This is a genomic window from Pseudomonas sp. 34 E 7, assembly GCF_900005715.1.
GTDB classification, from domain to species: Bacteria; Pseudomonadota; Gammaproteobacteria; order Pseudomonadales; family Pseudomonadaceae; genus Aquipseudomonas; species Aquipseudomonas orientalis_A.
Genome location: NZ_CVTX01000099.1, coordinates 57,672 through 112,724, shown reverse-complemented (window position 1 = coordinate 112,724; position 55,053 = coordinate 57,672). Strand labels below are relative to the sequence as shown.

General features: G+C 57.1%; 62 protein-coding genes and 1 pseudogene (1 of these 63 cut by a window edge). 48 read left to right on the top strand and 15 right to left on the bottom strand.

Features of this window, described 5'->3' with window-relative positions; translation table 11 throughout:
- The 7 genes from BFP96_RS07465 to BFP96_RS07435 form a co-directional block, all read right to left on the bottom strand.
- Positions 1-377, bottom strand: partial view of a tyrosine-type recombinase/integrase gene (locus BFP96_RS07465; RefSeq protein ID WP_065935951.1) — the 5' end (the start) only. Its footprint begins 673 nt before the window's first position; the window shows 377 of its 1,050 coding nt (coding positions 1-377); its start codon is at positions 375-377; its stop codon lies off the left edge, out of view.
- Position 378: 1 nt separating this feature from the next.
- On the bottom strand, positions 379-606 hold the full coding sequence (locus BFP96_RS07460; protein WP_065935957.1) for a DUF4224 domain-containing protein: 228 nt from the start codon (positions 604-606) through the stop codon (positions 379-381).
- A gap of 263 nt (positions 607-869) precedes the next feature.
- Positions 870-1,412, bottom strand: coding sequence for a phosphohydrolase (locus BFP96_RS07455; protein ID WP_065935950.1), 543 nt, complete (start codon positions 1,410-1,412; stop codon positions 870-872).
- Entirely contained in the window at positions 1,409-1,810 is a 402-nt protein-coding gene (locus BFP96_RS07450; RefSeq protein WP_065935949.1) for a hypothetical protein, read from the bottom strand. Before BFP96_RS07450 ends, BFP96_RS07455 begins: the two co-directional genes overlap by 4 nt.
- 48 nt (positions 1,811-1,858) lie before the next feature.
- On the bottom strand, positions 1,859-2,185 hold the full coding sequence (locus BFP96_RS07445; protein WP_065935948.1) for a pyocin activator PrtN family protein: 327 nt from the start codon (positions 2,183-2,185) through the stop codon (positions 1,859-1,861).
- Between the two features lie 155 nt (positions 2,186-2,340).
- The gene (locus BFP96_RS07440) at positions 2,341-2,625 is read right to left on the bottom strand and encodes a phage antirepressor KilAC domain-containing protein (RefSeq protein WP_065935947.1); all 285 of its coding nucleotides are present in this window, start codon (positions 2,623-2,625) and stop codon (positions 2,341-2,343) included.
- Between the two features lie 9 nt (positions 2,626-2,634).
- Positions 2,635-3,216: a hypothetical protein gene (locus BFP96_RS07435; protein ID WP_065935946.1), complete on the bottom strand. Its 582-nt coding sequence runs from the start codon at positions 3,214-3,216 to the stop codon at positions 2,635-2,637.
- A 356-nt stretch (positions 3,217-3,572) separates the two neighbouring features.
- On the opposite strand from BFP96_RS07435, the gene BFP96_RS07430 reads away from it, so the two are divergent.
- Positions 3,573-4,778 (top strand): putative phage abortive infection protein, encoded by a 1,206-nt coding sequence (locus BFP96_RS07430; RefSeq protein ID WP_065935945.1) that lies wholly within the window; start codon positions 3,573-3,575, stop codon positions 4,776-4,778.
- A 12-nt stretch (positions 4,779-4,790) separates the two neighbouring features.
- On the opposite strand, the gene BFP96_RS28920 is transcribed toward BFP96_RS07430, so the two are convergent.
- Positions 4,791-5,516, bottom strand: a complete 726-nt coding sequence (locus tag BFP96_RS28920; RefSeq protein ID WP_083216601.1) for a LexA family protein — start codon at positions 5,514-5,516, stop codon at positions 4,791-4,793.
- A gap of 78 nt (positions 5,517-5,594) precedes the next feature.
- Here BFP96_RS28920 and BFP96_RS07425 point away from each other — a divergent pair, with 78 nt between their 5' ends.
- From BFP96_RS07425 to BFP96_RS07260, 34 genes are all read left to right on the top strand, one after another.
- Positions 5,595-5,855, top strand: a complete 261-nt coding sequence (locus tag BFP96_RS07425) for a hypothetical protein (protein WP_065929212.1) — start codon at positions 5,595-5,597, stop codon at positions 5,853-5,855.
- A gap of 328 nt (positions 5,856-6,183) precedes the next feature.
- On the top strand, positions 6,184-6,702 hold the full coding sequence (locus BFP96_RS07420; RefSeq protein WP_043046664.1) for a phage regulatory CII family protein: 519 nt from the start codon (positions 6,184-6,186) through the stop codon (positions 6,700-6,702).
- A complete protein-coding gene (locus BFP96_RS07415) occupies positions 6,695-6,922 on the top strand; it encodes a TraR/DksA family transcriptional regulator (protein ID WP_065935944.1) in 228 nt (75 codons plus the stop codon). Before BFP96_RS07420 ends, BFP96_RS07415 begins: the two co-directional genes overlap by 8 nt.
- The gene (locus BFP96_RS07410) at positions 6,912-9,131 is read left to right on the top strand and encodes a VapE domain-containing protein (RefSeq protein WP_065935943.1); all 2,220 of its coding nucleotides are present in this window, start codon (positions 6,912-6,914) and stop codon (positions 9,129-9,131) included. The genes BFP96_RS07415 and BFP96_RS07410 overlap by 11 nt, the downstream gene beginning before the upstream one ends.
- The gene (locus tag BFP96_RS07405; protein WP_043046668.1) at positions 9,124-9,489 is read left to right on the top strand and encodes a PA0613 family protein; all 366 of its coding nucleotides are present in this window, start codon (positions 9,124-9,126) and stop codon (positions 9,487-9,489) included. Before BFP96_RS07410 ends, BFP96_RS07405 begins: the two co-directional genes overlap by 8 nt.
- Before the next feature lie 527 nt (positions 9,490-10,016).
- Complete coding sequence (locus BFP96_RS07400; RefSeq protein WP_043046669.1) at positions 10,017-10,361, top strand: phage holin family protein; 345 nt, start codon at positions 10,017-10,019, stop codon at positions 10,359-10,361.
- Positions 10,362-10,566: 205 nt separating this feature from the next.
- Positions 10,567-11,172 carry a terminase small subunit gene (locus BFP96_RS07395; RefSeq protein WP_065935942.1) on the top strand — a complete coding sequence of 202 codons (606 nt, stop codon included), beginning with the start codon at positions 10,567-10,569 and terminating at the stop codon, positions 11,170-11,172.
- Between the two features lie 3 nt (positions 11,173-11,175).
- On the top strand, positions 11,176-13,176 hold the full coding sequence (locus BFP96_RS07390; RefSeq protein WP_065935941.1) for a phage terminase large subunit family protein: 2,001 nt from the start codon (positions 11,176-11,178) through the stop codon (positions 13,174-13,176).
- 1 nt (position 13,177) lies between these two features.
- On the top strand, positions 13,178-13,384 hold the full coding sequence (locus tag BFP96_RS07385) for a phage head-tail joining protein (protein ID WP_056783432.1): 207 nt from the start codon (positions 13,178-13,180) through the stop codon (positions 13,382-13,384).
- Positions 13,384-14,865, top strand: a complete 1,482-nt coding sequence (locus BFP96_RS07380; RefSeq protein WP_065935940.1) for a phage portal protein — start codon at positions 13,384-13,386, stop codon at positions 14,863-14,865. Before BFP96_RS07385 ends, BFP96_RS07380 begins: the two co-directional genes overlap by 1 nt.
- A complete protein-coding gene (locus tag BFP96_RS07375) occupies positions 14,862-16,004 on the top strand; it encodes a head maturation protease, ClpP-related (RefSeq protein ID WP_065935939.1) in 1,143 nt (380 codons plus the stop codon). Before BFP96_RS07380 ends, BFP96_RS07375 begins: the two co-directional genes overlap by 4 nt.
- Positions 16,001-16,339 carry a head decoration protein gene (locus tag BFP96_RS07370; protein WP_065935938.1) on the top strand — a complete coding sequence of 113 codons (339 nt, stop codon included), beginning with the start codon at positions 16,001-16,003 and terminating at the stop codon, positions 16,337-16,339. The genes BFP96_RS07375 and BFP96_RS07370 overlap by 4 nt, the downstream gene beginning before the upstream one ends.
- 62 nt (positions 16,340-16,401) lie before the next feature.
- The gene (locus BFP96_RS07365; protein ID WP_043046677.1) at positions 16,402-17,397 is read left to right on the top strand and encodes a major capsid protein; all 996 of its coding nucleotides are present in this window, start codon (positions 16,402-16,404) and stop codon (positions 17,395-17,397) included.
- Positions 17,398-17,399: 2 nt separating this feature from the next.
- Positions 17,400-17,720, top strand: coding sequence for a head-tail joining protein (locus BFP96_RS07360; protein ID WP_065935937.1), 321 nt, complete (start codon positions 17,400-17,402; stop codon positions 17,718-17,720).
- Positions 17,717-18,373, top strand: coding sequence for a phage tail protein (locus BFP96_RS07355; protein WP_065935936.1), 657 nt, complete (start codon positions 17,717-17,719; stop codon positions 18,371-18,373). Before BFP96_RS07360 ends, BFP96_RS07355 begins: the two co-directional genes overlap by 4 nt.
- Positions 18,366-18,896 (top strand): hypothetical protein, encoded by a 531-nt coding sequence (locus BFP96_RS07350; protein ID WP_065935935.1) that lies wholly within the window; start codon positions 18,366-18,368, stop codon positions 18,894-18,896. Before BFP96_RS07355 ends, BFP96_RS07350 begins: the two co-directional genes overlap by 8 nt.
- A complete protein-coding gene (locus tag BFP96_RS07345) occupies positions 18,893-19,456 on the top strand; it encodes a phage baseplate assembly protein V (RefSeq protein ID WP_065935934.1) in 564 nt (187 codons plus the stop codon). The genes BFP96_RS07350 and BFP96_RS07345 overlap by 4 nt, the downstream gene beginning before the upstream one ends.
- Positions 19,457-19,514: 58 nt before the next feature.
- Complete coding sequence (locus tag BFP96_RS07340) at positions 19,515-19,760, top strand: hypothetical protein (RefSeq protein ID WP_065935933.1); 246 nt, start codon at positions 19,515-19,517, stop codon at positions 19,758-19,760.
- A 5-nt stretch (positions 19,761-19,765) separates the two neighbouring features.
- Positions 19,766-20,092, top strand: coding sequence for a GPW/gp25 family protein (locus tag BFP96_RS07335; RefSeq protein WP_043046683.1), 327 nt, complete (start codon positions 19,766-19,768; stop codon positions 20,090-20,092).
- Complete coding sequence (locus BFP96_RS07330) at positions 20,089-20,976, top strand: baseplate assembly protein (protein WP_065935932.1); 888 nt, start codon at positions 20,089-20,091, stop codon at positions 20,974-20,976. Before BFP96_RS07335 ends, BFP96_RS07330 begins: the two co-directional genes overlap by 4 nt.
- On the top strand, positions 20,973-21,662 hold the full coding sequence (locus BFP96_RS07325; RefSeq protein WP_065935931.1) for a phage tail protein I: 690 nt from the start codon (positions 20,973-20,975) through the stop codon (positions 21,660-21,662). Before BFP96_RS07330 ends, BFP96_RS07325 begins: the two co-directional genes overlap by 4 nt.
- A complete protein-coding gene (locus BFP96_RS07320; protein ID WP_065935930.1) occupies positions 21,659-23,545 on the top strand; it encodes a phage tail protein in 1,887 nt (628 codons plus the stop codon). Before BFP96_RS07325 ends, BFP96_RS07320 begins: the two co-directional genes overlap by 4 nt.
- Before the next feature lie 9 nt (positions 23,546-23,554).
- Positions 23,555-23,944: a phage tail assembly chaperone gene (locus BFP96_RS28915; RefSeq protein ID WP_139113361.1), complete on the top strand. Its 390-nt coding sequence runs from the start codon at positions 23,555-23,557 to the stop codon at positions 23,942-23,944.
- A 93-nt stretch (positions 23,945-24,037) separates the two neighbouring features.
- Positions 24,038-25,210, top strand: coding sequence for a phage tail sheath subtilisin-like domain-containing protein (locus BFP96_RS07310; RefSeq protein WP_065935929.1), 1,173 nt, complete (start codon positions 24,038-24,040; stop codon positions 25,208-25,210).
- Positions 25,211-25,222: 12 nt separating this feature from the next.
- Positions 25,223-25,726 (top strand): phage major tail tube protein, encoded by a 504-nt coding sequence (locus tag BFP96_RS07305; RefSeq protein WP_043046688.1) that lies wholly within the window; start codon positions 25,223-25,225, stop codon positions 25,724-25,726.
- A gap of 12 nt (positions 25,727-25,738) precedes the next feature.
- Positions 25,739-26,047, top strand: a complete 309-nt coding sequence (locus tag BFP96_RS07300; protein WP_056845384.1) for a phage tail assembly protein — start codon at positions 25,739-25,741, stop codon at positions 26,045-26,047.
- A gap of 150 nt (positions 26,048-26,197) precedes the next feature.
- Positions 26,198-29,269 carry a phage tail tape measure protein gene (locus tag BFP96_RS31145; RefSeq protein ID WP_083216600.1) on the top strand — a complete coding sequence of 1,024 codons (3,072 nt, stop codon included), beginning with the start codon at positions 26,198-26,200 and terminating at the stop codon, positions 29,267-29,269.
- A gap of 9 nt (positions 29,270-29,278) precedes the next feature.
- Positions 29,279-30,124 (top strand): phage tail protein, encoded by an 846-nt coding sequence (locus BFP96_RS07290; protein ID WP_065935928.1) that lies wholly within the window; start codon positions 29,279-29,281, stop codon positions 30,122-30,124.
- The gene (locus BFP96_RS07285; protein ID WP_043046728.1) at positions 30,099-30,305 is read left to right on the top strand and encodes a tail protein X; all 207 of its coding nucleotides are present in this window, start codon (positions 30,099-30,101) and stop codon (positions 30,303-30,305) included. Before BFP96_RS07290 ends, BFP96_RS07285 begins: the two co-directional genes overlap by 26 nt.
- A gap of 130 nt (positions 30,306-30,435) precedes the next feature.
- Positions 30,436-30,696 carry a hypothetical protein gene (locus BFP96_RS07280; RefSeq protein WP_043046692.1) on the top strand — a complete coding sequence of 87 codons (261 nt, stop codon included), beginning with the start codon at positions 30,436-30,438 and terminating at the stop codon, positions 30,694-30,696.
- 58 nt (positions 30,697-30,754) lie between these two features.
- Positions 30,755-31,795 carry a phage late control D family protein gene (locus BFP96_RS07275; protein WP_065935927.1) on the top strand — a complete coding sequence of 347 codons (1,041 nt, stop codon included), beginning with the start codon at positions 30,755-30,757 and terminating at the stop codon, positions 31,793-31,795.
- Between the two features lie 48 nt (positions 31,796-31,843).
- The gene (locus BFP96_RS07270) at positions 31,844-32,407 is read left to right on the top strand and encodes a glycoside hydrolase family 19 protein (protein ID WP_065935926.1); all 564 of its coding nucleotides are present in this window, start codon (positions 31,844-31,846) and stop codon (positions 32,405-32,407) included.
- Positions 32,389-32,931 carry a lysis system i-spanin subunit Rz gene (locus tag BFP96_RS07265; protein WP_065935925.1) on the top strand — a complete coding sequence of 181 codons (543 nt, stop codon included), beginning with the start codon at positions 32,389-32,391 and terminating at the stop codon, positions 32,929-32,931. Before BFP96_RS07270 ends, BFP96_RS07265 begins: the two co-directional genes overlap by 19 nt.
- A 148-nt stretch (positions 32,932-33,079) precedes the next feature.
- On the top strand, positions 33,080-33,874 hold the full coding sequence (locus BFP96_RS07260; protein WP_065935924.1) for a DNA adenine methylase: 795 nt from the start codon (positions 33,080-33,082) through the stop codon (positions 33,872-33,874).
- Positions 33,875-33,879: 5 nt separating this feature from the next.
- On the opposite strand, the gene BFP96_RS07255 is transcribed toward BFP96_RS07260, so the two are convergent.
- Positions 33,880-34,581, bottom strand: coding sequence for an SOS response-associated peptidase family protein (locus BFP96_RS07255; RefSeq protein WP_065935923.1), 702 nt, complete (start codon positions 34,579-34,581; stop codon positions 33,880-33,882).
- Between the two features lie 101 nt (positions 34,582-34,682).
- Here BFP96_RS07255 and BFP96_RS07250 point away from each other — a divergent pair, with 101 nt between their 5' ends.
- Together BFP96_RS07250 and umuC are read left to right on the top strand one after the other, a co-directional pair.
- Positions 34,683-35,108: a LexA family protein gene (locus BFP96_RS07250; protein ID WP_065935922.1), complete on the top strand. Its 426-nt coding sequence runs from the start codon at positions 34,683-34,685 to the stop codon at positions 35,106-35,108.
- Entirely contained in the window at positions 35,101-36,378 is a 1,278-nt protein-coding gene (gene umuC, locus BFP96_RS07245; RefSeq protein ID WP_065935921.1) for a translesion error-prone DNA polymerase V subunit UmuC, read from the top strand. Before BFP96_RS07250 ends, umuC begins: the two co-directional genes overlap by 8 nt.
- Before the next feature lie 63 nt (positions 36,379-36,441).
- Here the strand turns inward: umuC and BFP96_RS07240 are convergent, their stop codons facing one another.
- The 3 genes from BFP96_RS07240 to BFP96_RS07230 form a co-directional block, all read right to left on the bottom strand.
- Positions 36,442-37,839, bottom strand: coding sequence for a Shedu immune nuclease family protein (locus BFP96_RS07240; RefSeq protein WP_065935955.1), 1,398 nt, complete (start codon positions 37,837-37,839; stop codon positions 36,442-36,444).
- A gap of 17 nt (positions 37,840-37,856) precedes the next feature.
- Positions 37,857-39,377: an SIR2 family protein gene (locus BFP96_RS07235; RefSeq protein ID WP_065935920.1), complete on the bottom strand. Its 1,521-nt coding sequence runs from the start codon at positions 39,375-39,377 to the stop codon at positions 37,857-37,859.
- Positions 39,378-39,913: 536 nt separating this feature from the next.
- The gene (locus tag BFP96_RS07230; RefSeq protein WP_043046698.1) at positions 39,914-40,126 is read right to left on the bottom strand and encodes a hypothetical protein; all 213 of its coding nucleotides are present in this window, start codon (positions 40,124-40,126) and stop codon (positions 39,914-39,916) included.
- A 438-nt stretch (positions 40,127-40,564) separates the two neighbouring features.
- Between BFP96_RS07230 and BFP96_RS07225 the strand changes: the two genes are divergently transcribed.
- The 3 genes from BFP96_RS07225 to BFP96_RS31140 all read left to right on the top strand — a co-directional run bounded on the left by BFP96_RS07225 (position 40,565) and on the right by BFP96_RS31140 (position 43,688).
- On the top strand, positions 40,565-41,386 hold the full coding sequence (locus BFP96_RS07225; protein WP_139113360.1) for a hypothetical protein: 822 nt from the start codon (positions 40,565-40,567) through the stop codon (positions 41,384-41,386).
- Positions 41,387-41,547: 161 nt separating this feature from the next.
- Entirely contained in the window at positions 41,548-42,582 is a 1,035-nt protein-coding gene (locus BFP96_RS07220; protein WP_065935918.1) for a DUF3800 domain-containing protein, read from the top strand.
- 530 nt (positions 42,583-43,112) lie between these two features.
- Positions 43,113-43,688: a hypothetical protein gene (locus tag BFP96_RS31140; protein ID WP_256548839.1), complete on the top strand. Its 576-nt coding sequence runs from the start codon at positions 43,113-43,115 to the stop codon at positions 43,686-43,688.
- A 93-nt stretch (positions 43,689-43,781) separates the two neighbouring features.
- On the opposite strand, the gene BFP96_RS31750 is transcribed toward BFP96_RS31140, so the two are convergent.
- The 3 genes and pseudogenes from BFP96_RS31750 to BFP96_RS07205 form a co-directional block, all read right to left on the bottom strand.
- Positions 43,782-44,570 carry a methyl-accepting chemotaxis protein gene (locus BFP96_RS31750; RefSeq protein ID WP_371914198.1) on the bottom strand — a complete coding sequence of 263 codons (789 nt, stop codon included), beginning with the start codon at positions 44,568-44,570 and terminating at the stop codon, positions 43,782-43,784.
- Positions 44,571-44,639: 69 nt separating this feature from the next.
- A pseudogene (locus BFP96_RS31745) lies at positions 44,640-45,407 on the bottom strand (MCP four helix bundle domain-containing protein); the annotation flags it as partial.
- Between the two features lie 272 nt (positions 45,408-45,679).
- Positions 45,680-46,615 carry an AraC-like ligand-binding domain-containing protein gene (locus tag BFP96_RS07205; RefSeq protein ID WP_065935917.1) on the bottom strand — a complete coding sequence of 312 codons (936 nt, stop codon included), beginning with the start codon at positions 46,613-46,615 and terminating at the stop codon, positions 45,680-45,682.
- Between the two features lie 333 nt (positions 46,616-46,948).
- Here BFP96_RS07205 and BFP96_RS07200 point away from each other — a divergent pair, with 333 nt between their 5' ends.
- The 8 genes from BFP96_RS07200 to BFP96_RS07165 all read left to right on the top strand — a co-directional run bounded on the left by BFP96_RS07200 (position 46,949) and on the right by BFP96_RS07165 (position 54,961).
- Positions 46,949-48,007: an aliphatic aldoxime dehydratase gene (locus tag BFP96_RS07200; protein ID WP_065892816.1), complete on the top strand. Its 1,059-nt coding sequence runs from the start codon at positions 46,949-46,951 to the stop codon at positions 48,005-48,007.
- 81 nt (positions 48,008-48,088) lie between these two features.
- Positions 48,089-48,955, top strand: coding sequence for a transporter (locus tag BFP96_RS07195; RefSeq protein WP_065892817.1), 867 nt, complete (start codon positions 48,089-48,091; stop codon positions 48,953-48,955).
- A gap of 151 nt (positions 48,956-49,106) precedes the next feature.
- Positions 49,107-50,621 (top strand): amidase, encoded by a 1,515-nt coding sequence (locus tag BFP96_RS07190; protein WP_065935916.1) that lies wholly within the window; start codon positions 49,107-49,109, stop codon positions 50,619-50,621.
- Positions 50,622-50,691: 70 nt separating this feature from the next.
- Entirely contained in the window at positions 50,692-51,285 is a 594-nt protein-coding gene (nthA, locus tag BFP96_RS07185) for a nitrile hydratase subunit alpha (RefSeq protein ID WP_065935915.1), read from the top strand.
- A gap of 38 nt (positions 51,286-51,323) precedes the next feature.
- A complete protein-coding gene (nthB, locus tag BFP96_RS07180; protein ID WP_065895954.1) occupies positions 51,324-51,980 on the top strand; it encodes a nitrile hydratase subunit beta in 657 nt (218 codons plus the stop codon).
- Positions 51,977-53,206, top strand: coding sequence for a GTP-binding protein (locus tag BFP96_RS07175; RefSeq protein WP_065935914.1), 1,230 nt, complete (start codon positions 51,977-51,979; stop codon positions 53,204-53,206). The genes nthB and BFP96_RS07175 overlap by 4 nt, the downstream gene beginning before the upstream one ends.
- A 313-nt stretch (positions 53,207-53,519) precedes the next feature.
- Entirely contained in the window at positions 53,520-54,656 is a 1,137-nt protein-coding gene (locus BFP96_RS07170; RefSeq protein WP_065892822.1) for a hypothetical protein, read from the top strand.
- Between the two features lie 14 nt (positions 54,657-54,670).
- Complete coding sequence (locus tag BFP96_RS07165) at positions 54,671-54,961, top strand: hypothetical protein (protein WP_065892823.1); 291 nt, start codon at positions 54,671-54,673, stop codon at positions 54,959-54,961.
- Positions 54,962-55,053: the final 92 nt, after the last annotated feature.

The window sequence follows — 55,053 nt, the reverse complement described above, 5'->3', positions numbered from 1 at the left end:
TTGGCTGTACGGGCGTCGCGGTAACCGGCGATATTGGCTGGTGTGATTGAGTCGATGGGCGCCCCGTCAAACATGGGCCGCAATTGTTTGAGCTCGGCTAGGTTATCCTTCTGGGTACGCTCGCCTTTTTTCGGAATGACGTCGCGAACGTATCGATCAAAGATCCCCTTCATCATCGTCAGATCGGCTGGCTTTTCCTTGGACTCAAGCTCTGCCCACTTCAATCGGGCTTTGCTCAAGTCTCCCCCAAGCGGGATTTCCTTACCCGTTGAGTCTCTGTAGTAATAACCAACCCACACTTTACCGTTCTTGCGAGGGCGCTTTCTCCGCACCATTCCCGGCGGTAAGTCCCTGTTCTCAGTGTTTCGAGGTCGCATCTCAGTTCACCCTGGAGAAGTCAGGTGTCCAAGCTGGTCGCGGCGGCGTGCTCTGCTCTGCAGACGTTGGATTGGTCATGCCAAGCTTCATGCGAGCGTACATGCGTCCGACCAATGGGCGGCCACCACGGCTCTCAACGAATACCCAATTGCGGTCGTTGAGCCATCTCCGTTGATGGGCTCGCTGCTTGTATCCAGTAAGGTCGGCCAGTTCTTCGTCCGAGAAAATTTCAGTTTCTAAAGTTCTAGTGCGTGAATGATGCGTATACCCCCCGGCAGGCTGCGCGAGCGGGCGTTCCTGAGCGTTTAGCGTTGCATCAGCGAGCGCTGCCCTGCGCAGCTTTTCGTGGGGTACAAATGCCTCGGCAGTGGCGTTGGAAGGAGCAGTAATGCCTGCTGCTGCGCAGCAGAGACTGTTTGTTTCTAGCGTGTCGCCACCATTGGCTGTGCGGAGCAAAGCGGGCAGGGCGTTGGTGTTGTCTTGGTGGTTCTTCATGCCGCTTTCCTCCGGTGTTCGATAGCGAGTTGGTCCATCAGGCGCTGGTGATAGGTGAGTCGAGCTTCTGCTGCAGGCCAAGGGCGGATGGTTTCGGCCATGGGTTCGATGCCGACCAAGCAATCCCAGATAGCCGGATCGGTTGGCATGAGGTCTCGGCGTTCGGTCGCCAGCGCAATCAAGTCGGCCTTGTAGATGCAGGCGGGGAGTTCTGGAGCGATGTCGAACCGCTCGCAAATGCGCCACCAGATGCAGTCCTCGAAGTGCTGGTAAGCGCTAATCCACTGCTTGAGTGGCCGAGTCATGTCACCCACGTACGCCTCGGCGGCATCGTGGAGCAAGGCCGCGAGCTTGTACTCTTCCGGCACCTGCTCGGCGACGATGCAGCTGTGTTGGGCCACGCTGTAGAACTCGAGGGTGTGGCCGTTGAAGCGGCACAGGTGGGCCAGCGAGTGCGAGATGTCCCGTGGGTCGATCATGTCGGCGTCGGGCTCGAACAGATCAAAGCGCTTGCCAGTGGAGGTGAGGATCCAGTTCATGCGGCTTCCCCCTTCAGTTCGAAACGATCCATCAGCGCAGCCATGTTCAGTGCTTTTTCACGTAGGGCAAGTGCCTGAGTTGCTTGGCTTTCGGATCTAACGGCGCGGAAAGTGTCTGCGGCGAGCTTCAGCTTTTCGGCAATGGCGAGAAGTGTGTAACGGTCTTGCGGTTCCCGGCTCAATAGGAGTTCAGTTCGCATGCATTGATCTGACATTTCTTTGATAGAGGCTGCGTATGCGGCTGAAGCTTCGTCCCGGCCCAAGACGTAGCCGTCGGAATAGCCTTCTTCATAGCCCTCATTTTTGCCGTCAGTAAGGCCGCCTCGATACCCGACCCAATAGAGGATACCGGCGGCGATTACGATGCTGATCAGTGCGCAAATTTGAATTGCAGTCATGTGGTGTGCTCCTGGTAGTTTCGTGGCTGGTGGTGGCAGCCGTCTGGGTTACTGGTCTTGCTCGGTTGAATCGTTTTGTGGCCGGGGCATGTCTTCGTCCGCTCGGTAAGCGCGGATGTCGATCAGTGCTGCGACGTGTTTGATGTGGGCATACCGGATAGCCTTGACGCTGTGGTCCAAGGTTGTCACCGGCAGTTGAATACGCCCGCTGTTGATCGCCTCGGTGAAGGTCTTCTCGTTGAGGTTCTTGAAGTAATGCACGCGCAGCTTTTCCAGGGGGATAAGCACGTCGCCGAAGAGTTGATGCAGCATCTCGACTGTTGCGCTATCCGGCGCGGGTTGCAGCCGTAGCGGTGTTTGACTGTTGTTGCTCATGGGCAGCTGCCTCCTTGCGTTTGAGTCGTGAGGGGTGGTTCCAGGCATTTAGGCAGTGGCGTTTAGTCAGCTCCCGCAGATGCTCCGGCACTTCGAGGAGCGCGGCATTGCGCTCCTCGCGTGTGTGCATGGCGACGATCTGGCGGGCGTACTCCCTAGGCCACGTCACGGTTATCTGCCGGGATGGCTGGCAGTTCGAGGCCCAGCTGACTTGCCAGCCAGGGCATACCGGCTTGCCGGACCTTCGTCGACTGGCTGTATTGCATTCCGGCCGTCTCGTGGTACCAGTTGCCGTTCTTGATCCGCAGGTATTCTCGGTCACGTACAGGGAACGCCGGGAGGTTGCGGTCAGTGAGCAAGCCCTTATCACGCATAAGCGCAATCAGTTTGGGCCGGGTGAGGCCGAAGTACTTGGCGGCTTTAACCAGGCTACGTTCCATCTCCGCCTCCTAGGCTGCATGCGCGGCTGGAGTCGCCACGGCTGCCAGGTGAGTGATGGACTCGGCCACCATGGAGTAGATCTCCATGTCACTGCCATACACCGTGAAGCACTTGGTACGTGGCTTCCTGACGCCGATGCTCATGATGGTGGTAATGCCAGTGCGGGTCTTGTTGCGATGGATTGCCAAATTGATCGGTTGCTCAAAGCCCATATCGAGGCTGAGCGCGCCGCCGGTTTTTACTAGGTCGAACACACGTTGCTTGTGTTCAGTCTCGAATACGCCGTAGCGGCGATCTGAGTGCGGCAAAGACGACGGATCGGTTGGGCTGGTTGGCCCGTTGACGATCTCTTCAATGAAGTCCGCAAGCTTAAGGTGCATCTTCTTACTATTGGTCAGGGTCAGCGTGTGGCGTTCGCAGCCCAACTCAATAGTGAAGTGCGTGTCTGCTTTGCGGCGCTCGACTTTCAGGCGGAAGGCTAGGGCCTCACGCTGAACTTCGGCACGCAGCAGGTGGTTGAAGGTTTCGGTTAGGTTTACTTGGGCCTTGAGCAGGGTCAGGGTGCGGTTGTCGAGTTTGTACTTGCTCATGCCGCGTGCCCTCCGCCGTTTGGATCGGATGGGCAGGGCGCGTTGCGTTCTTTCGGCTTAGGTTTGGACGCGATGAATTTGCAGCCGAGGTCTTGCGCCAGGCGGCGGATTTCAAAGACGCGTGAGGGGTTTGCAGCGGCCGGGTGGACGTGCAAAGTAGCTGTGGTGTGCATGGTGTTGCCTCGCTCTGTGGTGAAGAGTAAGGATAATATCAACCAGTGGTTGATTTGTGTCAACTGTCAGTTGCGTTTTGGTCCCAGGTCTTTTGAAAAAAACGGTTTGTGATGTCAGATTGCCGCACTTTAGGTAAGATTGTAGGCAAGATTGGCGCTGCTTATTGTTTGGAATTTAAGTATATGGATATTGTTGTATCTGCATTTTTGGTGTGGTGGGGAATCAGTAATTGCTCATTGAGCGGTAGTGCAAATGGCTTTTTAGACTTTTTTAAAGTTCATAAGGACAATTTGTATGTGTCTTTTGTTGAGGTGTTGTCAGAAAATAACAATAAGGCCGAAAATAATCTGTTGTCAAAAACCTTGTTTAATCTAATTATTGGTGCGATTGGTGTAGTGATTTTTCTATTTGTCATAGATATATGGATGGTTAGAAATCACGAAGGCGTAGCAGGGGTTTTTGGGGATTTTTTTGGGGGCGTTCTGAATCCAATTTTGACTTTTCTAACTTTTTTGGGATTGATTGTAACAATAGTGGTACAGCGTCATGATCTCCGGTTGTCTCGAATAGAATATGAACGAACAGCTGAAGCGCTCACTACGCAATCAGTAGAAAATACTTTTTTCAATACTCTTGAATTACATAATAAAATTTCCGATAACATAAAGTTTGATTTGAGTGCTTTTGGCGGCGCTGCGCAGCGAGAAAAAATGTCAGGCTTTAGAAGATTCATGAATGCTGACATTCTGGGTGATGAGTACGAAAATTTAAAAGCAGTGAGAGCTTCAAGGGATTTCTCGCAGCGCGTGGACACTGTTTCTTCTTTACCCACAAAAGTGGTTTACGAGGGCAGGGCTGCGTTTCAGGAAATTCTAAATTTTCTATCGAGGGACGCTGCTACACCACAACAAGTCGTGAAAAGGTATATGCAGATACAAGAAGAACATAATCACATAGTAGGTCACTACTTTAGAAATCTTTATCAGGTTTTGAAAATGATTGATCGCTACGATGAGTCAGTAGTTTCTTGGGAAAGTAAGAAGAAGTATGCGAGCATTTTGCGCGCCCAGCTCACAACTAAAGAATTAGTTTTGCTTTTTATAAACTGCCTGGATAACGTATGCGATAAAGGGCAGTTCAAGAATTATCTTATTAAGTATAAGATGCTTGAACATTTAAACTGCAGAGAGGTTAAGGGGCTGAAAGGATGGTTTCAGTTAGGCGGCGGTACAGGTGTCAATGTAGATCGGTCAATGCTACTTCAATACCGACAGCCCAAAGAGTTTCCTATTTTAGATATTGATAAAGTTTATGGCGGTGCTTTTGGTGGAAATAGAGGTATTCCGCACAATTTAGCTAGCAAAAACTATAGGAAGGTTGGAGATTGATCGGTAATTGGTTCATTCTGGTATAAATGATCCTACTACTTTTCCGCAGATGTGAGTTTCTTCTGTAATATCTATTATTGGGTACTGAGGATTGATGGGCTTTAAAAATTGACGTCCGGCATCCTCTACTAATACCTTGAATGTTGCTTCATTGGTCCGGGGGACGCGGGCAATCACACGGTCCCCTGTCTTAGTTTCAGCTTCCGGATCTACAAAAATAATACATCCTGTTGGATAGCTGCGACCTGGTCCTGGATTCGTCATTGAGTCACCTAGTACCTTCAACGCATAACCGCTTTCACTGATAGGCACGGGGCAAGATAGCCATGACTCGCCATCATGCAGCTCAAAGTTCGACTCGCACCATGCTCCCGCTTGCACCCACGAAATCAATGGTACTTTTCCAAATCGCCGAGTTACCTCACGAACATTGGTGTCGCTTACTATGCCAAACTGACGAATATTGCTTTCCCCCGTTTGCTCTTTTGGTAGCACACCATATTCTAGCCACTCTCTCCGCACCTTCAGCCATGAGCACAGCACAACCATGCTATCAGCCTCAGGTATTGATTCACTATTCAGCCATTTACTAATGGCCTGAGTGCTTTTCTCAGCCCCCACCGCTACCAAGTGTTTATAAATATCCACCCCACGACCCCGGGTGCGTATCCCGGCATCGTCAAGTGCTTCGTGAAGGCGCGCCGTGAAAGCTGCCCGTAGCTCATTCTTATCAACCATGAGTTGATACTCTCACAGGGGTTGCGCAATAGTCAGTTGATGTTAATATCAACCGCGAGTTGATAATTGGAGGTTGCCATGTTGGACCCCGCAGATTTTCCGAACGCCATTGCGTTCGCATTTGAAGCAGTAGGCGGCATCGGAGCCGCCGCCAAGGTATGTGACAGGAGTTACCAAGCACTCAATAAATGGCGCTTGGCTGCCAGCCTTCCACGCACCGATTACACCGGTGAAACCCACTACGCGAAGCTTTTAGCGACTGCTGCAGAGCAAAAGGGCAACGCGTTTGACGCTGCCTGGTTGCTCAACGCATCAGCCCCGCAAAAAGCTGCAGCGTAGATAGAAAAAAGGCGACCCAAGGGCCGCCCAGTTCCTCCCGGCACACACCACCACAGTGCTGTCGGGTCGCGACGAAGGTAGGAGGGCACACCACATGCAAACCACCTCCCTTTATCGCGCTGCCAAGACACGGATGTCTTGGGTTGCTGCCTTTTCCACCACAGATTAGGCAGCTGTTGCGCCAGAGGTGAGCAACGGATTGTTCGCCTCGGCACGGTGCCGGTTTCGATCCCTAGATCTAGCCGGCGTTTGGGCCCTTTCAAGCCACGCGGCAAATGTATCACCACTACACGTCGCGGGGCACTGGCAACTTAGTAGGATTAATGCCATGAGCCGAGTAGCTTTAAGCTGTGTTGATCGAGCGCAAAAGGAAATACTGACGCTCGAATTAGCGCTGTACCACGCCGCACGGGACTATCCCGGCGGTGCCGCAGCAATCGCCGCCACCACCGGCCGCAATGCCACCACGCTGCAGCACAAGTTGTCCCCCACCCATCCCTCGCACACAGTCAACATCCAGGAGTTCGGCGAGATCCTCGAACTGACCAAGGACCGCCGCATTCTCGATGCGGTGCACGCCCTTGTCGGCGACACGATCTGGCAGGAACTGGCTGAGGCGTACACCAACGACATGCCTGAGACCCTCACCACGGGTATCGCCATGTTTTTCCGGCAGGTTGCCGATTTGTCCGAAACCTGGGCCAAGCACATTGGCGACGGCAAGGTCGATGACCGTGAGCTGGCCGAGATTCGCCAGCTAGTGTTTCGCGGTATCCAGGGTTTATTGGGCATGTACAACCGCGCCCGCTACGTCAACCAGACGACTTGTGGGGTGGAACGTGGCTGATATTGCTGACTTTGCAAATGACCTGGTGCAAGAGCGCATCGATCAGGCCGTCGCTGCACGCCTGGCGCTGATGCCCCACACGGCTCAGCATTCGCTGATGTTCTGTGACGAATGCGATGGTCCCATCCCCGAGGCCCGTCGTTTGGCGCAACCCGGTTGCACGCTTTGCATTGAGTGCAAGACCGTCGATGATCAGAGGGCTGCCCGTAATGCTCGATGATGTGATCAATCAGTTCGCGGACTATGGTCTAGAGCCCGTTCAACCCTTGGTATTTGGCAAGCTTACCCGCTGCAAAACCACCCAGGACAAAGGCAAGGAAAAAAACGGCTGGTACGTCATCCACGAACACCGCACCGAAAAAAACGAGACGCTGATCTTCGGCAGCTTCGGTGACTGGCGGTCTGGCGATACTCAAAAGATCAAGGTCAAGCCCGGACGTATGAGCCCCGAGGAGCGCGAAGTCATGCGCGCTCGCCAGGAAGATGCCAAGCGTAAGGCTGCCGAGATTGCGGCCAACGCATCACGCCGAGCGGCCAACCGTGCTGCCGGCCTGTTCAAGCGCATGCCCGAAAAGGGTAAGAGCGCCTATCTGGATCGAAAGCAGATCGTAGGCTTCAAGGTTCGCTATGCGCCACGTACTGGCGCATTTTTGGTGCCCATGTGCAACGTCCGCGATCAGATCGTCGGCCTGCAGGTAATCTTCCCGGCCAAGCAAGAAGACACCGGTCGGGATAAGCAGTACTGGCCGCCCGGTATGTCAAAAGAGGGGGCTTTCCACCTGATCGGTCCCCACCCCGAGCCCGGCGAACCGGTGCTGGTGTGTGAGGGCTACGCCACAGGCGCAAGCCTGCACATGGCGACTTCGCTCACTGTCGCCATCGCCTTCGACGCGGGCAACCTGCTGCCTGTCTCCAAGGCAATGCGCGAGCGTTTTCCCGGCTGTCCGTTGATCATCTGTCGCGATGACGACTGGAAAACCAAGCGCCCCAACGGTGACCCTTGGAACCCAGGCGAAGAGAAGGCCAACAACGCCGCGCTGGTTGTCGGCGGTCAAGTCGTTGCCCCGGTGTTCTCCGGCGAGCGCGAGATCAAGTGGACCGACTTCAACGATCTGCACGTCGCCGAGGGGTTGGAGGCCGTCCGCCGCCAGGTGCTCGCGGTGGTCAAGCCTCCTGCAGCGGGTGGTTGGAAGGACCAACTGGCCCGCACCGAAAACGGCTCCCTGATTGCGCACATGCAAAACGTCGAGCTTATCCTCGGCAATGACGAACGCTGGGCCGGGGTCATCGGCTACAGCGTGTTCAGCTCCAAGATCGTCAAGCTGCGGTCTGCACCCTTCGGCGGCGGTGCCGGCGACTGGGCCGACATTGACGACATGCGAGTGATGAAGTGGCTCGCGCAACAATACAACTTGCGGGTCAAAGCGTCCCATGTGATCGAAGCGGTCAGCGTGGTTGCCCACGACCACGCCTTCCACCCGGTGCGTGAGTACCTGGAAAAGCTGGAATGGGATCGCGTGCCGCGTATTGAAACCTGGCTGACCGACGTGCTGGGCGTTCAGGCCAGTGAGTACTCGGCCAAGGTTGGTAAGCGTTGGCTTATCTCGGCTGTCGCCCGTGTGATGCGTCCGGGTTGCAAGGCCGACTCCGTGATGATCCTCGAAGGCGGGCAGGGCGCCGGTAAGTCCACGGCCATGGGCGTCCTGGGTGGTGAGTGGTTCATGGATACGCCCTTTGCGCTCGGCGACAAGGACAGCTTCCAAGCGATTCGCGGCAAGTGGATTGTCGAGTTGGGCGAGCTGGACAGCTTTAACAAGGCGGAAAGCACCAAGGCCAAACAGTTCTTTTCCGCGTCCACCGACACCTACCGCGAGAGCTATGGCCGCAGAACGAATGACGTGCCACGCCAGTGTGTTTTCGTGGGGACCACCAACCAAGAGGAGTACCTCAAGGACGCCACGGGCAACCGTCGTTACTGGCCGGTGTTCTGCAACAAGGTCGATCTGGAGCAACTGCGCGAGATCCGCGACCAGCTATGGGCCGAGGCACTGTTCTGCTTTGAGGCGGGCGATATCTGGTGGGTGAACAAGGACGAATCCAAGATGTTCGCCGAGGCTCAAGACGAGCGCTTTGTGGTGGATGAATGGGAAGGGCCAATCCTGGCCTGGATGGAAGAGTCGCAGATCGGCGAAACCGCCACCGGCAACGAGATCCTAACCCAGGCGCTTAAGCTGGACTTCGGCCATTGGGGCAAGCCTGAGCAGATGCGGGTTGGGGCGATCATGCACCGGCTGGGCTGGCGCAAGCGGCGTATGCCTGCGCTGCCAAAAAGCGGCGTGCGGCCATGGGCGTATGAAAAGCCTGCGGGCTGGGGGCGTGCGTCTGCGTTGCAGCAGGCGGTGATTGAGGAGCCTTGCTTCGATGATTAAGCGAATCGACGAGATGCTCAAACTCTGGGCGCAGGATCTGCATTCACCTGTGCCAGACGGTGCTGGCGGGCCGAGTGGCGGCAATATGATCGCCATGCTGATGGAGTGCAAAGGTGAGTTAATACGCGGCACGCGTGGTAGTCGGGTGCTGCTGGATGAATCGGCGGATATCGAGTTGATCGTCAACAAACACTTGGCGCCTGAGCTGGCCCTAGTGGTGATGGAACACTACTGCAACCACGAGAGCTTCCTCTCACAGAAAATGCTTCATTGCGGTTGCAGTGCACCGACCTATTACCGTCGGCTACACGATGCCCATGTATCCATCGCCGGCATGCTGATGGGGAAGGCTGCATGATTCTCGGCGTCACTCCGCGTACTTCTGTCCTACTGTCCCGCCTTGTCCAACTGCCATTTTGCGCAGTTGGACAGGCGCATGCCGCGCCGTTGCTGGGCTGTCCTACTGTCCAACCTTTACCCGCCCCACGCACACATTAGCATAGCGGGCACGTAGTCGCGCCCATGGCGCGCACGCGTGCTATTAACTTTCTCTCTATACACAAGAGAAAAGTAAAAAAGGTAGGACAGTAGGGCAGAGTCCCGTATTTAGGCGCCTGTAGCTGTCCTACTTCGATCCAGAATAGTGGGACAAGTAAGACAGGGCACCAGAAGCGATAGCCGATTGAATGCGTTGTCCCTCCGTTCCACCTGCGTCATACCCCTATGGCACCCGTATTGCTCCATGGCATTAAAACCTGCTTGCTGCCATGATAATCCACCTGTAAAAAGTACCCATCTTCGATAGGTGCGACCGCAAGCAGCGGGACACACCACCACACTGAACCCGGCCATTGCGCCGGGTTTTTGCGTTTATGGGGTAGGGCGATGACGAACGAGCAGCAAGCGCTTATTGATATGCCGATCTGGATGGTGATCGTGCTGTCCCTGGTCGGCGGCATATCCGGCGAAGCATGGCGGGCCGACAAAGCGGGGGTAAGTGGCTGGTCCTTGATTCGCCGCTTGCTCCTTCGGTCCGGGGCCTGCGTGGTCTGCGGGCTTTCCACCATGATGTTGCTACACGCTTCGGGCATGTCTGTCCTGGCGGCAGGGAGCATTGGATGTCTCACCGCGATGGCTGGCGCCGATGTCGCCATCGGGCTGTATGAACGCTGGGCCGCCAAGCGGTTGGGTGTGTGCGACGTGCCGCCCTCGGGCAGCGGTCAGGCATGATGCCCTGGAGGCCACGGAATACGTGGTCTGTAGCGGGATGCGTCAAAATGGTGCGCCGAAAGTCGCCGGGGACCCTGGCGGCCTTCGAGGGACACGGGGCATGAAACCCGCGGGAAAGCGTTAGCGGCAGGGCTGCCAGCTTACTGAAATTCAATCCATTGAAATTGAAAGGTTTCCATTGAAAAGCCGTTGAAAAGGAGGGCTTATGACGGATCCATTGTTCCTGTCTAAAAGCGCTTTCGCGGTTCGCATCGGCAGGACGCCGAGCTACATCACTTGGCTGAAAGACAACAATCGCCTGGTGCTGTCGCCGGATGGCAAGAAGGTCGACGTGCTGGCAACTGAAGCGCTGATCCTCGAAACCGCCGACCCCAGCAAGGCCGCCGTCGCGGCTCGCCACCAGCAAGACCGGCTCCAGCGTGATGTTTACAGCCAACTGTCCCCCATGGTCGAGCCGACTAACACGGCTGCGCCGCCGCAGCCAGCTGGCGCAAAGAGCGGGCAACCCGACTTCCAGAAGGCCCGCGCACACCGCGAGTACTACCTGGCCCAGTTGGCCGAGGCCGAGTTTCACAAGGTGCAGGGTTCGCTGGTGGATATGAAGGCGGTCACCACCGGGGCCTACAACGCCGGACGCATGCTGCGCGATCAACTGCTCAGCATGCCCCCGCAATTGGCCCCAGAACTGGCGGCGATGTCGGACCCTTGGGAGATTGAGCAGCACCTGACCAAGGCGCTGCGGCTGTCCCTGGAAGAGGCCGAGCGCATGTCTTCGGCTGACCTTGAACGCGATCTGATCACTACGAGTTAAACCATGCATACGGAAAAACCTGACGGCGCTGAGGTGTACCGTGAGGCGTATTTCCGTGGGCTGCGTCCAGACCCCAGCCTGTGGGTGGACGAGTGGGCCGACGAGTACATGCGCATCCCGCGTGATACCGGCGCCGCCGAGCCAGGGAAATATCGCACCGTGCGAACGCCCTACGCACGCGAGCCGATGCGGTGCCTGTCACCGGCTCACCCATGCAAGCGCGTCGTGACCATGGTCGCCTCGCAACTGATGAAAACCCAGATCGCCTTGAACTGGATCGGTGCGCTGATCCACATGGTGCCGTCGAACATCCTCACGCTGTTGCCCAGCCTGGGTTTGGCAAAGCGAGTGTCGTCGCGGATCGGCAAGACCATCAAGGCCACCCCGGTGCTGCGCGAGCGTGTGGCGGCGAGCCGCTCGCGGGACTCGCGCAACACCATGGACACCAAGGAGTTTGAAGGCGGTTCGCTGTACGTCACCACCGCTGGCTCTGCGGCCAACTTGGCCGAGCTGTCGGCGCGCTACGTGTACGGCGATGAGATTGACCGTTGGGAGGTCGACGTAGGCGAAGAGGGCGACCCCATCGAGCTGGCAGAAACGCGGGGCAGTACCTTCGGCCGCAATGCCAAGTTCTACTTCTCCAGCTCGCCTACGATCAAGGGCGCATCGCGCATAGACGATCTGTTCGAGGGTAGCGACCAGCGTTACTACTACGTGCCGTGCCCGACTTGCGGGCACATGCAGACCCTTGAGTGGGAGCGGCTGCATTACTCCCAGGACTTCAGCGTGGTGCATTACGAGTGCGCCGGGCCTGACTGCGATGTGCTGATCGAGGAACATCACAAGGGCGATATGCTCGCCCGTGGTGAGTGGCGTGCCCATGCCAAGGGTGATGGTGAGACGGTCGGCTTCCACCTCAACGCGCTGTATTCACCGTTGGGTTGGACGGGCTGGAAGTCGCTGGCAAAGCAATTCGAGAAGGCGAAAAAGGCCCAGGCCAAAGGCGACCTTGAACCCATGCAGGTGTTTTACAACACCCGTCTGGCTAAGGTGTGGGACAGCGCGCAAGAGCAGACCAAGGCATCGGTACTGATCGAGCGGGCACGCCGGGAAGGGTTCTCCCTCGGTGCAATGCCCGCCGCCGTGATGATGATCACGGGCGCCGTCGACGTACAGGCCGACCGTCTGGAGTTCATGGCAATGGGCTGGGGTGTCGGCATGGAACGCTGGGTCATTGACCACCGGGTGATCGCGGGCGACCCGTCGGACGAACGCACCTGGGCGGTGCTGGATGAACTGCTGAAAGAGCGGTACCGGCATCCCTGCGGCGTCGGCTTGGGCATTCTCGCGGTCGCCGTCGACTCCGGCGGTCACCACACCGACGAGGTCTACCAGTTCTGCCGCGTGCGGCGCTGGCGCAACATCTTCGCCATCAAGGGCGCGAGCAAGCCCGGCAAGCCAGTGATCGCTCAGCGGCCGTCCATGGTCGATGTGACCTGGAAGGGCCAGACCGAACGCGGCGGCGCTGAGCTGTGGTTTGTCGGTACCGACACCGCAAAGGACTGGATCTACAACCGCTACCCGTTCGAGTCCGGCCCAGGTGCGCTGCACTTTGCCAACGACCTGCCGGACGAGTTCTTTGCCCAGTGCGTGGCCGAGCGCAAGGTCGCCAAGTACGTGCGGGGCCACAAGCGTATCGAGTGGATCAAGGGCAAGGCCGAGCGCAACGAAGCCCTCGACCTGATGGTGTATTGCCTGGCGATGGCGCATTACCTCGGCATCAACCGGTATCAGGAACACGACTGGGACCGGGTACGGAACTCGCTGGCACAGGCCGGTTTGTTCGATGAAAAGGTAGTCGCCGCCGAGCGTGTCACGGTCGCCGAGCAGGCTCCAGCTACACCGCAAGTGGCGTCACAACCCGTTGCCCCGGTCGCCCAACCGCGACCCGCTGCACCCCCACAACGCCGCAGCTCCACCAGCGGCTACCTGAAGAGACGCTGATATGTCGTTTACTCCGAAGCACCTCGAAGCCATCGAGCGCGCCATCGCACGCGGTGAAAAGACCGTGCGCTACAGCGACCGCACGGTGGAATACCGCTCCATCGACGAACTGCTCAAGGCTCGCGACGAGATTCGCACGTCGCTGACCAACGCCGCCGGGCCGCGCTCTCGCGTGGTTCGGCTCATGCATGGAGGCAAAGGACTCTAATGGCCCGACATTATCCGACGCTAACCCGTAATGGATTCTTGCTGCCGTCGAACATCAAGGCCAGTTACGAAGGCGCCGGAGAGGGCCGTCGTTCGGCCAGTTGGGAAGCCACCGACAACGGCATCAACAGCATCAACACCCCGGCACTGCGCAACCTGCGGGCTCGCTCGCGGGCGGCGGTGCGCAATGACCCGTATGCCTTCAACGTCATCGACAAGCGCGTCAGCAACCTGATCGGCACGGGCATTACGCCCAGGCCGACCACGGACGACGCGGCACTGCGCAAACTCAAGCAGCAGCTGTGGGATGACTGGGTGGATGAGGCGGACGCGGACGAGCTGACCGACTTCTACGGCATGCAGGCTCTGGTGGCGCGTACCGTTGAAACTGCTGGTGAATGCTTTGTGCGGTTGCGGCCGCGCAGCCCGAGCGAAGGTTTAGCGGTGCCACTGCAGCTGCAGGCGCTGGCCCCGGAGTTTGTTCCACATGACAAGTTTGAAACGGCCAAAAACGGCAACGTCATCCGCGCCGGGATCGAGTTCAATCCGGCCGGTAAGCGTGTGGCGTATTGGATGTACCTCTCGCATCCACGCGATTCATCGTCGTTGAACGCCGGGTACAACCAGTTGGTGCGGGTTCCAGCCACGCAGGTGCTGCATATCTTCGAACCCATGGAGCCAGGGCAACTGCGCGGCGTGCCGCGTCTGGCACCGGTTTTGAAACGCCTACGCAGCTTGGACAACTACGACGACGCGGTGCTGTTTCGCCAGGAGGTTGCGAACCTATTCGCCGGCTTCATCAAGCGCCCTGCGCCGGACAGCGGGCACCAACCGCGTGATCCGGTAACGGGGCAATTGCTGACCACCGACCGCGACGGCTTCACACCGATGGTGGCCCTGGAGCCCGGCACCATGCAGGAGTTGGGGCCAGGTGAAGAGGTGGAGTTCTCCAAACCACCGGACGCCGGCAACAACTACCCGGACTTCATGCGTCAACAACTGATGGCTGCGGCGGCGGGTTCGGGGACGCCTTACGAGATCCTCACCGGCGACATGCGGGAGGTCAATGACCGGGCGCTGCGGGTGGTGCTCAACGAGTTCCGTCGACGTTTGGAGCAGCTGCAATTCGGCGTGTATGTGCATCAACTGTGTCGCCCGGTGCGTGCCGCCTGGATGGACATGGCGGTGCTGTCCGGTGCCCTTGTGCTGGAAGACTACGCGCAACGTCGACGCGAATACCTGCGTACACGTTGGGTGCCGCAAGGCTGGGCCTACATCCAGCCGGTCCAGGACGTGCAGGCGCGGCGGATGGAAGTGCAGGCGGGCTTCGGTTCGCGCAGTGAGATGTGCCTGCGCAACGGCTACGACGCGGAAACCATCGACGCGGAAAACGCGGCCGACCTCGCCAGGTCCACGGACCTGGGCCTCAACTACACCACGCTTGATGCCATCGAGCCGATTGATGACAAGGAACAACCATGAGTAAAAAAGCGATCCCGCGCATTTATGACAAGGCTGGCAAGCAGGTAAAAGTCGCGGATAAGAGTTGGTACACCTTCCAGGCCAGCGGTGAAGCCGAGCAGCAAACCATTGAGGTGTTTGTATACGGCGAGATCGGCACCTGGGGTGTCAGCGCTAATCAGTTTGTCCAGGACCTGCGCGCCATGGACGACGGCGCGTCACCAGTGATTGTTGCGTTCAACAGCATTGGCGGCGACCTGTTCGACGGCCTGGCTATTCACAACGCACTGTCGCGCTTGGGCGAACGCTGTACCGGGCGCATTGATGCGCTGGCGGCCAGCGCGGCGAGTGTCGCGGTGTGCGGCGCTCATCGCGTTGTGATCGCGGCCAATGCAATGCTGATGATTCACAACCCCTACACCTTTACCGGCGGTGATGCCGAAGACTTCCGGCGTGTCGCCGACGTCCTGGACCAGACTTTGGAGGCGATTATTGCGGCCTACAAGTCCAAAGCACCGGACATTGACGAGGCCGAGCTGCGGCGCATGGTCAACGCCGAAACATGGCTGACGGCCAATGAGGCGGTGGCGCTGGGCCTGGCAGATGAAGTGGGCGACGGTCTCAAGGTCAAAGCCTGCCTCGGCCAGGGCAGTGTGTTGCAGCGCTTCCAGCATGCCCCGGCTGAATTGCTCGCTCAACTGGATGAAGAGCCCGACGTCGATCCGCCTGAACCTGTCGATCCACCGGAACCGGCGCCCGTATTGGATGCTGCTGGACTGGCACTGATGGTCACCAAGGGTTGCGCGGCGGCCGGCATCAGTAACCTGGTGGAGTCATTGCTCGCCACCACGCGCCTGGAAAGCGAGGCGGTAGTAACGGCCGCGCTGACCAAAGCGAAAACGCTGCATGGTCTATGTGTCGCCGCACGGTTACCGGAGCTGACCGCTGAGTTTATCTCGGCGGGTCTGGATGAAAGCGCAGTCCGTGCTCGTCTGTTCGACAAATTGGTGAGCAGCGGCGGTGGCTTTGAGATCAACAACAGCCTGCCGCTGGACAACGATCCGGAACCCACCATTAAGGCCAAACAGGTCGACACCCAATCAATCTGGGCTACCCGTCAGGCGGCACAGAACGGAACCTCGAAAGGAGCAAGAGCATGAAAATCGAATCGATGCACGCGGGAGAGTTCCTGCTGTCCGAAGGCGCTGGCAACATTTCCCGCGAAGCGATCAATGTCGCAGCCGGGCCAGCCCTGGAGCCGGGCCAGATCCTGGGCCTAGTCACCGCCAGCAGCGAGTTTGCCCCGTACCAGCCAACCGCCGAGGACGGTACCGAAAACGCCGTCGCTATTCTGTATGGGCCGCTGGGCGAGTCCGATGTGGCCCGGCGCGGTCGTGCCATTGTGCGGCTGGCCGAGGTCAGCGAAGCGCATTTGACCGGCCTCGACCCCGCCGCTGAAAAGGCCCTGGCCGCCCATTTCGTGATCGTCCGCTAAGACGTTTACCTCGTTTATCCATCCCGCCGAGTGCGGGATCTTTCGTTTCTGGAGAGTACCCCATGGCCGATATCGCCATTTTTGAAGACGATGCATTCAGCGTCTCCTCGCTGACCGCTGCTATCAATGAACAGGAATACCTGCCAGGCCGTATCAGCAGCCTTGGCCTGTTCCGCGAAGAGGGCATCAGCACGTTGACCGTGCAGATCGAGAAAGACGGCGACACCCTGGCCCTGGTGCCATCGGGCGAGCGCGGCACCTCGGGCCTGGTGGTTGGCGGGACCAAGCGCACGTTGATCCCTTTCAACACCGTGCATCTCCCTGAGCGCTTCACCATCAAGGCTGATGAGATCCAGGGCATCCGCGCCTTCGGTACCCGCAGCGAATTGCAGGCCGTGCAGGATGTGGTCAACAAGCGCCTGGCAAAGGCCCGAAGACAGCTGGATGCCACCCACGAATTCCAGCGCATGGGCGCGTTGAACGGGCAGGTGCTGGACGCCGATGGCAAGACGGTTCTGTTGGATATTTATAAATCCTTCGGCGTGAATCGCCAGAAGCTACCGATGGGCTTGAACAGTCCAGATACCGAGCTGCGGGTCAAATGCGGCGAAGCGCTGGATATGCAGGAAGAAGCCCTCGGCAGCGTCACCAGCAGCGGCTCCCGCGCCATGTGCGGCAAGAACTTCTGGAACAAGCTGATCGTCCACAAGTCGGTCAAAGAGACTTACCTCAACACCATGCAAGCCGCGTCTCTACGTGGCGATGCCCGTGAAGCCTTCGAGTTCGGCGGGATCGTCTGGGAGCGTTATCGCGGCAAAGTCGCTGGTGTTGCGTTTGTCCACGACGACAAGGCGTTGCTGATCCCCGAGGGCGTCCCTGACCTGTACATCTCGTCCTTCGCACCGGCCGACTACATGGAAACGGTCAACACCCAGGGCATCCCGTACTACAGCAAGATCGAGCCGCTGCCGTTCAACAAGGGTGTGGCCGGCGAAGCCCAGTCGAACCCGCTGCATCTGTGCACGCGACCTCGGGCGCAGATCCTGCTGGAGATGTGATCGTGGCCTTCCGCGATCTGATCGACGACATCGACGACGTGGTGTTCGAAACCCTGGGCGACAGCGCCGTAATCGAGGGGTGCCCGGAGCCGGTGCTGGGTATGTTCTCGGCACCCTGGAAACAGCCTCAGTTCGGCAAGCTCAACACTGGCCTGCGGGAGCCGCGCTTCGAGATTCGCGTCAAGGATTCGGATGGCTTGGTCAAAGGCCTGCGGGTCAGCGTTGATCTGCCGGCGTTGGATGGCGGTGGCGACTATGACCTGTTGCAACTTGAACCTAACGGCAACGGTCTGGTGGCGTTGATTTTGAGGAAGCGGCCATGAGCATCGGTAGCTATACCCAGCAGAAGCGCGACGGCGGGATGCTCACTATCCAGCCGTCGGCAGTGCATGTTCAGGCGCTGAAAGAGTTCGGCGACATGGTGCCCAAGGCGGCAGCGGCGGCTCAGCGGCGTGCAATCAACAAAACCATCCGTTGGTTGCGCACCCACATTGCACGGGCTGTCGGCAAGCAAGAACGCATCGCTATCGGCGCCGTCCGGCAACGGCTTCGGGCGTACCCGGTGACCGGCGGCGATATGCGCGGCAAGTTGTGGTTCGGTATCAATGCCATCGAGGCCAGCCGCGTCGGGCGTGCGCGGCAAACCGGCGCGGGTGTTTCAGTCGCCGGCCGGCGTTACCAGGGGGCTTTCTATAAGAAGGTTTACGGCAGCAATGCTGATATCTGGATCCGCACGTCGAGCAAACATTTCAACACCACCGATTACCCGGATGCCGCGCAAGGTGGCAGACGCTCTGGCTTCGTCGAAGAAAACGACAACCGCTTCCCCCTGGCGAAGGCCAAGGTGTCGTTGGAGCAAGTGCGGCCGCACTTTGATGCCTGGGTGAAGCGTGCGGACGAACGCCTGCTGGAGATCCTCACGCAGGAACTCAACTTTGAACTGCAGAAGTATTTGAAGGGGACGCCGCGTGTCTGATGAAACGTTGAGCCTCGACCAGCTTTATCAATCTATCGAGCAGCACCTGCAGGCGCATCTGCCAGGTGTTCAAACCGTTGCTGCCTGGCCGAACATTGAGGATCACATCCCGTTGCCGGCGGTGTTCCTGGAGATGTCCGAGATTGAGCCGGGGGCTGATATCGGAACCGGCGAAACCACCATGATCTGCAAGTTCGAAGCGCGGATCATCGTTGACCCCATTCGGGCTAATCATCATCGCCAGGTGGTGCAGCTGGTGACCCAGCTGATTGTGTTGCTGCGGGCACAGAACTGGGGCCTGGAGATCGAATGCGCCGAGTTTATTCAAGCGGTGCAGGACTGGACCCGTCCTGAGCTGGATGGTTACACGGTCTGGCTGGTGGAGTGGAATCAGACGATTTATCTCGGTACCGAAGAGTGGCCTTGGCCGGATGAACCGCCGGGTACGCTGTTGATAGGTGTCAGCCCGGATATTGGCCCAGGCAGTCGAGATCAGTATGTCGCGCCGGAGTTGCTGGCATGAGCTACGCCAGCGGGGAAAGCGACCGCATGATCGCGGCCATGCTGATGGATTGCGTGGTGGCTGCCGTTGATACGACGGCCTCGCCGCCGGTTGTCAGGGTCAGGGCAGGGGAGTGGACCAGCGCCTGGGTGCGCTGGCACAGCGTCGCTGCTGGTAAGGCTCGGCACTGGCGAGTCCCCAGCCTGGGCGAGCAAGGCAAACTATTTAGCCCCAGTGGCAACCCGGCAATGGGTACTTTTATTCCTGGGCTGTATGGCGATGCTGGTTCGCCGCCTGACAACCGGGATCATGTTGAGGTGTGGCGGTTTGATGATGGCGGGTCGCTAGTCTATGACTGGCAGGCCAGTAGCTACAGCATCACGTTGCCTTCCGGGACCGTCACCATCAAGGTCGGCGGCACCGTAGCCACGGTCACTGATAGTGCTGTCACGGTGGTGTCCGGGGACATCGGCCTCACCGGCAATGTGACGATCACTGGGCCGCTGACGGTGACGGGTGATATCAACGGTGCCGGCAAAATCATTGATGCGGGTGGCAATACTGCAAATCACAAACACTGATTAACCGCTTATTTCTGCCCGCCGCGTGCGGGCGTTTTCATTTCTGGAGTTTGCCCACATGAACAAGCCCAAGTCGGACGAGCAGCCGGCCGCTCCCCAGTCATTGCCAGCATCGAAGGTAGAGCCGTCACCGAAAGCTGTCGGCCTGCCTCGCCGCTTTCGCGACACCGTGTTCACCTCGCGAACGCTGATCACACCGCACGGCCAAAGCCTGGTGGTTATCAGGGGGCTGGTGACCGCTGAGACCTCTGATCATTACGAATTTCTTCAAAACCATCCTGACCTCGAACCCGCGCCGGAGTAACCCAGATGATCGGAATGGATCGCCGCACTGGGCAGCCCATCTCCGGCATCGAGCATCTGCGTCAGTGCATTGAAGACATCCTGACCACCCCGTTGGGCAGCCGACGGCAACGGCCCGACTACGGTAGCCAGTTACGCCGCTTCGTCGACCTACCAGTTACCGAAGGTTGGAAAAGCGCAGTCCAGGCCGAAGTGGCACGGGCGCTGGGGCGCTGGGAGCCCCGGCTCAGTATCAGCCAGGTGCGCGTGGTGGCTGTTTTAGATGGCCGAATAGAGTTTGAACTCAAGGGCCTGTTCAAGGGCGAAAACGCGCTACTGAGGGTCGCCGCATGAGCACTGTGGATTTATCAGCGCTGCCGGCGCCGCCTGTGCTGGAGGATCTCGACTTTGAGCAAACCTACGCCGAGGAACTGGCCGCATTTCGTTTGTACATGGGCGAAAACTGGACCGCCGAGCTGGAAAGCGATCCAGTGGTCAAGCTGTTGGAGTTGGGCGTTTACCGGCGCATTCAGAACCGGGCCCGTGTAAATGACGGGGCCAAAGCACTGCTGTTGGCCTATGCCATTGATGGCGATCTTGATCAGTTGGCTGGCAATGTTCGACTGCAGCGCCTGGTGATTCAGGAAGAAAACCTCAATACCGTTCCCCCGACGCCTCGGGTGATGGAATCCAACGACGCACTGCGCGAGCGGGTGCAATTGGTGTACGAAGGGCTGACAACCGCCGGCCCACGCAACAGCTACATTCTGCACGCCCGTAACGCGTCGGCCCTGGTGGCGGATGCCACGGCTGAAAGCCCATCCCCTGCAGAGGTGGTGGTCACCGTACTGCACCTGCAGGGCAATGGGGTCGCCCCGCAGCCGCTGCTGGATGCGGTGATGAAATACCTCAGTGATGACGACATCCGGCCTGTAGGTGATCGTCTCACGGTGCAAAGCGCCGAGGTCATTGAGTACCGTATTGATGCGGTGCTGCACATGGCCGGTACCGGCTCGGAAAACGAGGCGATCCTGGCTGCGGCTGAGCAGCGCTTGGCGAGCTGGGTCAATCCTCGGCGTCGGTTGGGTGTCGAGGTACCGCGTTCGGCCATCGACGCGCAGCTGCATATCAGCGGCGTCGGTCGGGTGGACCTGCCAAATTGGCAAGACATCAAGCCGACCAAGTACCAGGCGGCTTATTGCGTCGGCTTTACCGTGAAGCTGGGAGGGCCGTCGTGAAAAGCCTACTGCCTATAAACAGCACTCAACTGGAACGGGCCATTGAAGCGGCGACCGACGAAGTCACTGATGTGCCGTTACGCACTTTGTACAACCCTGACACCTGCCCTGCGCACTTGCTGCACCAATTGGCTTGGGCCTGGTCGGTCGACCGCTGGGACAACAACTGGTCGGAAGCAGTAAAGCGCTCGGCCATACGCTCAGCGTTCTACGTACATGCACACAAGGGCACCATCGGCGCGTTGCGCCGGGTGGTTGAGCCGCTCGGTTACTTGATTGAAGTGCAGGAGTGGTGGGAGACAAACCCCAAAGGTGTTCCGGGCACTTTCGCTTTAAAGGTTGGCGTACTGGAAACGGGTATCACCGAGGAGATGTACCAAGAGCTGACCTGGCTCATCGATGACGCCAAGCCGGTCAGTCGACACATGACGGGCCTTGCGATCAGCCTTGAATCCAGTGGAGCCATAAAAATCTTCGCCAGTGCGTACGACGGCGACGAAATCGATGTGTACCCACCCGTGCTGCAGGACATAGAAGTCACAGGCGTTATCGGTGGCGGTGGGCGTGAGCATTCCATTGATGCACTGGACATTTACCCGCCTTCACAGAGCGTTATCTCGGTTGATTGCGTGAAAGGTGTATCGGGCCGCGAACATTCCATAGACTTTTTGGACGTATATCCATGATTGATGCCAATTCAAAGTTCTACGCCATCCTGACTGCGGTCGGGGAGGCGAAACAGGTCAAGGCCGATGCTGGTTTGCTGACTTGGAAAATCACCCACATGGCGGTGGGCGATGCCAATGGCACTGATCCGCTGCCAGACCGCCTGCAGAAAGTGTTGATCAACGAGCGACGCCGAGCGCCCTTGAACTCGTTGGCACCGGATCCGGCCAACTCGGCCATCTTGGTTGCTGAGCAGGTTATTCCGGCTGATGAAGGCGGCTTCTGGGTGCGTGAGCTGGGGTTGTTTGATTCGGATGGTGACCTGGTGGCAGTTGCCAACTGTGCGCCGAGCTTCAAACCCAAGCTATCTCAGGGTTCTGGGCGTACGCAAACACTGCGTATGAACTTTGTAGTTAGCAGTTCAAATAACATCGTGCTGAACATTGACCCGGCAGTGGTTCTAGCGACACGTAAGTATGTTGACGATTCGTTAGCTAGCGCTGTGCAGCGGCTGGATAACAAGCAGTCGGTATTGGTGGCGACCACCATGTCGATGGTCTTGGCAGGTGTCCAAGAAATCGATGGATTGGCTGTGCCTGCCGGTTCTCGCGTGCTGGTTAAGGATCAAGTCCAGGCAAAGGACAACGGTTTGTACCTGGTCGGCGCTGACAGTTGGGTACGCACGGTTGATGCCGACAGTAGCGATAAAGTGACGCCAGGTTTGCTTGTCACAGTCGAGCGTGGTACTGCCAACGCCGACACCGTCTGGCAACTGATCACTGATGGCCCGATAGTCTTGGGTACAACACCTCTGACTTTCCAATGGGCCGCTGGGCAAAACGTTCCAACACCTGCCGTTGATGACAGATCTAAACGTAGTGCCAACACCGAAGCGGTGCGGACTCAGATAGAAAGCCCTAAACAGGCGTTTCCTGTTCACGTCTACCGAAAAAATCGACTGATCAATGGCGCCTTTCAGGTCTGGCAGCGGGGTAAGTCTGGCGTTATTGGCAAAGCCAACGGTGACCCTGAAAGTGCTTTCGGCCCGGACCGCTGGATGATTTACAGCCCAAAGAACGCCATGTGTAATTGGAGCCAGCTGCCACTTGAGCAAGATGCAAATATCAACGAAGCAAAGTTTGGCCTGCGGCTTTCGCGCCAAGGTGAGGGGCAGGGTTGGAACCTTAGTCAGCGCATCGAGAATGTCGAAACACTGGCCGGCGGAAAGGTCACCGTATCGTTCTATATGAAAACCAGCGTGCCACATACGTGCGCTGTGATTCTTCGTCAAAACTTTGGGGTTAACTCAACCGAGCCGAACGTCGATGTGGGTACCTCGGTGGAACTGACAACGGTCTATAAAAAATACGTTGTCACCCTCGACTTGGGCGCCGTGGTGAACAAGAACAAGGGTGTCGCCAATGACTTTCTAGAAGTTATCTTTGCCAGTTGGGGAACGGGTGCCCACTACACGGACATTACCAATGTCCAGATTGAAACTGGCAGCGTGGCGACACCTTACGACTACCGGACCTATCAGGAGGAGCACCGCGCATGCCTGCGTTATTTTGAAAAGTCATTCCTCCAGGATCACCCCATCAAATCGAACAATGGGCCGTCGACCTGCATAGCGACCTTTACACAAGCCGCCGCTGCACAGTCTTCACAGTCGGCTTTGCGTATGGATTTTCGAGAAATCAAACGCGTCGTTCCAACGTTGAAGTTGTATTCACCGGGTGAGCAAACATCGGAAGTATGGGCGCAATCGCTTGGTAAGCCGTGCACTCTGACCAATATTCAAAGTTTGTGGGCAACTGGATTTGCATTGTCATGTGTGCCGCCGAGCGGCTCCGTGCCTGGCTACACGCTTCAAATCGAGTGGACGGCAGACGCTGAACTTTAAGGTGATCTCATGGATAACATTCAGTACAAACACAGTCTGGCCGGTGTGCAGCGATTGCCCGATAGCGTGTTTATTCCCAACGACATGGGTAATAAGGACTGGGTCGCTTATATAGGTTGGGTGACAGAGGGGGGGCAGACGCTACCGCTTTCAACCGCTGATGATGATGCCAATGCCGAACGCCGTTGGCGCGATGGTGAGCTGGAGTCGGTCAAATGGATGCGCGAGCGCCACCGCGATGAGTTGGAGTTAGGTAGTGCCACGTCACTGACAACGGACCAGTACGGCGAGCTTCTTGCCTATATGCAGTTCCTTCGCGACTGGCCCCAGTCAACGAAGTTTCCGACTCAAAAATACCGGCCCAAAAAGCCTGGCTGGATCGACCAGCAAACTCTTTAGCGCTCCGCATAGCCGGGGCGTTTTTGTATCCGCCGCTTAACCCCTCTAAGCCTCGCTCATGCGGGGCTTTGTCATTTCTGGAGAACTCACACTATGGCCTCTTCCGGTCGTTTTCATGGCGTTACCGTCACCCTGGTGGATACAGGGGCACGGACCATTGCGCTGCCGTCGTCGTCCATTATTGGGCTATGCGACACATTTACTGTGGTGCCAGCGGCATCCGCGAAACCCAACGAACTGACGCTGATCACCAGTGAGCGCGAAGCGGTTGCCGCTTGGGGCGAAGACTCGGCAATCACACGTGCATGCAAGGCGATTTTCGTCCGTGCGAAAGCCGTGGTGATCGGCTGCGGTGTCGCCAAAGTTGAAGACCCTGCCCAGCAAACCTCCTCAATCATTGGCGGTGTCCTCGCGTCCGGGCAGCGTACCGGCATGCAGGCATTGCTGGACGGCAAGAGCCGATTTAACGCCCAGCCGCGGCTGCTGATTGCCCCTGGTCATACCGCGACCCAGGCTGTTGCAACTGCGCTGGATGCGTTGGCTGGCAAGCTTCGGGCACTGGCGATTCTCGACGGGCCGAACACCACGGACGAAGCCGCAATGGCCTACGCCCAGGAGTTCGGCAGCAAGCGCTGCTTCCTGGTCGATCCGGGCGTGCAGCTGTGGGACACGCTGCAGAGCAAAACCGTCAACGCGCCGGCCTCTGCCTTCGCCGCTGGTTTGTTTGCCTGGACGGATGCCGAGTATGGCTTCTGGTCGTCGCCATCGAACAAAGAGTTCGTCGGCATCACTGGCACCTCGCGGCCGGTCGAGTTTCTGGATGGCGACGAAACCTGCCGGGCCAACCTGCTCAACAACGCCAACATCACCACCATCATCCGCGACGGCGGGTATCGCTTGTGGGGTAACCGTACGCTGTCAGCGGATCCCAAGTGGGCGTTTGTTACCCGTGTGCGCACGGTCGACATCGTCATGGACGCAATCCTGGCGGGGCACAAGTGGGCGGTCGACCGTGGCATCACCAAGACCTACATCAAGGATGTCACCGACGGCCTGCAGGCATTCATGCAGGACCTGAAAAACCAGGGCGCGGTGATCAACTTCGAGGTGTTCGCCGACACCGAACTGAACACCGTCAGCCAGCTAGAGCAGGGCAAGGTTTACTGGAACATCCGTTTCACCGACGTACCGCCTGCCGAGAACCCGATTTTCCGGGTCGAGGTCACCAATCAGTGGCTCACCGAAGTCCTGGAAACCGCTGCCTAAGGAGGCTGCTCAATGATTCCTCAAGTGCTTTTCAACACCAACCTGTTCGTCGACGGCATCAACTTCAAGGGCGATGTGCCCAGCCTGAGTTTGCCGAAGCTGGTGGTTAAAACGGACGAATATCGTGGTGGCGGCATGGCTGGCCCTATCGAGATGGACATGGGCCTGGAAAAGATGGAGGCCAGTTTCACCACCAACGGCGTACGTCGCGAGGCCATGAAGTTTTTTGGGCTGTCCGATCAAACCGCCTTCAACGGGGTTTATCGCGGTTCGTTCAAAGGGCAAAAAGGGCAGACCACAGCAGTGGTGGCGACCTTGCGCGGCATGCTCAAAGAGCTGGACCCAGGCGACTGGAAGGCAGGCGACAAAGCCGAGTTCAAGTACTCGATTGCCGTCAGCTACTACAAGCTGGAGATCGCCGGCCGCCTCATTTACGAAATCGACATGGTCGCCTCGATCCGCGTGATCGACGGTGTGGACCAACTGGCATCCATGCGCAGTGACCTGGGTCTCTAAGGAATTTATCGAATGGCTACCCCTGAACTGAAAAAGCTCCCTACCTGGCTGAAGCTCACCGCCGAAAACGCCACTATCACCTTGTCTCGGCCCTCTGAGGTCAACGGCGTGACCGTCGATACCCTGACTATTCGCTCACCCACAGTGCGCGAAGTGCGCGCTGCTGATCGTGCCTCGGGCGACGACGAAGAGCAGCGCGAGCTGATGCTGTTCGCCGGCCTTTGTGAAGCAGGCCAGCAGGATCTGGAGGGCCTGAAGCTGGTGGACTACCACCGCCTGCAGGCCGGTTATTTTCGCCTGGTGCAGGACGACGGGGTTTAACCCCGCACTGTTGAAACTGGCGGCCAAACGCTTGGCGGCGGAAACCGGATTTTCCGCCGCCGAGATTCAGGCCATGCCGTTTGCCGAGATGGTCTGGTGGCTCTCGGATTGAGCCTCCTACCGTAATCACTCGCTACAGGGAGCCACGACATGGCAAACAAACTCGCGCTCGGCCTGGTAATTGGCGGCGCCGTCAGCTCCACGGTGGGCACGGCCTTCAAGGATGTGCAGGGGCGGATCAAGCAACTGGAAGCTCAAGGCACCAAGGCTCGGGTGCTGCAGCGAACGATTGGCGACACCATCCGCCTGCGGGAGGAATGGAAGAAGGCCAATGACAGCGGCGCCGCTGGTGCCAGTACGTTGCTGCGCAAATTGGAATCCAACCTCAGCACCCTGAAAAAGCAGGGTGTCGAGGTGCGTAACCTCGCCAAGGCTTATCAAAGCATGGAACAGGTCGCTCGCAAGGCCGACCTGAAAGCCACCGGGTACTCTCAGATCAAAGATGGCAAAGAGGGGCTTACCGGCACGTTGGGCAAGGCGGCGGCTGCTACCGCTTTGATCGCCATTCCCACCAAGGTATCGGCCAACTACCAGACGCAAATCCGGCAGATGGCGCTGTGGGCACACACTGCCGGCACAGACGCCGAACAGAAAATGGCCGACAAGATCAGTGAGGTGGCCGCGAAGAAGGGGATGGGGCAGCAGGCTCTCGCTCGGGCGGTCGGTGGCTTGATCGAGAAGGGCATCGACTGGGAGGAGTCGGTGGACTACGCGCCGCTGATCGCTGACCTGGTCGACGGCCAGGGCATGGAGGCCGCAACTATCGCCACCTTGTTCAGTGCCTTCAAGGAGGCCGGCGTCAAGAAGGAGGACATGGGCGCAATGTTGGGCCAGGTGGCCGCTGCGGGTGACATTGGCGCGTTTGGTCCCAAGGATATGGCCAAGTACATGCCAGCATTGCTCGGCACGATTAAACGCTTGGGCATGGAAGGGCCGGAAGCCGTGCGTTTCCTCGGTGCGAGCCTGCAGTCGCAGTTCTCGCAAACCCAGGACGCGGCGGCGGCTGCGACCAACATGAACAACTTGCTCAACGCGGTGATCAGCAGCACCAGCCAGGAGCGGTTCGCAAAACAAGGCTATGACCTGACGAGTTCGATTCTGGCCGCTACCAAAAGCGGTAAGGCGTCCAACCCGGTTGAAGCCTTCATCATGCTCAGTGAACAGCTGATCCAAAAACAGGATCCTGCCACGGCCAAGAAGGTCGCGGCGCTTAAGGCCAAGATCAAGGCGTCCAAGGATGGCAGCGCCGAAGAAGAGCAGGCGATGGTCGCGCTGATTCAGGCAGCGGGTTTGGCGAATATCGTCAGTGACCAGAGCGCCAGTGATGGCTTGCTCGCCCAGATCAAGTACGGCAACACGATCAAAGACAACATGACCACCATCAAGAAAACCGATGGTAAGGCCAAGATCGAGTCCGACGCGGCAAAAGCTCGTGAGACATCCAACGCCAAGTGGAGCGCGGCGACATCGAGCATGGAAGCGACGATGACCAGCCTCGGTGATGCGTTACGACCGCTCACCGACCTGGCGGCCGATGGCTTGACCAAAGTTGGCAATAGCATTGCCGGCCTTGCCAATGAATTTCCGAAAATCGTCAGCGGTACGACGGTAGCTATTGGTGCGATTGGCGCAGCAGTGGCAGCATTTCAGACATTCAAGATCGGCAAGGGCCTGATTAATTTGGCGCGTGGCGGTTTGGGCGGAAAAGCAGTTGGTGTGCAAAAGGTGTTTGTCACCAATTCGAATCCAGACGGCGTCCGTACAGGCAGGGGCAAAGGCGGTACAACGTTGTCGGTGGTGGAAAAAGGGCTGAAAGCTGCCGCCGCCTTACGAGGTAAGGGTGGTCCTGGGGCTGATCCGAAGGCGGGTGGTTTGGATCCTGTTGCCACGGGCATTGATGTCGTCTCGATGATTCAAGACGCGGTGGGTGGTGGAGGGGAAGCCGCAGAGCCGGTGGGCGGTATTCAGCGTGTGTTTGTCGTGAATATGGCGTCCATGGGCGGCATGGGTAATTCTCGCTCGGCACGACGTCGCAACCGAAAACCTCCTGTTCCTCGGGCTTCGCGTCGGCGACCAACGGCACCGCCACGGTCACCGCGTCCGGTTGGTCCGGCACGCGCACCTGCGCTTGCACAGCGTCCGCCGGTTAAGCCACGTAGGCCGGCTATTCGGCCTACGACACCTCCCGTGCCTGCGCCGGCTTTACGGCCACCGGTTCCAGCGCCTCGCCCTCCCGTTATGCCTGGGCCTGGAACGAAGATGCTGACCTCGGTCGCCGGAGGTGTCGGTAAGGTTGGCAAAGCGGCCAAAGTGGTTCCGGGCGCCTCCTTGGTCGAGGCCGGCAGCATGGTGCTCAACACCTACCTGACCGCTGAAACGCAGGACGAAAAAGCGGAGGGCTATGGTGAGGCCGCCGGAACACTTGCCGGCACCATGGCGGGTGCGGCTGCGGGCGCTGCCATTGGTTCAGTGGTACCCATCATTGGCACAGCCATCGGCGGCATGGTGGGGGCATACCTTGGGAGCATGGGAGGTCAGCAACTGGGGGGCTGGGCTGGATTGTCGATGTTCGGCAGTGACAAACCCAAAGCGACCGCTGCACCGATTACGCCGATGTTGATGGCGCCGCGACCTGGGCCAGCGGTACCCAGCCTGGCAACGATGGCGAATAATTTCGCTGCTCGGCAACCTGTTGTTGTGGCGACTCAGCCAGCACCTGCAGTGCAGGATATCGGAACGGCTGTCGCTCCCTTGTCACCGGTCATAAAACCGCTGATTCAGGCGGTACCGGTGCCGGTAAATAGCCTCGCCGCGCCTCCGGTGCGGCAGCAGGCGCTGGTTGCAACAGCAACGCCGAAGCCAACGGCACCGATGATGATGTCAATGGGGCCGGCGTTGGGTGACGTCACTCGCTCACTGGCGGCGCCTGTTGCTCCAAAACCCGCCAATCTGGTTATTCAGGCGTCTGCGGCACCTAAGCCAGAGCCTGCACGGGTGGACCAAAAGTTCAGCTATTCGCTGAACATGCCGGTCACGGTCGAGGGTGATGCCAAGGATCCGCAGCAATTTGTTCAGCAGCTTCTACCCCTGATGCAGCGCGCACTGAATGACGCCGCACAGCAGGAAGCCCGACGTAATCTCTACGATGACGCCCATACATAAGGAGGGATCATGGAATATCTGGAGCAGATGCAGTCCGGCTTCAAATACCTGGTCAGCGCGGGCGAGGCGGGCCGGCGGAGCATTGATGGGATTATGGGACCTGTAAACGGCGCGATCAGCGAGATCACGGGTGCGGCTGCTGAGCTTGAAAATGTGCCGTTCCTACCGCCAGGTGCAGGTGAAAAACTCCAACGTGTCATGCGGGGGATTGGTGCAGCACAGGCCAAGGTCGGCGCAGTGGTTGAGACATACAGCCGAGCTTCGCGGGCGGCCTCTCAAATAGATGAGCGCCTGGGTGTCCTCAAAGAACAAGCCGCCAAGGCCGGCGCGGCTATTAACAAGGTGGCCGGGAAGGTCAGTCCATCGCTGGCAAACGTTCTACCGACCGAAGCCCTGGGGCTATCTCAGACTCCTCTCGCTGAGGCCGTGAAGCCGTTTCCTCACCTGCTGATCATCCAGCCGCTCAAGCCAAACACCCAACCCTACTACTTCAACCTGGATACGGCGGCCTTCGACGAGTTACGCCGGCAGACGGAGTTTCGCTGGGCTGCGCAAGAACGCCTCAGCCGTCGACCGGCGCAGCAGGCCATTGGTATGGGCGAGGAAAAAATGACCCTAAAAGGCTCGATCTTTCCGGGCTTCAAAGGAGGGCTCAAGCAACTGGACACCCTGCGCAGCATCGGTGCCCAGCTGCTGCCATTGACCCTCACCACCGGATATGGGGAAGTGCTGGGTACCTGGTGCCTGAAGAACCTCGACGAAGAACAGAGCGCGCTGCTGCAGGGCGGGATCCCGCGAAAGCAAGTATTTACCCTGGAGTTTGTACGATATGGCGATGACCTGCAGAACGTCTGACGGCGACGTGCTGGATACCCTGTGTAACCAGCTTTACGGGCACCTCAACGGCACCGTGGAGGCGGTGCTGGCCCACAACCAAGGACTGGCCGACCAGCCGCAACCGCTCAAGGCCGGGTTGCTGATTGTCTTCCCAGACCTTCCTCCGGTCACGGACGAAACCGTGCAGCTGTGGGACTGATGGCCGATTGCCCCATAGGGCTGTCGCCGATAGACTCGCCCTTTTTGGATCGAGCGCGGGACGCCTCATGGAAAGATCAACAGCGTTAAGGACGGTAAAACGGGGCATCTGTGCTGAATTGGACTATCGGATGAATTGGATTTTCTTCGGCATTGTGGGGGCGATTCTCCTGGCCTTCATTCCCATCGTTGGTTGGTTTTTGGCCGTAGGTGTGATCCTCGCCACGCTGTGGAAAACCTTCGGTTTCCGTGAAACCCAGGTGGTCGGCAGTTGCCCGGCGTGTACCAAGTCGATGGTCATTGAGCCGAAGACCGACGTCTTCGCCTGCCCTGTGTGTCAAAGCTGTATTGCTGTTCGAGAGGACAGCCTGGTGGTGCTCGACATCAACTGAGCACCCATTCATGACGAAGCCCCGCAATGCGGGGCTTTGTCGTTTCTGGGGTATCGAGATGAAACCAACTTTTAGAATTGTCGCGGACGGGACCGATATCACGGCCCTGATCAACGACCGCCTGCTGTCCCTGCGTACCGTCGATAAACCCGGCATGGAGTCGGATGATTTCGAGCTGCGTATCGATGACCGCGATGGTGCGGTGTCACTGCCCAAGCGCGGTGCCGGCATTGAGATCTACCTGGGCTACGCCGGCAACAGCCTGACGCGCCTGGGCCGCTACATCGTGGATGAGGTCGAAGCATCCGGCCCGCCGGACACCATCGTCATTCGCGGTAAAGCCAGCGACATGCGCGGATCCGGCAAAACCACCCGTACCGGTAGCTGGGAAAACGTCACCCTTGCGCAGATTGTCACCGACTTGGCCGCTCGCAACGGCTGGCAACCAGTCTGTTCCATCACTACTGTGGTGCCTCGGGTCGACCAGATCGGCGAATCCGACTTCAACTTTATCACCCGCTTATCCAAGCAATACGACTGCACCGCCAAGGTCGCCGACGGCAAGCTATTGGTGATGCAGCGTCAAGCGGGCCAGAGCGCGAGCGGCAAAACCCTCGGAGTGGTCACCATCAAGAAAAGCGATGTCAGCCGCTGGCAGTTTCGTTTCGCTGATCGCACCACGCAAAAGGCGGTCAAGACACGCTACCAGGACAAAAAGAACGGCGAACTGGTAACCCTGGAGCTGGGCAACGATGACGCCCCGGAAGGCATGCCGCCGGTACATACCGACCGACATATCCACCCCAACAAGTCTGCAGCGGAACAGGCCGCCAAGGCACGGCTGAATGCGTTCAACCGTTCTTCTGCAGCAGTTCGGCTGGAGATGGTAGGGCGCACCGACTTGTTTGCCGAGCGCCATATCAACGCGCAGGGCTTCAAGGACGGATTGGATGGGGACTTTTTGGTGGACTCGGTGGAACAGGTGTTCACCCAGGCCGGCTGGTCCACCACGGTCGAGTGCAACGCCGGCAAGAAAGGCAAGGCTAAGGCCAAAGGTAAGAAACAGAAAAAGCCGCTCACGGTGCTGACAGTGCCGTGACCGCCTAACGCAATCGACAGACCCGCAACGACGAACTCAGGAGGCGCCATGCCAATCACCGAGCAACAACTTCAACGCATCATGCCCAACGCCCGCCGCCAAGCGGGCGTTTTTGTATCTGCTTTAAATGCAGCGATGATCAACAGGAAGATCAACACACCCAAGCGCCAAGCCGCATTCCTCGCCCAGGTCGGCCACGAGTCAGGCCAGTTGCAGTACGTACGCGAACTGGGCAGCGATCAGTACCTCAGCAAATACGACACCGGCGCCCTAGCGGCCAAGCTCGGTAACACTCCCGAAGCCGACGGTGATGGTCAGCGCTACCGTGGTCGTGGCCTGATCCAGGTCACCGGTCACGACAACTATCTGCGCTGCAGCCTGGCGCTGTTTGGCGATGAACGATTGTTGCGCACGCCGGAGCTGATCGAGCAGCCGCAATGGGCAGCAGAGTCGGCGGCGTGGTTCTGGTCGGTGAATGGGCTGAATGCGCTCGCGGATCAGGACCAGTTCAACACCATCACCCGCCGGATCAATGGCGGCCTCAACGGCCTGGAGGATCGGCTGCAGCTGTGGGGCAGGGCGAGGGCAGTGTTATGCGTCTCTTCGACCTGATCCCCGCGCAGTTTCGAATCGCTGTCGTCGGCGGCTTGTTGCTGATGGTCGCCGTCGGCTCCGCGGCGTTGGCCTGGACTGTGCAGGACTGGCGTTATGGCCGTGTGTTGGAGCGCCAGGCCCGGCTGCAGGCGGACACCCTCAACGAGATCTCCAAAGCGTCTGCTGACCTGCAGCGCATCGAGCAGGAAAAACGCCTGGCCCTGGAGCTACGCCTGCAGAACAAAGATGAAACCCACCACAAGGAACTGACTGATGAGCAAACCAAGCAGGCTCGCCTGCGTGATCGCCTGGCTACTGCTGATCTGCGGCTGTCAGTCGTACTCGCCGCCACCGAAACCACCGGCAGCTGTGCAATGCCAACCACCACCGGCACCGGCCGCGTGGTTCATGGCACCACAAGAGCCCAACTTGACCCAGCGCATGCTCAACGAATTATCGGCATCACCGATGTCGGCGACCAAGGATTGATCGCCCTGCGAGCCTGTCAGGCTTACGCAAAAGAAGTTTCTACACCGAAGTAAAAGGAGCGGCCGGGCAGGATGCGTCAACATCCTACCCGGCCACCTTCCCCGCAGATCGTCCCTGCAAGTCCAGCCAAGGCTCCTGCTTCGTGCACAAAGCGAAGCGAGCCTAGCACTGTTTATCCATACAGCAAAGGTCTTGCTTTTTATGTCTACACCCATCATCCCTTGGATGGGCGGCAAACGCCGCCTGGCCGACCGCCTTATCCCGCTCTTCCCGCCACACGAATGCTACGTTGAAGTGTTTGCCGGCGGCGCCGCGCTCTACTTCATGCGTCCCCAGGCTGCACCGGTTGAGGTCCTCAACGACATCAACGGCGACCTGGTGACGCTGTACCGCGTCGTGCAGAACCACCTTGAAGAATTCGTCCGCCAGTTCAAATGGGCGCTCAGTTCTCGGCAGGTGTTCGAGTGGCAGAAGATGACCCGCCCTGAAACTCTCACCGATATCCAGCGCGCCGCTCGATTTTTCTACCTGCAGCACCATGCCTTTGCCGGCAAGGTGACGGGGCAGACGTTTGGCACCGCGACCACTGGTCCAGCGATCAACCTGCTGCGGATTGAGGAAAACCTATCTGCAGCGTGGCAGCGTCTGTCAGGCACCTATGTGGAAAACTTGGGTTGGCTTGAATGTGCCGAGCGCTACGACCGTGCCCATACCTTCCACTACATGGATCCGCCTTACTGGCAGACGGCCGGATATGGCGTGGATTTTCCCTTTGAGAATTACGAACGCATGGCTGACTTCATGCGGCGCTGCAAAGGCAAGGTGATGGTCAGCATCAACGATCACCCTGATATCCGGCGGGTGTTTGAGGGGTTTCACTTTGAGATGGTGGACATTCGATACACCACATCGAACCAACGGCAAGGAAAGAGTGAGGTTAGCGGTGAACTGGTGATCATGAACTGGGAGCCCGCCGCATTGGGAGGTCTGTTCTGATAGCATCAAACATCTTTGGGTGGCACCGGCAGCAGTAAGTCAGCCCCCTGGTTTTTCACACTCCCCACTGCTTTGCTAACGGCATACCACTCAAAGTCCTCCACAGGCTGGCAACATTCCTTTGCTATTTCCTCGGCGCGGGCTGGAGTAAGGCTGGGATCGATCCATTCCCTGGCATGCTCAGGTGTCAGCACCAACGGCTTGCGGTCGTGGATGTCCACCATGCCCTGGTCACTGGCGGCGGTGATGATCACGAATCCGTCGCCGTCGTGGGGATCCAGGCCAGGATGAACTTGGGCAAGCGCGCCAAAGAACATGGGTTTCTGACTCTTCAGGCGAATGAAGTAGGGCTGCTTTCTCTTCGGTTCGTCAGGGTCTTTGACCCACTCATACCACCCTTCACTCGGCACCAGGGCTCGGCCATTTGGCCAAAGTTGCTTGAAAAACTTTCCCGTGGTGACCGTCTCTACACGGGCGTTGATCGGATCGGGGCGCTTGCCCTTGGCCCAGAACGGCGCCCATCCCCATTTGACTGCATCGATATGCAGCCCATTCTCTGCTGCGTGCAGTATTTGCACCCGTGTCGACGGGGCGACGTTGTAGCGGTCAATAGACTGAGCGTCGTAACCGCTGAACAGCTCTATCTGGGGGCTCAGTTCTTCAATAAAGATCGCCATCCCTTCGTACTGCACGAATCGTCCGCACATACGCACCTCTCCGCCTGTCGAAATTTCCTACAGAAAAATTGACCGCAAGCGTCCTACAAAGTTAACTGTACATTCGTACAGTATCTGTAAAAGGCCGCATCATGAGCTTCACCATTCTAGGTCCTATCGCTGAGGCAGGCGCGGAGCTGCCTATGTGTTCGTTCCAGGTCCCAGCCGGTTTTCCATCGCCGGCAGCGGATCATATTGAACAGCACATCTCATTGGATGAGGTTCTGAATATCCGCGCACCTCATGTGTACCTGGTAGCAATCACCGGGGAAAGCATGCAGGGGATTGGTATCTTCGAAGGTGATCTCGCAGTAGTGGATCGTGCCATTGAGCCTGCTCATGGGCATGTGGTGGTGGCGCTGCTGAACAATGAGCCCGTCTGCAAGCGTCTATGTAAGCGCGGCCGGGAGGTGGTCCTGCTGTCGGAGAACCCCAAATATCCGGCGCGTTACGTTCTCGAAGGTGATGAGCTGTCTATCTGGGGTGTGATCACCAGCACAGTGCGCAGCCATGTCTAAGCAGCAACCGACCTTTGCGCTGGTCGACTGCAACAGCTTCTACGCCAGTTGCGAGCGGGTATTCCGGCCGGACTTGGCGAAGGTGCCCATCGTGGTGCTGAGCAATAACGACGGCTGTGTCATTGCTCGCAGCTACGACGCCAAGCCGTTCATCAAGATGGGCGAGCCGTATTTCCAGATCAAGCACAAACTCAAGCGACACGGCATTGTCGCGTTCTCCTCCAACTATGCGCTGTACGGCGACATAAGCGAGCGCGTGATGAGCCTGATCGAGTCATTGGTGCCGGCAGTTGAGGTTTACAGCATTGATGAGGCATTCGCCGATCTGACCGGTGTCGGTGGTTTAGATGCCTTAGGTCGGCAGATCCGCGCTCAGGTACTTCGCTGCACCGGCATACCTGTTGGTGTGGGTATCGCTCATACAAAGACCCTGGCGAAGCTGGCAAACCATACCGCGAAGCGCCTGCAATCGCAGACCGGTGGCGTGGTCAATATCACCGACCCGGTTAAGCGGGACTGGGTGCTGCGTAATACGGACGTGGCGGAGGTGTGGGGCGTTGGCCGAAAGATGAAATTTCACCTTGATACGATGGGCATAAAGTCTGCAATGGACTTGGCGAAGGCGGACCCATGGACGCTCCGCAAGAAGTTCAGCGTTGTGATCGAGAAGACTGCCAGGGAGCTGGGCGGCACGCCTTGCTTGGAGCTGGACGAGCCGGATCCGCCAAAGCAGGAGATCTGCTGCAGTCGTATGTTCGGCCAGCGGCTGACGGAGCTGCCGCCTATCAAAGAGGCGGTAGCCACCTACATGATGCGAGCTTCTGAGAAGCTTCGCGCCCAGAATTCGCTGTGTAAGAAAGTGCGCGTTTGTATCCGTACTGGCATGTTTAACCCGGAGGAAGCGAAGTACGCGAACGGTGTGGTGGTGGATATGCCGTATCCCACTGACGACGTGCGTTTGCTCACTCAGGTAGCGGTTGGGGCGCTTGATCGAATATTTCGAACTGGCTTTAAGTACAGCAAGGCTGAGGTTATGTTGCTCAATCTTTGCCAGCAAGGTGAGTACACCGATGATTTGTTCGCTACGTCTCAGCCGGCGGAAGCGACACGGGTGATGAACGTGCTGGACCAGATCAACGCACGATGGGGGAGGGGGGCTCTGCGGCCGGCCAGTGTGCCAACGGACCCTGAATGGGGTATGAGGCGCGGGATGTTGAGCCAGAGTTTTACGACGAAACTCGATCAACTCTGGTCAGTGACTTGTAAGTAACTAAGAATTTTGGGCTATAAACCTTAGAACCTTTCAGCAGTATTTACATAGTAGTTATCATTGTCAGAAAGGATCCTCATTGTCTCTTTCTGTTGCTGGTGGTGTAAGGTGGTGCAGTAAGAGTTTAAGTTTGCCAAGTAGCTCGTCAAAGGTTACGACGTCAACGTCCTTGCAGGCGTGACGAAATATATCAAAACACCGTCGTTGCTCTGCTTCGGTTGGAGTGATACCAGCAATAACGATACAGCTTATTGTGTCCGGCAAAGAATTTTTTAGATTTGATTGGTGATAAAGCCAGTTGTTCTGCAGCGACGCTTTCTGAAATAAAACTTGTGTGACTGCTCCACTAAGCTCTGCGTGTGGGCCGTAAACCTTGTCGTTGCGGTAAGCTTTTGTTTGCATTAGTGGGCTAGAGGGTTTTTTGATCTCGATAATTGCTAGTGATTGACCTAGCTCCCTAAATAAAAAATCTCCAATCTGGGAGCCTGAGCCATCTAAGTGAGAGCTTTGAGCGTGGAACTGGGCGTGAAGTAGTTTCACAGGTCGGGCGAATAATAGTGACAGTATGAAAATATTTTCCTCAAAGAAAGTCTGCCATTGTGCTTCCGGTAGTGACAGACTTAATTTTTTTTCAAAACGTTCAATCATGGTGGCGAGGGTTACCCGCTCGATCTCTGCATGTAAGTTGATCAGTTCACGAGGTGAATCCCTCGCTATCTGTTCGGCACTCTCTCGCACAGTTCGAATTGAAGCTTCGCGCTTATGTCGCTCTGCCGCTGGCGAAGGCCTATTGCCTACCATACGGTACTCAACTAGCTCTCCAGTAGAGGTCAATTGTGCATAGGCGGGGAAACGTTCGGGGGATAGTTTTGCAAGGATCTCATTTCGAACGTGCCACTGTTTGGCTATGTGAATACGCTCTCGCAGCTTTCTGTCTGTTCTTACGAATATACGCCTCATTTCGTCTAAGCAGTCCCTTGGGATTCGGGCTGTACCCTCGACAATCTCCAGTTTGCTGTCTTGGGTGATTACAATACTTTCGATGTCAGGGAGTCGAACTAGTCCATGCCACAAGGGGTCTAGTTCTTTCGCTAGTCCTAAGCCATATGCACACTCATTCCATACTGGGCGTGGCATTTGCCAATCGATGAGTATCAGCGCTTGGTCTTCAGCATCGGGAAGATCGTAGCTGTCCATTTCATAAGTTATGGTTTTGATGCGGCCATGCCTACGAGAAAGGTATCGTTTTGCGTGAGGATTTGTGAAAATCGGAAATGTTACGATCCTATCTGAGAAGATTCGCGCTATCTTGGGCCACTTAGTACCTACGTCGGGATACCAGACGTCTGGTTCGTCCAACGAGAAAAAAGTCTGCATGTAGAGATCTTTGCACGCTACCCCCTTTTCATCAGCTGAAAGCAAGCGAAAGTCCGGGTTCAGAATTGCTTCGGAGTCATACATAAAATATTGCTCCCACATTAAAACCCATATGTTTTCCAGTCGTAAAACGCCATAAGTCGGCGAAAGTGGTACCTGTTATTGCAACTGATAAGATGATCATAGTTTGCACGTAGATATTCCGATAATACTTGAGAGTCTGCATTAGGTAGCAGGGGTGTCATACTGACTATTTCGGACTCTGATGCAGTAGCAAGGAACTCTGGAAAAGGCATCTTCGAGTATCTCACGGTCTGAAGAGGGCTTGCTGTTGCGAAGTCTTCTGCTTTCCTATTGATGAGACGGTCAAGCTCGAGTCCTGATTTTTCGTAGTCTGCTTTACAATTTATGCCGAGTTCCCGCAGATATTTGAACACCGGAACAAACTTTGTTTGCTTAGGTAATAGAGATAGTGTTGTTTCGACAAGTTTTTTCGGATCAAAGTTTTTGTTGTTTGAAATTAAGTCTTCGAAGATATCACCAATTGAGATGCCTTTGTATCCAGTTTCGCCTACCTTTCCTATCACGCCAAGCCCAAATACGATTTCAATATCGTTCTCGTCTTGGATTTTATCGTAATCAACGACAGCGATTTTCTTGTCAGGATTCTGTCCTTTTACAATTTCGTAAACGCGCTCTTTACAAAATCGAAGAACTCTTGCTGGGAGCTTGCGCTCGAACTGAGCAATGGCATCGTAAACAGGTGTATAGTTTTTTGTTTTTACAACTTTTACAGGGATCTGGATGGAGTCAAATTGAAGATAGGATGTTTCAATGATAGGGCCGCCAATAGGTTCGTTCCTATCAATAAATATTAAGTTGTCTCTGAGCTTGGCTATGTTTTCTTTACCAATACAAAGTGATATTGATTTAAGAAGATCCCGGATGTTAGTGTCTGAAATTGAATAGCCTATGAATACTACTGGATGCTCTACAAATATAGTAATCAATTTAGATGCTAGATAAGCATTGCGGTTGTTGTAGTCGTGATAATCGGTTTCTGTTAAAATGAGCGAGTCTGGAACGCTGCAGCATCCGTGGATCTTATAGATCTCTCCAATGTTCATGGTGTTGGAAAATAGGAGTTCTTTTTGGCCGATGTATACGGTATGGTCAGGAAAAAGACTTTCAGTGAATACATCCCAGTTAGTAGTAATTATTCCGTCTACATCGCATTCTTTTAGTGCGTTAATTTCCTCTAAAATAGTTTGCGGTATCTCATTTAAATGTTTGTGTTGAAGGTAGTCACATATTTCTAGGCGAAGCGGTGACGTTCTATCGTTTATGAGATGTGCGGAATGTTCGCGCTTTATCGCATACTCATCATGACCCCACCACAAATCATGGAAATCATCAGCGATGAGTTGAGCTGATTTAGGGGTGTCATTGTTAGCGCTACTTTTGTAATACGCGTAGGGTTTGCCGGTCAAACAAAATCGACTGAGCAACCCCTCCCAATCCTCAAGGCCTATGTATCGCCTCGAAAAGCCGGAGCCGAGAAACAAAAAAGGGCCGGATGATCTTTGGGAAAATACGGAACTGAGTTCTGCTTCGATGTCCATATGGCAGCCATCCTTGAACGAGAGAAAATTGGTAGGGACAGTATCGGGCATTGTGCTATCACACTGGAAAATGAAGTGTGATTAAGAGAGATGATCTGGTCAATGGGGGGACGTCGATCGGGACAGGCAGGGTAGCTTCCGAATTGAGTCAAAGGAGCAGGGAAAGGTGTTTCAAAATTGGAATATTGAATCCCCCCCCGATTTCATTGACACGATGAAATCGGCTCTAAATCCATATTTTATCTGTCCGAGTTCACCGGAAGTCGATACCGATGCTCAATGAGCGTCGGCTTTGCCCGATTGCGGCCTGTCACAAGTTTTCATATTGCCCATCACTAGGCTTGTCCGACGCGAACGTGAACTCTGGGGGAGTGAAGGGGCTGGGGCAAAAATGGGGCAAACCACACGCCAATCTATGCCATTCAATGCCCATTATGCATTTGTGCAACCTATCCCACGTAAGCCTCGCAGCCAGTAATCACGGGCCTATTCTCCAAAATCCCCCACATACCCCTACACAATTGGGGTGTGCTTTGTCAGAGACGATTAGTTCGTAGCTTCGCCAAGCCCTGCTTGATGTGCCCAGCGTTTTCGCCGATCACGAATAAAGCGCCACGTACGTTGTCACCAACCTCATCCATGCCTTGCTTTTCGCTTTGGAGAGCCAACTCCATCAGAGCTGCTTCCAACGCGAGCTGATTCTCGTACATTCGTTCAAGCAAATCTGGGAGTGAGTATTCCCCTGCCATGTGTGTCACCCCGCCTAAAATGGCTAAGCATAGCAGTGGCCTAGTAAATTGGTACTTGCTTAGAAATTGCTACGAGGAAGGCTGCTCACCGCCTCGAAAGCAGGGGGAGTGGCGGTTTTGGGGAGGGCTACGTCAAATCCATCATCGGATGGATGGTTTAACTGGGTTTCCTGCGGTCGTATGCGATCCTACGCTGCCTTCCGCGAAGGGCAGCAGTCGGCCAATAGCTGCCATTTGACGTCTACGAAACCATGAGCGATTCAGTTTTCCATTCTGCAGGCTATCTGTATCAAGCTGCTATCGCTCATCATCTCCTGATATGGTTGCGATATGCTCCTGAATTTTTTTGAGCTAAAGGTGCAGAGAAGGCACCAGTCGCATCAAACTCCCTCCAGGGCACCCCAACTTTTCCGCATAGCCAACCTTAAGGACCACGAAATGGAATTCTCAAGCGATGTCTTCGACTTCGACCAATACCGAGCCTCAATGTCCGAGACGGAACGAAACATCACCGACGCGCTACCAGAGGCGGTTACGCATTTAAAGAAATGCGACCATCTGATTCTCTCAACCTTGGAAGGGTTGGGTTGCACCGAGTCACGAGCAGCGGCGGCTCACGCCCACTCGCTATACTTGGCCGCCTGTAACCTAGCTCTCGGAGCACACCTGTCTGCAATATTTCCTCTTCTCAGAACAGCGATGGAGTCTGCTGTCTACGGCTACCTCTTCAATAGAGAGCCTGGCCTATCACAATCTTGGCTGAGCAGGCATGATGACGAAGAGGGTTTCCAACAGAACAAAAGGTCGTTCACACCTGCAGTTAAGCGATTTCGCAAGTATCTTAAGGAGCATGATGAGCAGTCGAAGGGAACACCTTACGAGAAGCACATCATGGGGTTCTTCGATGCCGCTATTGACTTTGGTGCACATCCGAATCCAATCGCCCTGAGTAATGCAACGACCGTCGAGCGACATGACAATTTCGAAAGGTTCAAATATGATTACCTACGTGTCGATTACCCTAGTGTTATTCAGGGTTTGGTAGCCACCTATGAATTTGCCCAAGCAATCGCAATGATCAACCACTTTTCCCGCATGTGCATAACTCCAGGAATTAAGGGCCTAGATGAAATGTTCTTAGGATTTGTGGAGGAAACGAATGGGATCTGCGACAAACTTAATGGTAGCCCTATTGGCTTCAATTCAAGGTACTATACGCAAATTAATAACTTAGTTAAACGTTCGTGGAAAAAGGAATGAAATACCTCTAGTTTCGTAGACCCCGGCGAATGCCTACTTTTGGACGCTGCCTGCCTTCCATGACCGGCTCAAACCGACCCAAAACGGTCGGTCTGACGGTTCGATACTCATTGCTGAGTGCTTCGTAGAGGTACTTGTCTGCGTGGGCTTAAAAGATCCGTATGCACATATTTATCGATGAATCTGGAAGCTTTGTTTACACGAAAGAACAGGCCGGATGGAGTTGCATCTGCGCGATCGCGATTCCTGACAGTGCTCTTGGCGAAGCTGAAAGCGCCCTTCAAGATTTTAAGGCTGAAAATGGATGCGCCTCCACCGACGAATTGAAAATCGGGAAAATGGAAGATGAAATGAGCTACTTCCGTCTTCTAGGTAGACTGGAACGAGCGAACTGTACATTGTACGGGATAGCAACAGACGCATATCTCAATACCCCAGATGCAGTGGATGCTCATAGGCAGACTACCGCCCAGGGCATATTGGAGAACCTAGAAAAAATGCGTCATGAGGCTGGACGTAAGAGTGTTAAGTATGCGGCAGATCAGGTACGTCGGCTTTCTGCCCAGCTTCACATTCAGTTCATTTGTCAAATCAGACTTATGTATTACGTGGTATCGCAAGCAGTCACCTACTACGCACAACACGATCCAGCGTCTCTATCCAGTTTTGTTTGGCGCGTAGATCGGAAAGCCGTCGAAAAGAAGACCGAATACGAAGATGCTTTTGAGAAGCTCAGCCCGGCATTCTTACAAATGATGTCCCTCTCAGATCCTATGATGATGGTGACTGACTTCGACTATAGTCACTTAGCGGCATATGAGTTTCCTCAGGGAGAAGTTCCAACGTACCTTAGGGATGACTATAACGTGGACAAAGATTTAACTAGGTCGCTAAATATTCAGAAAATAGTACGAGGCGATATCCAATTTATCGACTCCCAAGGGAGCTTCGGGATACAGCTTGCTGATCTATTGAGCGCAGGCTTGAGAAGGTGCTTGCGGTCTGGATTTAAAGACAGTCTCAGGGCCGCCGCATTTTTAGGACGACTGATGATTCAGCGCATGGACAATAAGTATCCATTGCTGCTGTCATCACTAGGTAGTGAGTCAGTAGTGGACGAGCCTACAGCCGAACTGATTAAAATGATGCGTCGTCAACAAAGACCAATGCTCAAACGGGGAAGGGACCAAGGGTGAATCACCCCGGCTTTCAGGGCGTGTTCATCTGTCCGCTCAGGCCGAAGGCCGTCACGATGTATTTCGTAAATCTTTCGCATTTCTGCGATGTGCGTTCATTCGGCAGGACGCCTGGGAGGGTAAAAAACAGTTCCCAAACTCAAAACGCACCTCCTGTAGAACACGCCCTGTAGCTTGGTCGGTAGCCGTGAGTAATGGAACGCCGAGGGCCTTCAGGACGTCGGCCAGTGTGAGTTTGCATAGCGGTCTTGAAAACCGGCGAACGTTAATAGCGTTCCCAGGGTTCGAATCCCTGGTTTCCCGCCAAACACATAAGAAACTCCCGCGAGCTAACGCCCAGCGGGATTTTTTTTGCCCGCGATTGCGCAGCGCCGCGACGGCCAGTGCCATTGCCCCATAAAATCCGTGGTCTTTCTGACGAGCTTTTACTCGTCACCTCGCTGTTTTTTTACTACCATCGTTAATCTGCGTACTCAAGGAAGAGCGGCTGAGCGCCTTGAGGCTGGTAGAAATTCATGCTCGATCATTGAATGAGTCATGGCTTTTACCCAGAACCTAACGACTCAGCTAACCGAAATGACCTGTTGGTGGAACCGATGAATAAAATGTGTGGCATCGTTGCAGTGCTAGGGATTGCCCTCTCGGGATGCGCTATTAAAACTCCAGAAAAACCTGAAGTGACACCACCTCCTGCCGTCGTCCAGCAAGAAGCGCCTGAAGCCGCAACTCCGGCACCCGCACAATCGCCTGCGCGATATGAGGCTGCACCTGCGAACGCCAGTGCTTACGCCGCAGCGCCTTACGCACCGCAGGCGGCAGAGCCAGAGCAAGAGCCGGAATCAGAGACAAAACTCAACCAGAATCGCGCTGAGCAGTGCCGTAAAGAGTTGGATGTTCTGAAGGTTTACAACAAGGCGTCTTACGACAAATACGAGGTCGAATACCAGGCCATTGCCAGCAAGACCGCTAAATACATGGAAGTTAAGGATTCACTGGGCGCCGATTTGAACTATATGGTCATGCCTGCCTATCAATTTCAAATTCGTGAGTTCTGCTTCCGCGTTAAGACCCGTCTGTCTGAGCTTGTGCTTCGCCAAGCCAAATAAATCCCGGGTTGCACGCCAAAACATCCAAGAGAAATCCCGCGAGCCAGCTGCTCTGCGGGATTTTTTTTGCCTGTGATCGGTGTTGATCCAGCTTCAAGTCTTGAACCGCAGCACCAAGTCGTTCAAGTTGACGGCCAGGCGTGACAACTCATTGCTTGCCATCAACGTCTGGCGGGTGCCTTCGGTGCTCTGGATGGCCAGGTCGCGAATGCTGATAAGGCTGCGATCCACGTCACGCGCTACGTGAGCCTGCTCCTCGGAAGCGGTTGCAATCTGGATATTGCGGTCGTTGATTTCCAGTACCGAATCAATGATTTGGCGCAGCGAGTGGCCTGCTTGCTCTGCGGTATCTCGGGTGGTGTACACCTCTGAGGTGCTCTTTTGCATCAACTCGACGGCGGCTGAAGAACCGGCCTGAATCGTGGAGATCATCTGTTCGATTTCCTGGGTCGACGTCTGGGTGCGGTGCGCCAGGGCCCGAACCTCATCGGCCACCACCGCAAAACCACGGCCTTGCTCGCCTGCACGTGCCGCTTCAATGGCGGCATTCAACGCCAACAGGTTCGTTTGCTCGGCAATCGCCCTGATCACGCTGAGAACTTTGGAGATGTCTTGAGCCTGGCCTGCCAGTTCTTTTACCTGGCCTGACGAGACTTCTACCAGTTCCGTCAGTCCACGCATTGCCGTCAGCGTTTCAGTCACTTTCTGATTGCCCAGATCAGCCGAGACGCTGGACTGCATGGCCGCTTCGGAGGTGGAGTTGGCATTCCTGGCGACCTCTTCAACCGCCGCGCTCATTTCGGTAACGGCGGTGGCCGCTTGCTCGATTTCGCTGTTCTGCTGTTGCAGGGTGCGGTCGGCACTCTCGGTGATCGAGGTCATTTCAACGGCTGCGGTACTCAGTTGAGCAGACGCTCCCGAGATTTCTGAAATAGTGCTCCTGAGGTTGTTCTGCATCAGATTGAGTGCCTGCATCAAGCGCGAGGCTTCGTCCGAGCCTGTCACCTCAAGGTCGTGGGTGAGGTCGCCAGACGCTATATTTTCCGCCAGCTCAAGCGAGGAGTTGATGGGGCTGACAATGCTTTTGGTAAACAAGCTCGCCAAGACGATTGTCAGGATAAATGCGACGACCAGTACCGAAATCAGCACGCTCACGCTATGGGTGTATACCGCTGTCGCCTCTTCGCCGGACTCCACCGCCTGACGCCCATTCTGCTCACGCAAGACGGTGAGCTGATCCTGATAGGCGATTGCTCGCTGCGCCTGCTCGGTGTTCGCAAAAACAACAGCCTGGTCATGATCGGAATTATCGAGGGCAAGCACTTGCTTGAGGCCGTCGATGTATACATTCATCGCCTGGATGGTCTTCGCAAACTGGATTTCATCCTGCTGGCCGGAGATGAGGTGTTCACGGTAAAACGCGGTCTTCGACTGAAGTGCCTGTATGGCGTCTTCGACCAATGACTGCGATTTGTCATGCACCTCCCTGGTCGTACTCGAAAGCATGCGGATGCTTTCAAGGCGCGCGTGGAGCAGGGCGATTTGAATATCGTCAATGACCTGGACGCTGGGCAGTGAGTTTTGCTCGATGTCCTGCTCTGCGCTACGCAGGTGATCGATCTGTACATAGGAGAAACCTGCCAGGCTGATCAGCAGCAGTGTGATCAGCCCAAAGCAGACGAAAGCCCTGCGCGCGATATTCAAGGATCTTAATTTCATAAAGGCCTCCGGGGGCCGGGATTCAGTGGCGTGGCTTCTCCACGTCCATTTGTGGAGCGCGGACAAAACATCCACGCGGCGCAGTGACGCTCACTCGCAGCTTGGGGGGAAGGTGCACATTCAGGAATACAAAAGAATGAATCGAGATAATAGGCGCGCTAAATAATTGCGCGATTACTAATCGCGCAGATTCTGCTGGAAGGGGTACAGAGGCAGTTCAACCAGGCGCAGGCGCGCAGGGGTGGCCGTGCCGAAGATGACTGCCGTGCGCTTCAGCCGCGGTGTAACAGCGTGTTCGGTGCCACACCGAATGCCTTGCGAAACGCGTGGCTGAAATGGGAGAAGTCGGAAAAACCGAAGTCCAGTGCCGCCTGGGACACACTGCGCACCTGACCGCGCTCGATCGCTTCACGGCTGGCGTTCAGGCGTTCTTTCCAGATCTCTGCAACGGGGGTCTTCTGGTAGCGCGCGAAGGCGCGCGTCACGGTGCGGGTCGATACGTGGTGAGCCCGTGCGATGCCCTCAATCGACAGGTCCGGCTCGGTCAAATGCCGTTGAATGTACTGCATGATGCGGCCGTACAGGTCGAGTTCCTGGTGGGTGGTTGTCAGGTCCTGCAGCTCAAGGCTGATCACCAGCAGGTCAAGCAATGTCGCGGCATAACGCTTTGCGATGTGTTCATCCTGCATCGACGTCGGCGTGCTCGCGGCCTGGCGCAGCATTTCGCGCAAGGGGATGACCCCTGGGCGACGGTCGTCGAGGACCATCGCGGTGTATTGCGCAATGCGCGGCAGACGCTCGGTGAGCAAGGCCCGCGGAATACGCACCAAGTGATTTTCGGTACCACCGAAGCTGAAGCGAAACGCCTGGGTTGCGTCGTAAAGAAACAAATTCCCCGCTGCGAGGTTGGCTTTGCGTGCACCTTGTTCAATTTGACCATGGCCATTTCGGGCGAAACCCAACCATAAGTCTTCCGCCGGACCGCTGCGCAGATGCCGCTCGGATCGCTCCCAATAATGCAACGGCGAGGACAGCGAGCAGAGGTCCAGATCGCCGACGGTGTTGACCGTCAGGGCGCCATCAAAACTGCTCTGGGACAAGGGTTTGCTGTCGGCCGCCAGACAGTGGCGGCAGACCACTTCTTTCCAGTAATCAAAGCGACGGGGCGCAGGAACGGCAAGGGTCGAATAGTGAGTGCTCGGATTCATGGCACGGACCTCGGTACAGCGGGCTCGAGAAGGGGTAACGGGCGTTTTTTGGCAAGCAATTAGCAGGCCAGGCGTTTGCACGCCGGCTTGGCGTGCCTGCCGCCTCGGTTATCTGTAACCGCAGGGGGGCGAATTCGCCCTGGTCATGCCCACTGAAAGTACGGATGCACCATCGCCGATCACGGACGGCCCGGCGGCCGCCGCCTGTCTTGCCCAACCAAACGGTTGTCTCGACGAGCCAAGCGACCCTTGGTCGTCCCGGTCTAATTTGCACCTCGCAGCCGCTCATACCGCCCATCCGCAGGCCTGAACGAAAATAACGAGGAGCTCACTATGGAATCTGCAATCGACACCCATCTCAAATGCCCACGCAGCCTGTCGCGCCGGGTGCCCGAGGAGTATCAGCCACCGTTCCCGATGTGGGTCGCCCGCGCAGACGAGCAGCTTGAACAGGTGGTGATGGCGTATCTCGGTGTGCAGTATCGAGGCGAGGCCCAGCGCGAAGCCGCGCTGCAAGCCATGCGTCACATTGTCGGCAGTTTCAGCCTGGCCGACGGCCCGCAGACCCATGACTTGACCCACCACACCGACAACAGCGGCTTTGACAACCTGATGGTCGTTGGCTACTGGAAAGACCCCGGCGCCTATTGCCGCTGGTTGCGCTCGGCGCCGGTCAACGACTGGTGGGCTTCACCGGACCGGCTCAATGATGGCCTTGGCTATTTCCGGGAAATCAGCGCACCGCGCGCCGAACAGTTCGAGACGTTGTATGCCTTCCAGGACAACCTGCCCGGCGTCGGCGCCGTCATGGACGCGACCAGCGGCGAAATCGAGGAACACGGTTACTGGGGCTCGATGCGCGACCGTTTCCCGATCTCCCAGACGGACTGGATGAAGCCCACCAGCGAACTGCAAGTGGTCGCCGGTGATCCGGCCAAGGGTGGCCGGGTGGTGATCATGGGGCATGACAACCTCACGCTGATTCGCTCAGGCCAGGACTGGGCGGATGCCGAGGCGGACGAGCGCTCGCTGTATCTGGACGAAATCCTGCCGACCCTGCAGGACGGCATGGACTTCCTGCGTGACAACGGCCAGGCCCTGGGCTGCTACAGCAACCGGTTCGTGCGCAATATCGACCTGGAGGGCAACTTCCTCGACGTGAGCTACAACATCGGCCACTGGCGCTCGGTGGAAAAACTCGAACGCTGGGCCGAGTCGCACCCGACCCACCTGCGCATTTTCGTGACGTTCTTTCGTGTGGCTGCGGGTTTGAAAAAGTTACGCCTGTACCACGAAGTGTCGGTGTCGGACGCCAAGAGCCAACTGTTCGAATACATCAACTGTCATCCCCACACCGGAATGCTGCGCGACGCGCAAACCGCAGCCGCCTGAGCCTGGCCACACGCAAAGCCCTGACTTCACCGGCTTGCCATCTCATCAGGTGGCACGGCACCCGTTTGCGAGGAATACACCATGAACAAGCTCCGCCTGCTCACACTCACCACGGTATTGCCGGTATTACCGGCGCACGCGGTTGAGGTTGCCCCCGGCGACTATGAGCAATACCCCGTTGGCGCGACTATCGGTGCGCTCTATTACCAGCACTCCACCACGGACTCGGCCTACGCCAAGGGGCATAAGGCGAGTTCGGATTTCAGGCTGAATTCGGATGTCGGCATCCTGCGTCTGCTGCATGTGTACGCCCTGAGCGACACCGTCACCATCGACCCGCAATTCCTGCTGCCCTTCGGGCACGTCTCCAGCGCCGGTGACGCCTCGGCGCTGGGCAGTACCCGCGGGATTGGCGACCTGATCCTGACCGCACCGGTGAAGTGGCGCTTCAACGACGCCCGCGACACCCTGAGCATTGCGCCCTACGTCTTCGTTCCAACGGGCACCTATGACAAGGATGACGGGCTGAACATCGGTGAGAACCGCTGGAAATTCGAACTGCAGAGCGCCTACGTCAAGCACTTCACGCCTCACTGGGCAGTGGACGTGGTGGGCGGCGCGACGTGGTATGGCGACAACACCGACTACGGTGCCAATGCCGATCGGCTCAAGCAGGATGTTTCCTACGCAGCGCAGTTGATGGGGCGCTATATGCCTGACGCCACCACCACCTTCGGGATCGGCTTTGGACGCACCTGGGGCGGTGAAACCAACGTCGAGCACGTCAACCAGGATAACGAGCTGGGCACCACCAACTTCCGGCTGACGGCCACCAAGTTCGTCACCGCCCAGGACCAGATCCAGCTGCAACTGGGTAAGGACCTGTCGGTGGATAACGGGCCCCGGGAAGATTTCCGCATGAACCTGCGCTACGCCCGCGTGTTTTAAGGTCGCCGTCTTGCACGGCAGTGGCCGGCTGCCCTCGAGGGTTGCGCGGGGTGTCCGGCCCAGCCAAGTCGCTGTCCGTTTCAACCAAGCCTGTGCCCACTGGCGCAGATTATCTTGAGCGCCAGGCCACCCACGATAAGGACTGCCCTCCATGGCAATCGTTCGCCCCACCCTTGAGCAGCTATTGGACATTACGAGCCGCCTGCATATGCGGCTCAGCCCCGAGCAAGCCAGCGAATACCTGGCCCTGATGCAGGGGAGCTTCGACGCCTATGACTTGATCGACGAACTGCCCGACTTCATTCCGCCGACGCGCTACGAGCGCAGTGCGGGCTATCGCCCCTCGGCGGTGCACAACCGGCTTAACGCCTGGTATTACCGCACCGAAGTCAGCGGTGCCCGTGAAGGCAAACTGGCAGGCAAGACGGTCGCGCTCAAGGACAATATTTCACTGGCCGGCGTGCCCATGATGAACGGTGCCAAACCCCTGGAGGGTTTTGTGCCGTCGTTCGATGCCACCGTCGTCACCCGTTTGCTGGAGGCGGGCGCAACCATCCTCGGCAAAGCCACCTGCGAGCATTACTGCTTGTCCGGCGGCAGCCATACGTCCGATCCGGCGCCGGTGCACAATCCCTACCGCCAGGGCTATGCCTCGGGCGGCTCGTCTTCCGGCAGCGCGGCGCTGGTGGCCGCGGGCGAGGTCGATATGGCAGTGGGCGGCGATCAAGGCGGCTCCATCAGAATTCCTTCGGCATTCTGCGGCACCTACGGCATGAAGCCGACCCACGGCCTGGTGCCGTACACCGGCATCATGGCCATCGAAGCAACCCTCGACCACGCCGGCCCCATTACCGCAACGGTGCGCGACAACGCCTTGATGCTGGAAGTCATGGCCGGCGCGGACGGCCTCGACCCGCGCCAGGCCGTGCCGCAGGTCGACACCTACAGCGATTACCTGGAGCGTGGCGTGCAAGGGCTGAGGATCGGTGTGTTGCGCGAAGGCTTCGAACTGGCCAACCAGGACCCGCGTGTCGCCGCCTCGGTGCGCACGGCCATTGCCCGGTTCGAGCAACTGGGCGCACAGGTCGAAGACGTGTCGGTGGCCGAACACCGGATTGCAGGCTCGCTGTGGCACCCGATCGGTTGCGAAGGCCTGACCATGCAGATGATGCACGGCAATGGCGCCGGGTTTAACTGGCAGGGGCTGTATGACCTCGCCTTGCTGGACAAGCAGACCGGCTGGCGCGAGCAGGCGGATGACCTGTCGGCCTCCCTGAAGCTGTGCATGTTCGTCGGCCAATACGGGGTCGAGCGCTACAACGGGCGTTACTACGCCAAGGCACAAAACCTCAGGCGCCTGGCGCGCGCCGGCTATGACGCGGCGTTGGCCCGCTATGACCTGCTGGTAATGCCCACCGTGCCGATCATTGCCCAACCCCACCCGGAACCGGGTTGCTCGATCACCGATTACGTGGCCCGCGCCCTGGAAATGATCGGCAACGCCTCGGCCCAGGACATTACCGGCCATCCGGCCATGTCGATTCCCTGTGGCCTGGTGGACGGGTTGCCGGTCGGGCTGATGCTCGTGGGCAAACACTACGCCGAAGGCACGATCTACCAGGCGGCCGCCGCGTTCGAAGCGGCCGTCGACTGGAAAACTGCCTAGCCGCTCCCGTGCAGCGCAACAACCATAACGCCAGGCGCTGCTTCGACCTTCACTGATGAGGAACTCACCGATGACCACCCTTGAAAAAACCACATCAACCCCGGGGGAACGCGCGCAGGCGTTATTGCAGGTGCTCAAGCAAAAGGACCTGATCCCCGAGGGCTACATCGAACACATGACGCAACTGATGGCGCACGAATGGAGCCCGCAGAATGGCGCCAGGGTGGTCGCCAAGGCCTGGGTCGACCCGCAGTTCCACGCGCTGTTGCTCAAGGACGGCACCGCCGCGTGCGCGCAGTTCGGCTATACCGGCCCGCAGGGTGAGTACATCGTCGCGCTGCAAGACACGCCGCGCCTCAAGAACGTCATTGTGTGCAGCCTGTGCTCCTGCACCAACTGGCCTGTGCTGGGCCTGCCGCCCGAGTGGTACAAGGGCTTTGAGTTCCGCGCACGCCTGGTCCGGGAAGGGCGCACCGTGTTGCGCGAGCTGGGCACTGAGCTGCCCGCCGACGTGGTGGTCAAGGTCTGGGACACCAGCGCCGAAACCCGTTACCTGGTGGTGCCGATGAGACCTGAAGGTTCCGAGCATATGACTGAAGAACAGCTTCAGGCACTGGTCACCAAGGACGTGCTGATTGGCGTCGCCGTACCTCGGGTTGGCTGAGCCCAGCCCCTTATCGTTCAATTCCCGGAGGTTTCAGTATGGATGGCTTTCACGATCTCGGCGGTTTCCAGGGCTTTGGAAAAGTCCCCCACACCATCAACAGCTTGAGCTACCAACCGGTGTTCAAGCAGGACTGGGAACACCTGGCCTACAGCCTGATGTTCATCGGTGCCGATCACTTGAAGATGTTCAGCGTGGACGAAGTGCGCCATGCCGTCGAACGCCTGGACGTCCGCCAGCACGTCGGTACCCAGTACTACGAGCGTTATGTGATTGCGACCGCAACCCTGCTGGTCGAGAAAGGCGTGATCACCCAGGCGGAGCTTGATGAGGCCCTGGGGTCTCATTTCAAGCTGGCGAACCCTGCCCAGTCGAGTGGGCGTGCGGCAATCACCGGCCGCGCCCCCTTCGAAGTGGGCGACCGAGTGGTGGTGCGAAACGAATACGTGGCCGGGCATGTGCGCATGCCGGCTTACGTACGGGGCAAGACGGGCGTGGTGCTGCACCGCACGGCTGAAAAATGGCCATTTCCTGACGCGATTGGCCATGGCGATACGCGTGCGGCGCATCAGCCGACCTACCACGTCGAGTTTCGCGTGAAAGACCTGTGGGGCGATGCGGCCGATGAGGGGTTGGTGGTGGTTGACCTGTTCGAAAGCTATCTGGACCACGCCGACGGCACGGTGAGCGCATGACGGACGACGCCTTGACAGGCCGACTGCCGGTGACGGTGCTGTCCGGTTTCCTCGGCGCCGGCAAGACCACGCTGCTCAACCATATCCTGCGCAACCGCGAAGGCCTGCGGGTGGCGGTCATTGTCAATGACATGAGCGAGGTCAACATCGACGCCGCCGAGGTGCAGCGCGATGTGTCGCTGCACCGGGGGCGCGACGAGTTGATCGAGATGAGCAACGGTTGCATCTGCTGCACGCTGCGCGCCGATCTGCTGGAGCAGATCAGCGCCCTGGCACGCCAGCAGCGTTTCGATTACCTGCTTATCGAGTCCACCGGCATCTCTGAACCGATGCCGGTCGCGGAGACGTTCGCCTTTCTCGACGCCGACGGCTTCAGCCTCAGCGAACTGGCACGGCTTGATACCTTGGTGACGGTGGTCGATGGCAGCCGTTTCCAGGGGTTGCTGGAGTCGTCGGACAGCGTCGCCCGCGATGACGCACAAGGCACGACCAGGCGGCCTCTGGCGGATCTTCTGATCGAGCAGGTGGAGTACGCCAACGTCATTCTCGTCAACAAACTGGACCTGCTTGATGCGCCGGGTTACCAGGCCGTGCAGGCGATCCTGGCGGGCCTGAACCCCAGCGCGCGGATCGTGCCGATGACCCACGGCAACACCGCGTTAGCCGGCATTCTCGGTACCCACCTGTTCGATTTACCCAGCCTTGCGGCATCACCGGGCTGGATGAAACAGATGGAGGAGAGCGACGCAGCGGCCTCCGAGTCGCACACCTATGGCGTGACGTCCTGGGTCTACCGCGAGCGCGCACCTTTTCACCCGCAGCGCCTGCTCGACTTCCTCAGCCGTCCCTGGAGCAACGGGCGCCTGTTGCGCAGCAAAGGTTATTTCTGGCTCGCCAGCCGGCATCAGGAAACCGGTCTGCTGGCACAAAGCGGCAGGCAGTTTCAGTGGGATTATGTCGGCCGCTGGTGGAATTTCATCGACCCGTCGCAATGGCCGCAGGACCACTATCGGTTGCAGGGCATCATGGCCAAATGGGACAGCATTGTCGGCGATTGTCGCCAGGAACTGGTCTTCATCGGCCAGGACCTGGACACCCCCGCACTGCAACGCGCGCTCGACACCTGCCTGCTGAGTGCCGAGGAAATTGCCGCCGGCCCTGTCGCCTGGCAGGCCCTGCCGGGGGCGGCAGTCTTTGATTCACGGGCGTTGTCGACATCGACGTAAGCGACCGGCGCAGACAATACCAGGCGTTCGTAATTTGTCGCCGTGATCCACAATTTAAGGGCACGGTTAAAGATGAGTTGGCAATGGGTGAAGACAACTCGGGTATCGCCGGGGCCGTTAAAACCAGGTCGATGATTTATATGAGTAAATAAGTGGTTTTGTGTTGGTGTTTGTGAAGTTCTGCAACTGCCTGGGGAGGGTGGATGTGGAATTGCCCCCACTTTTTAACCTTACCGTCTGTCAGATTGCCAGCACGCTGTCCAGTTCGCGACTAGTTTCTCCATGGCAGGATGTTCAACAAGGAGATGAAAAAATGTCATGGACTTTCTATTTAACAATTACCAATGGTACGGACCGAACACTGGAAGTAACTAGCCAGTCAATCGAGTGGGGCACTTGGTATCGTGACTCTCAAGATGACAATGGCCCTTGTAGTATTGCGCCCAACACTACGATTCAAGCACTTGGTATCCGCGCAGCGCGAGGCACGTGGACGGGCTATGAGTGTCACGCGCAGTGGAAAGATAAGGTGCCGCCGGGGGAGAAAGGTTACGGGGCGATCACCTTGATGATTGATGTTCCGTTCTCGGGCTCCAACGATTCGAGCCTGACCAGTGGCGGTGCGCTGACCTCTTATGGTTGGCAAAACCTGCCTTCGGGTGGGCATGATTTCAACCGTTCAATCACTATTCGTGCAGGGCGAGACAAGAAGCTGGTACTCGAAGAAGAAGCGCTTGATCCGGTCGAGCAGGAATATCGTGAATATCTGCTGGAGCTTGCGGCAAGGAACCCCGATGTACGCGATTGGGATCAGGTTGAGAAAGACCTGACGCAAGTGGATGATTTCAATCCATTACAATATATCCCGGATGGCCCGACCCTGAGCCGGCGCCTGCTGGCCCGTTCCGAGCCGTTGGTCATCGAGCCTGAACTCTGGGATGGCATTGGCGATGTGGACTATCCAACACCTTATGCTCAGGATTTGTTCCTCGACGAATATTTTGCTGTTGCGATCTACAGCGTCGGGACTGATCCCAGAAGCTTCATCAACATCCCTGCAGGCTCTTCACGCAAGACCAGCGAGAAGATCACCGTCACGTCGGCAATAAAGAATGTGTTGACCGTCAGCTGGTCGCTCAAGACCTCCCTTTCAGAGAAAGCCGTCGAACCGGTATCCGGTTCTGAAGTGGCCTCCACACTGGATATGGAGTTCGGTGTGACCGATGTGCTGGAGGTGAGCCGTGAGTCGGTTACCGAATCGATTGTCGAGCAGGAGTTCAAGGCGCCGGAGGACAGTGATGTATTGATCGTGCCTTGGGTATTCAGCACGGCGGTTATTGTTTACCGGCGAACCAAGAAGGGCAAGGTCAGTCTGGTAGCGGTGTCTGAATGGGCGCAGATGCAGTTCTTCAAAAGTTACCGTGTACATACCCAATTAAAAATGTCCTGAACAGGAATGTCGACATGAAAATTTCCAGCGTCTTACTGATGAGTATTGCGTTTGTATGTCAAGGCATGGTCTTTGCTGATACACAGAAGTCCAATACTGAAACCTTGTTTTCCAACGATAAGCCACCGCTGATACAGACGGCACAAGAACAGGAGCAAAAAGATGTTGAGGCTGACCGCAATCAATGTTGGTCGGCCAAGAATTGCTCTGGAAAGATCCTGAACAATAAAGATGCACATAACTGTAAGTTGTCCGGCGGTAAGTCTTGGCGGAGCAAGACTACAGGGCAGTGCACCAATCTGTAAGTTAAGGTATCGAGTGTTTTTTTAAAGCGCGTTACCCGCATCGTAGGGTGAACACATCGGCAATGAGCCTCCACACCTTAATAGGCGTGGGG

What these genes read in the sequence shown, in the direction of transcription:
- BFP96_RS07170 (WP_065892822.1), top strand. Translation starts at nt 53,520, where the DNA reads ATGTCATGGACTTTCTATTTAACAATTACCAATGGTACGGACCGAACA.
- BFP96_RS07380 (WP_065935940.1), top strand. Translation starts at nt 13,384, where the DNA reads ATGGCCCGACATTATCCGACGCTAACCCGTAATGGATTCTTGCTGCCG.
- BFP96_RS07235 (WP_065935920.1), bottom strand. Translation starts at nt 39,377, where the DNA reads ATGGACATCGAAGCAGAACTCAGTTCCGTATTTTCCCAAAGATCATCC.
- BFP96_RS07310 (WP_065935929.1), top strand. Translation starts at nt 24,038, where the DNA reads ATGGCCTCTTCCGGTCGTTTTCATGGCGTTACCGTCACCCTGGTGGAT.
- BFP96_RS07260 (WP_065935924.1), top strand. Translation starts at nt 33,080, where the DNA reads ATGTCTACACCCATCATCCCTTGGATGGGCGGCAAACGCCGCCTGGCC.
- BFP96_RS31750 (WP_371914198.1), bottom strand. Translation starts at nt 44,570, where the DNA reads ATGACCTCGATCACCGAGAGTGCCGACCGCACCCTGCAACAGCAGAAC.
- BFP96_RS07265 (WP_065935925.1), top strand. Translation starts at nt 32,389, where the DNA reads ATGCGTCTCTTCGACCTGATCCCCGCGCAGTTTCGAATCGCTGTCGTC.
- BFP96_RS07285 (WP_043046728.1), top strand. Translation starts at nt 30,099, where the DNA reads ATGGCGATGACCTGCAGAACGTCTGACGGCGACGTGCTGGATACCCTG.
- BFP96_RS07340 (WP_065935933.1), top strand. Translation starts at nt 19,515, where the DNA reads ATGAACAAGCCCAAGTCGGACGAGCAGCCGGCCGCTCCCCAGTCATTG.
- BFP96_RS07410 (WP_065935943.1), top strand. Translation starts at nt 6,912, where the DNA reads ATGCTCGATGATGTGATCAATCAGTTCGCGGACTATGGTCTAGAGCCC.
- BFP96_RS31145 (WP_083216600.1), top strand. Translation starts at nt 26,198, where the DNA reads ATGGCAAACAAACTCGCGCTCGGCCTGGTAATTGGCGGCGCCGTCAGC.
- BFP96_RS07450 (WP_065935949.1), bottom strand. Translation starts at nt 1,810, where the DNA reads ATGACTGCAATTCAAATTTGCGCACTGATCAGCATCGTAATCGCCGCC.
- BFP96_RS07370 (WP_065935938.1), top strand. Translation starts at nt 16,001, where the DNA reads ATGAAAATCGAATCGATGCACGCGGGAGAGTTCCTGCTGTCCGAAGGC.
- BFP96_RS07435 (WP_065935946.1), bottom strand. Translation starts at nt 3,216, where the DNA reads ATGAGCAAGTACAAACTCGACAACCGCACCCTGACCCTGCTCAAGGCC.
- BFP96_RS07365 (WP_043046677.1), top strand. Translation starts at nt 16,402, where the DNA reads ATGGCCGATATCGCCATTTTTGAAGACGATGCATTCAGCGTCTCCTCG.
- BFP96_RS07225 (WP_139113360.1), top strand. Translation starts at nt 40,565, where the DNA reads ATGGAATTCTCAAGCGATGTCTTCGACTTCGACCAATACCGAGCCTCA.
- BFP96_RS07405 (WP_043046668.1), top strand. Translation starts at nt 9,124, where the DNA reads ATGATTAAGCGAATCGACGAGATGCTCAAACTCTGGGCGCAGGATCTG.
- BFP96_RS07305 (WP_043046688.1), top strand. Translation starts at nt 25,223, where the DNA reads ATGATTCCTCAAGTGCTTTTCAACACCAACCTGTTCGTCGACGGCATC.
- BFP96_RS07330 (WP_065935932.1), top strand. Translation starts at nt 20,089, where the DNA reads ATGAGCACTGTGGATTTATCAGCGCTGCCGGCGCCGCCTGTGCTGGAG.
- BFP96_RS07425 (WP_065929212.1), top strand. Translation starts at nt 5,595, where the DNA reads ATGTTGGACCCCGCAGATTTTCCGAACGCCATTGCGTTCGCATTTGAA.
- BFP96_RS07190 (WP_065935916.1), top strand. Translation starts at nt 49,107, where the DNA reads ATGGCAATCGTTCGCCCCACCCTTGAGCAGCTATTGGACATTACGAGC.
- BFP96_RS07200 (WP_065892816.1), top strand. Translation starts at nt 46,949, where the DNA reads ATGGAATCTGCAATCGACACCCATCTCAAATGCCCACGCAGCCTGTCG.
- BFP96_RS07440 (WP_065935947.1), bottom strand. Translation starts at nt 2,625, where the DNA reads ATGGAACGTAGCCTGGTTAAAGCCGCCAAGTACTTCGGCCTCACCCGG.
- BFP96_RS07280 (WP_043046692.1), top strand. Translation starts at nt 30,436, where the DNA reads ATGAATTGGATTTTCTTCGGCATTGTGGGGGCGATTCTCCTGGCCTTC.
- BFP96_RS07390 (WP_065935941.1), top strand. Translation starts at nt 11,176, where the DNA reads ATGCATACGGAAAAACCTGACGGCGCTGAGGTGTACCGTGAGGCGTAT.
- BFP96_RS07335 (WP_043046683.1), top strand. Translation starts at nt 19,766, where the DNA reads ATGATCGGAATGGATCGCCGCACTGGGCAGCCCATCTCCGGCATCGAG.
- BFP96_RS31140 (WP_256548839.1), top strand. Translation starts at nt 43,113, where the DNA reads ATGAGTCATGGCTTTTACCCAGAACCTAACGACTCAGCTAACCGAAAT.
- nthA (WP_065935915.1), top strand. Translation starts at nt 50,692, where the DNA reads ATGACCACCCTTGAAAAAACCACATCAACCCCGGGGGAACGCGCGCAG.
- BFP96_RS07445 (WP_065935948.1), bottom strand. Translation starts at nt 2,185, where the DNA reads ATGAGCAACAACAGTCAAACACCGCTACGGCTGCAACCCGCGCCGGAT.
- BFP96_RS07345 (WP_065935934.1), top strand. Translation starts at nt 18,893, where the DNA reads ATGAGCTACGCCAGCGGGGAAAGCGACCGCATGATCGCGGCCATGCTG.
- BFP96_RS07300 (WP_056845384.1), top strand. Translation starts at nt 25,739, where the DNA reads ATGGCTACCCCTGAACTGAAAAAGCTCCCTACCTGGCTGAAGCTCACC.
- BFP96_RS07385 (WP_056783432.1), top strand. Translation starts at nt 13,178, where the DNA reads ATGTCGTTTACTCCGAAGCACCTCGAAGCCATCGAGCGCGCCATCGCA.
- BFP96_RS07420 (WP_043046664.1), top strand. Translation starts at nt 6,184, where the DNA reads ATGAGCCGAGTAGCTTTAAGCTGTGTTGATCGAGCGCAAAAGGAAATA.
- BFP96_RS28920 (WP_083216601.1), bottom strand. Translation starts at nt 5,516, where the DNA reads ATGGTTGATAAGAATGAGCTACGGGCAGCTTTCACGGCGCGCCTTCAC.
- BFP96_RS07270 (WP_065935926.1), top strand. Translation starts at nt 31,844, where the DNA reads ATGCCAATCACCGAGCAACAACTTCAACGCATCATGCCCAACGCCCGC.
- BFP96_RS07430 (WP_065935945.1), top strand. Translation starts at nt 3,573, where the DNA reads ATGGATATTGTTGTATCTGCATTTTTGGTGTGGTGGGGAATCAGTAAT.
- BFP96_RS07165 (WP_065892823.1), top strand. Translation starts at nt 54,671, where the DNA reads ATGAAAATTTCCAGCGTCTTACTGATGAGTATTGCGTTTGTATGTCAA.
- BFP96_RS07395 (WP_065935942.1), top strand. Translation starts at nt 10,567, where the DNA reads ATGACGGATCCATTGTTCCTGTCTAAAAGCGCTTTCGCGGTTCGCATC.
- umuC (WP_065935921.1), top strand. Translation starts at nt 35,101, where the DNA reads ATGTCTAAGCAGCAACCGACCTTTGCGCTGGTCGACTGCAACAGCTTC.
- BFP96_RS07250 (WP_065935922.1), top strand. Translation starts at nt 34,683, where the DNA reads ATGAGCTTCACCATTCTAGGTCCTATCGCTGAGGCAGGCGCGGAGCTG.
- BFP96_RS07290 (WP_065935928.1), top strand. Translation starts at nt 29,279, where the DNA reads ATGGAATATCTGGAGCAGATGCAGTCCGGCTTCAAATACCTGGTCAGC.
- BFP96_RS07275 (WP_065935927.1), top strand. Translation starts at nt 30,755, where the DNA reads ATGAAACCAACTTTTAGAATTGTCGCGGACGGGACCGATATCACGGCC.
- BFP96_RS07220 (WP_065935918.1), top strand. Translation starts at nt 41,548, where the DNA reads ATGCACATATTTATCGATGAATCTGGAAGCTTTGTTTACACGAAAGAA.
- BFP96_RS07400 (WP_043046669.1), top strand. Translation starts at nt 10,017, where the DNA reads ATGACGAACGAGCAGCAAGCGCTTATTGATATGCCGATCTGGATGGTG.
- BFP96_RS07230 (WP_043046698.1), bottom strand. Translation starts at nt 40,126, where the DNA reads ATGGCAGGGGAATACTCACTCCCAGATTTGCTTGAACGAATGTACGAG.
- BFP96_RS07455 (WP_065935950.1), bottom strand. Translation starts at nt 1,412, where the DNA reads ATGAACTGGATCCTCACCTCCACTGGCAAGCGCTTTGATCTGTTCGAG.
- BFP96_RS07205 (WP_065935917.1), bottom strand. Translation starts at nt 46,615, where the DNA reads ATGAATCCGAGCACTCACTATTCGACCCTTGCCGTTCCTGCGCCCCGT.
- nthB (WP_065895954.1), top strand. Translation starts at nt 51,324, where the DNA reads ATGGATGGCTTTCACGATCTCGGCGGTTTCCAGGGCTTTGGAAAAGTC.
- BFP96_RS07255 (WP_065935923.1), bottom strand. Translation starts at nt 34,581, where the DNA reads ATGTGCGGACGATTCGTGCAGTACGAAGGGATGGCGATCTTTATTGAA.
- BFP96_RS07175 (WP_065935914.1), top strand. Translation starts at nt 51,977, where the DNA reads ATGACGGACGACGCCTTGACAGGCCGACTGCCGGTGACGGTGCTGTCC.
- BFP96_RS07375 (WP_065935939.1), top strand. Translation starts at nt 14,862, where the DNA reads ATGAGTAAAAAAGCGATCCCGCGCATTTATGACAAGGCTGGCAAGCAG.
- BFP96_RS28915 (WP_139113361.1), top strand. Translation starts at nt 23,555, where the DNA reads ATGGATAACATTCAGTACAAACACAGTCTGGCCGGTGTGCAGCGATTG.
- BFP96_RS07240 (WP_065935955.1), bottom strand. Translation starts at nt 37,839, where the DNA reads ATGTATGACTCCGAAGCAATTCTGAACCCGGACTTTCGCTTGCTTTCA.
- BFP96_RS07320 (WP_065935930.1), top strand. Translation starts at nt 21,659, where the DNA reads ATGATTGATGCCAATTCAAAGTTCTACGCCATCCTGACTGCGGTCGGG.
- BFP96_RS07355 (WP_065935936.1), top strand. Translation starts at nt 17,717, where the DNA reads ATGAGCATCGGTAGCTATACCCAGCAGAAGCGCGACGGCGGGATGCTC.
- BFP96_RS07195 (WP_065892817.1), top strand. Translation starts at nt 48,089, where the DNA reads ATGAACAAGCTCCGCCTGCTCACACTCACCACGGTATTGCCGGTATTA.